This window comes from Escherichia sp. 20412-1, from assembly GCF_003027595.1.
GTDB lineage: Bacteria > Pseudomonadota > Gammaproteobacteria > Enterobacterales > Enterobacteriaceae > Escherichia > Escherichia marmotae.
This window is the reverse complement of record NZ_PYQM01000026.1, coordinates 1-57,671: the sequence shown is the minus strand read 5'-3', so window position 1 is coordinate 57,671 and position 57,671 is coordinate 1. Positions and strand designations below refer to the sequence as shown.

Here is a 57,671-nt window from a genome sequence, read left to right as displayed (position 1 = left end):
TTTCCAGATGGGGATCTCTTCGGCAATATTGCGTTTTTCCCAACGCGTTGTGCCCATTGGCCATGTGCCGTCTGGTGGTAGCGCCGAAACGGGGAGGGCATCGCCAAGTCCGGCGAGCATTGCAGCGGTGACGGTTTTAACGAAATCAGGCGCTGCATCGGAAACCACCGGTGGCCGATTCGCACTGTGCGGATTTACCGGTTGCAACGGGACTTCTTCCACGGATTCACGCGCCAGCGCCAGTGCCTGCCAGTTGCGTTCCACCAGATCCTGACCTTTGCTGCTGTAGCTTTTGGCAATTGCGCCCTGCAATTCAGCCAGGGCACTGTCGCCAGGCAGAATTTGCGTCAGGTGGAAAAAGGCCATCTGCATTACGGTGTTAATGCGCGCTGCCAGTCCACATTCACGGGCAATTTTCGCTGCATTAATCACATAAAAGCGAGCTTTCTTCTGATTCAACACCGCCTGAACTTCTTGCGGCAGCCGCGACCAGACTTCTTCTGCACTGTACGGAGTATTAAGCAGGAAAATACCGCCAGGTTTCAGGCGTTCTGCCATCTGATATTTGTCGATAAACTGCAACTGGTGGCAGCCAACAAAGTCAGCTTGTGAAATCAGATACGCGGATCGAATTGGATGCTCGCTCACACGCAGGTGAGAAACTGTCAGACCACCGGCCTTTTTGGAATCGTATACAAAATACCCCTGTGCATACCACGGGGTGGAATTACCGATAATCTTGATATTGTTTTTGGTCGCGGAAACGCTGCCGTCACTGCCCAGACCGTAAAACAGGGCTTCCAGCTTCGCGGAGTTTGGCAGGGTATTTTCTGGCAATGGCAGTGACAGATTGGTCACATCATCATAAATACCCACGGTAAATCGTGGTTTTGGTTTGGCTGTGTTAAGTTCGGCAAATACTGCCAGCACACAGTCCGGGCCAAACTCTTTGGAAGACAGACCATAGCGCCCACCAATGACGCGAGGCAATGCCTCACGCTCGCCATTATTAAAGGCTTCTGCCAGCGCGGTCATCACATCCAAATAGAGTGGTTCTGCCTGGGCACCCGGCTCTTTGGTGCGATCCAACACCGCTACGCTGCGTACGGACTCCGGTAGTGCTTGTAGTAAGTGTTTGGCGGAAAACGGACGATATAGTCGAACTTTCAGCACCCCAACTTTTTCGCCACGGGTCAGCAATTCGTCTACCACTTCTTCACAGGTGCCAATAGCAGAACCCATCAGGATTATCACCCGTTCTGCCTGTGGATGACCGTAATACTCAAAAGGCTGATACTGACGACCCGTAGCGGCGGCGAAATCATTCATTGCCTGTTCAACATGGTCGTAAACTGCGTTGTACCATGGGTTAGTTGCTTCACGAGACTGGAAGTAAGTGTCAGGATTGGCGGATGTACCGCGGATCACCGGATGTTCCGGATTCAGCGCACGGGCGCGATGAGCATCAATTTCTGCCTGCGGTATCAGTTCAAGAATAGTGTCGTCGGCCAGTGGAACGATTTTGTTGATCTCGTGGGAAGTACGGAAACCATCAAAGAAATGAATAAATGGCACACGGCTTTTTAGTGTCGCGATTTGCGAAATGAGGGCGAAATCTTGCGCTTCCTGAACGTTTGCCGCACACAACATGGCGCAACCGGTCTGGCGCACCGCCATCACATCTGAATGATCACCAAAAATAGAGAGCGCATGAGTAGCGACGGTTCGCGCCGCCACATGCAGTACAAACGGTGTCAGTTCGCCCGCCAGTTTGTACAATGTCGGAATCATCAGCAACAAACCCTGCGATGATGTAAACGATGTAGAGAGTGCGCCCGTTTGCAAAGCGCCATGCACAGTCGCGATAGCGCCAGCTTCGGACTGCATTTCAACTACGCGAGGTGTATCTCCCCACACGTTTTTCAAGCCGTTTCCGGCCCAGGCATCAGCCTGTTCTGCCATCGTGGAACTCGGGGTAATAGGGTAGATGGCGATAACTTCACTGGTGCGAAATGCCACCGAAGCTACCGCGCCATTACCGTCAATTGTGATCATACGACACCCTTACATTGCGCAAATGAGGGGCACACGAAAAAGCTGCGTGCCCAGTAGTTATCTCTCAATTTTAGCAAATGGCTTTCTGTTGCATTTTCGCTTTTGTGTCCCCCATATCCGCATAATGAATGTTTCGATCAAGCACCGGGCAAAAAATAGCGATAAAAAAGTAACAATGCGTTGCAACACACATAGTAGTTCTCGACGTAACCGCCTGGGCTGCCTATTATTTAGGGCGGTGTCGTTTGGCTTAAAGATTAGAGGAAGTAAAGATGCGAGCAGCGTTGTGGGTAGGGTGTGCCGCTTTATTGTTGTCTGCGTGTAGTAGTGAACCTGTTCAGCAGGCAACCGCGGCGCATGTGGCGCCTGGTTTAAAAGCGTCCATGTCCAGTAGCGGTGAAGCAAATTGCGCAATGATTGGTGGTTCGCTATCCGTTGCCCGTCAACTTGACGGAACGGCTATTGGGATGTGTGCATTACCTAACGGCAAACGCTGCAGCGAACAGTCGCTTGCCGCCGGAAGCTGTGGCAGCTACTAATTGACCAAATCTGCCAGTTTATAAGTTAATGTCTGTTTCGCGGTTGCCAGCGTCAACTGGTTGGCGGTCAGATCTACCTGCGCACCTTCTTTCAGCATTTCGCTGATGGTGTGATCGAGTTCGTTAAGCTGTGGGTTGGCACACATCATGCGGGTCATTGCCAGTCCTTTAACTTTCAGTTCTCCGCCCGAAAGTTTACCCTCTCCGCTAAAGCGGTTACACATGTTGCCGGAAATCATCATCTTTTCCCCAAAGCTGATTTCTGGCGGGTTTTTATCGCTGGCAACAGGTTGACCGTTAACACTTTCCAGTACAAACCGGTGATGCTGTAACTGTTCTGGCGTTACAGCAATTTTGTCATTACTTACACATCCCGCCATCAGCAGGCTTAGTGCGACTAGCGCGGCAACTTTCTTCATTTTAGTTCTCAATTTAAGGTATAAATCAGGTGCTGATTGCCGGATGCAACGCTGGGGCATCTTATCCGTTCAACAAAACTTATTGTAAGAATAGTGGATGAAAGATCTTTGGGGATTATCTGAATAAGCTCCCCTGATTTGCAGGGGAGCTGCATGTTTAAACCAGTTCGTTCGGGCAGGATTCGCCTTTTTCCAGATTGCTCAAGTTTTGCAGCGTAGTCTGGGAAATACTGGTCAGAGCTTCTGCCGTCAGGAAAGCCTGGTGCCCGGTAAACAGTACGTTATGGCAGGCAGACAGACGACGGAACACGTCATCCTGAATCACATCGTTGGATTTATCTTCAAAGAACAGATCGCGTTCGTTCTCATACACGTCCATCCCCAGCGAGCCAATTTTCTGGTTTTTCAGCGCTTCAATTGCCGCCTGGGAATCAATCAATGCGCCACGACTGGTGTTGACGATCATTACGCCGTTTTTCATCTGATCAAACGCCGCCTCATTCAGCAGGTGGTAGTTCTCCGGCGTCAGCGGGCAGTGCAGGGAGATAACGTCTGATTCAGAGAACAGGGTCGGCAGATCGACATATTCCACGCCGAGCTCCAGCGCCGCCGCACTTGGGTATGGATCGAACGCCAGCAGACGCATACCGAAACCTTTCAGAATACGCAGCATCGCTACGCCGATTTTACCGGTGCCGATAACACCTGCCGTTTTGCCATACATGGTAAAGCCAGTCAGGCCTTCCAGAGAGAAGTTGGCGTCACGGGTACGCTGATACGCGCGGTGAATACGGCGGTTCAACGTCATCATCATACCGATAGCGTGTTCAGCGACGGCTTCCGGATCGTAGGCTGGAACACGGACTACTTTCAGCCCCAGCTCTTTTGCCGCGTCGAGGTCAACGTTGTTGAAACCGGCACAGCGCAGGGCGATATATTTAACGCCGTGCTTTTTCAGTTCTTCCAGCACCGGGCGGCTGCCGTCATCATTTACGAAAATACATACCGCTTCGCAGCCATTGGCGGTTTTGGCGGTTTTTTCTGTCAGCAGAAAGTCAAAAAATTCCAGCTCAAAGCCAAAGGACTCGTTCACCTGTTGCAGGTACTTCTTGTCGTACTGTTTTGTGCTATATACGGCGAGTTTCATAAGACTTTCTCCAGTGATGTTGAATCACGTTTAAGCTACTAAAAATATTTTACAAAAATTAAAATATAATTGAAAGCTGTGGTGATATTGAAAAATCCATCAACAACTATGCTTAGTGTAGGCGCAACCTTCAACTGAACGGTTAAACATGCCACAATACCGGTATTGAATGCTTAATTTTTCGCTAAATCAGGATATTAACTACCCATGTTGGGTAAATATAAAGCCGTTCTCGCGCTGTTATTACTGATTATTCTTGTGCCCTTAACGCTGCTGATGACGCTCGGGCTGTGGGTTCCTACGCTGGCGGGTATCTGGCTGCCGCTCGGTACACGCATTGCATTAGATGAAAGCCCGCGCATCACGCGTAAAGGTTTAATTATTCCCGATCTCCGTTATCTGGTGGCGGATTGCCAGTTGGCGCATATCACCAATGCCAGCCTTTCACATCCCAGCCGCTGGTTATTGAACGTTGGCACAGTGGAGCTTGACTCTGCTTGCCTGGCAAAATTGCCACAGGAAGAGCCCTCTCCGGCAGCGCCGAAAACCCTTGCGCAGTGGCAATCCATGCTGCCTAACACCTGGATCAATATTGATAAACTGATCCTTTCGCCCTGGCAGGAATGGCAGGGAAAACTCTCTCTCTCGTTGACCTCTGATATCCAGCAACTGCGTTATCAGGGCGAAAAAGTTAAATTTCAAGGCCAGCTTAAAGGGCAACAACTTACAGTCAGCGAACTGGATGTCGCCGCGTTTGAAAATCAGCCGCCGGTAAAACTGGTAGGGGAATTTACCATGCCGCTGGTGCCGGATGGGCTTCCTGTCAGTGGCCATGCTACCGCGACCTTGAACTTGCCACAGGAACCGTCACTGGTGGATGCTGAACTGGAGTGGCAGGAAAATAGCGGGCAATTGCTTGTGATGACACGGGATAACGGCGATCCATTGCTCGATTTGCCGTGGCAAATTACCCGTCAGCAATTGACGGTCAGCGATGGTCGCTGGAGCTGGCCGTATGAAGGTTTTCCCCTGAGTGGGCGATTGGGTGTTAAAGTCGAGAACTGGCAGGCCGGGCTTGAGAACGCGTTGGTCAGTGGACGCCTGAGTGTGCTGACCCAGGGGCAAGCAGGGAAAGGCAATGCGGTGCTTAATTTTGGCCCAGGAAAATTGAGCATGGATAACAGTCAGATGCCACTGCAACTGACCGGTGAAGCAAAACAGGCTGATCTCATTCTGTATGCCCGCTTACCGGCACAGCTAAGCGGAAGTCTGACTGACCCAACGCTGGCCTTTGAACCAGGCGCGTTATTACGTTCAAAGGGAAGAATCATCGATTCACTGGACATCGATGAAATTCGCTGGCCTTTAGCGGGGGTAAAAGTCACTCAGCGTGGTGTTGACGGTCGCTTGCAGGCCATTTTGCAGGCCCATGAAAATGAACTGGGCGACTTTGTGCTGCATATGGATGGTCAGGCGAATGATTTTCTCCCGGATGCAGGGCGTTGGCAGTGGCGTTACTGGGGCAAAGGCAGTTTTACCCCGATGAATGCCACCTGGGATGTCGCAGGAAAAGGTGAGTGGCATGACAGCACGATTACGCTTACCGACCTCTCGACCGGGTTCGATCAGTTGCAATATGGCACGATGACAGTAGAAACGCCGCGCTTAATTCTTGATAAACCCGTTATCTGGGTGCGCGACGCCCAGAATCCGTCTTTTAGTGGTGCGCTTTCGCTGGATGCAGGACAAACGCTTTTCACAGGCGGTAGTGTGTTACCGCCATCAACCTTAAAATTTAGTGTCGATGGACGCGATCCGACGTATTTCCTCTTCAAAGGGGATTTACATGCTGGTGAGATTGGCCCGGTACGGGTGAATGGCCGCTGGGACGGTATTCGCCTGCGCGGCAATGCCTGGTGGCCTAAACAATCGCTGACCGTATTCCAGCCGCTGATCCCGCCAGACTGGAAGATGAATCTACGCGATGGTGAACTGTATGCCCAGGTGGCGTTTTCTGCCGCGCCTGAGCAGGGCTTTCGTGCAGGGGGGCATGGCGTGTTGAAAGGTGGCAGCGCGTGGATGCCAGATAACCAGGTCAACGGTGTCGACTTTGTACTACCGTTCCGTTTTGCCGACGGTGCGTGGCACCTGGGAACGCGGCGACCTGTGTCATTACGTATTGCTGAAGTGGTTAACCTGGTGACGGCAAAAAATATTACTGCCGATCTTCAGGGGCGTTATCCGTGGACCGAAGACGAACCCTTGCTACTGACTGATGTGAGTGTTGATGTTTTAGGTGGTAACGTGCTGATGAAACAATTACGTATGCCGCAGCACGATCCGGCGCTGTTACGGCTGAATAATCTCTCTTCCAGTGAACTGGTTAGCGCCATCAATCCAAAGCAATTCGCTATGTCAGGGGCATTCAGTGGGGCATTGCCGCTATGGCTTAATAATGAAAAATGGATTGTGAAAGATGGCTGGCTGGCAAACGCAGGCCCCATGACCTTGCGCCTGGATAAAGACACGGCGGATGCAGTAGCAAAAGACAATATGACCGCAGGGACTGCAATCAACTGGTTGCGCTATATGGAAATTAGCCGTTCATCGACAAAAATTAATCTGGATAATCTCGGTGTGTTAACCATGCAGGCAACGATCAGCGGTAATAGCCGGGTTGATGGTAAAACGGGCACGGTGAATCTTAATTACAGCCACGAAGAGAATATTTTTACGTTATGGCGCAGCTTACGCTTTGGCGATAATCTCCAGGCGTGGCTGGAACAGAATGCCCGACTCCCGAAAACGGGTTGCCCATCAGGAAATGAGTGTGAGGAAAAATAATGAAAATAATGATAACCGCGTTCGCGTCCTCTTTTATGTTGCTTGGTTGCACGCCGCGCATTGAAGTGGCTGCGCCGAAAGAGCCAATCACCATTAATATGAACGTTAAAATTGAGCATGAGATCATCATAAAAGCAGATAAGGACGTTGAAGACTTGCTCAAAACCCGTAGCGATCTTTTTTGAGGTAATGATGAAAAGAACATTACTGATAATGGTGTGGACTGTTTGCCTGATGAGCAGCAGTGCGATGGCGTTAACCCTGAATGAAGCCAGAAGTCAGGGGCGGGTAGGCGAAACATTTAATGGTTATCTGATGGCACTGAAAACGGATGACGAAACGCAGGCATTGGTAAACGATATTAATAAAGCTCGTGCGCTGAGTTATCAGCAACTGGCCAGACAAAATAATGTCTCAACTGAGGAGATTGCAAAACTGGCAGGGCAGAAACTGGTCGCTCGCGCTAAACCGGGAGAATATGTGCAGGGGATTAATGGGAAATGGCTGCAAAAATAAAAAACGTAAAGCAGCGGTAATTAATTTCGTATTCAGAAAGATCAGTTACCGTTCAAAACGGTACAAATTATACCTACAGACCTCCGCCAGACTGATTGCGGCGCTGTTTTTGCTTGTTGGCGCTCGTTTTTACGCATCCGCATTCAATAGTCATTTATTCACTTTCCGTTCATTTCTATACTGATTTTTCTTAATCCGCTTTATTACAGGGCAGGGTGTTATGAGCAGCAACACATTTACTCTCGGTACAAAATCCGTTAACCGTCTCGGTTACGGCGCGATGCAACTGGCAGGACCTGGTGTATTCGGCCCACCGAAAGATCGCCATGTCGCGATTACCGTGCTGCGTGAGGCACTGGCATTGGGCGTCAATCACATTGATACCAGCGACTTTTATGGTCCACACGTTACCAATCAGATTATCCGCGAAGCGTTACATCCTTATTCCGATGACCTGACTATCGTCACCAAAATTGGCGCTCGCCGCGGTGAGGACGCCTCCTGGTTGCCGGCATTCTCTCCAGCAGAACTGAAAAAAGCGGTGCACGATAACCTGCGAAATCTGGGGGTGGACGTGCTGGATGTGGTGAACCTGCGGGTGATGCCTGACGATGGACATGGCCCGGCGGAAGGGTCGATTGAAGCCAGCCTGACCGTGCTGGCTGAGATGCAACAACAAGGGCTGGTAAAACATATTGGCCTGAGCAACGTAACACCAACGCAGGTTGCAGAGGCGCGCAAGATTACAGAAATTGTTTGCGTGCAAAACGAATACAACATTGCCCATCGTGCGGATGACGAATTAATTGATTCTTTGGCTCGCGATGGCATTGCATATGTGCCGTTCTTCCCGCTCGGGGGCTTTACGCCACTGCAATCCTCCACGCTCTCTGATGTCGCAGCAAGTCTTAATGCGACACCGATGCAGGTGGCGCTGGCGTGGCTGTTGCAACGTTCACCGAATATTTTGCTGATCCCGGGGACGTCTTCCGTTGCGCATTTACGGGAGAATATGGCAGTAGGGGAATTAGCGCTACCTGATGATGTGTTGGCAACGCTGGACAGTATTGCGAAAAAGGCGAGTTAAGTAAAAAAGCCTCCCGCACTCGCGGTAGGCTTCTTAAAACTTATGCTGCAACAATTGCGTCAATTGCCGCTTTAGCGTCTGCCTGCGCTTTTGCTGCCATTTCCGGCCCGTAAGCGATACCTTCAGCAAAGACAAAGTTCACGTCAGTAATGCCGATAAAGCCAAGGAACGTAGAAAGATACGGGGTCACCAGGTCTGTAGGCCCATCCTTATGGATACCGCCACGGCTGGTAATAACAATGGCTTTTTTACCGGTTACCAGACCTTCAGGACCGTTCTCGGTGTAGCGGAAAGTAACGCCTGCACGCGCAACCAGGTCAAAATAGTTTTTCAACTGAGTAGAGATGTTGAAGTTGTACATCGGTGCGGCAATCACGATAACGTCATGCGCTTTCAACTCGGCAATCAGTTCATCAGACAGTGCCAGGGCTTCCTGCTGGCGCGGAGTCAGCGGCGCGTCACTCGGACGCAGAGCACCAACCAGTTCGCCATCCAGCACCGGAACCGGATTTGCAGCCAGGTCGCGGACGGTGATTTCATCAGCAGTGTGCTTTTCACGCCACTGTTCAACAAAATAATCAGACAACTGACCAGACTGAGAGTACCCTGCCAGGATGCTGGATTTAAGAACTAATACCTTGCTCATGGTGTTTCCTTATAGATGTTTGAATGGGCGATGCCCTGTTGCTTGTTGACACTTTATTCACAATCCTGCCACAGAGATAGCGCAATATATCGAAGTCTATGTTCGAATTTATTGAACAACACATAAAAAGCCGCGATGTGGTACTCTATATCTATCATTTAAAAGAAAATTAATCAGGCACAACGCTGCCCTTTAACGTTATGACAGAACAACAAAAATTGACCTTTAACGCCTTACAGCAGCGGTTGGATTCGTTAATGCTGCGTGACAGACTGCGTTTTTCCCGCCGTCTGCATGGGGTGAAGAAGGTTAAAAATCCTGATGCACAACAGGCCATTTTCCAGGAGATGGCAAAAGAAATTGACCAGGCGGCAGGGAAAGTCCTGCTACGTGAAGCGGCGCGTCCGGAGATTACTTATCCGGACAATTTGCCGGTTAGCCAGAAAAAACAGGACATTCTCGAAGCAATCCGTGACCACCAGGTGGTGATTGTCGCCGGAGAAACAGGTTCCGGTAAAACGACGCAGTTGCCGAAAATCTGTATGGAACTGGGGCGCGGGATTAAAGGGCTGATTGGCCATACCCAGCCTCGTCGACTGGCAGCCCGTACCGTGGCGAACCGTATTGCGGAAGAGTTGCAGACCGAACCGGGTGGCTGCATCGGTTATAAAGTCCGTTTCAGCGATCACGTCAGTGATAACACGATGGTCAAGCTGATGACCGACGGTATTCTGCTGGCGGAAATCCAGCAGGATCGCCTGCTGATGCAGTACGACACCATCATCATTGACGAAGCGCACGAACGCAGCCTGAACATTGATTTCCTGCTCGGTTATTTGAAAGAGCTGTTGCCACGTCGCCCGGATCTGAAAGTCATCATCACTTCCGCGACCATCGATCCGGAACGCTTCTCTCGCCACTTTAACAATGCGCCGATTATCGAAGTTTCGGGTCGAACTTATCCGGTAGAAGTGCGTTATCGACCAATAGTTGAAGAAGCGGATGATACCGAGCGCGACCAGTTACAGGCGATTTTCGATGCCGTAGACGAATTGAGCCAGGAAAGCCCCGGCGACATTTTGATCTTTATGAGCGGCGAGCGGGAAATTCGCGATACCGCCGATGCGCTGAACAAGCTGAACTTACGCCATACGGAAATATTGCCGCTTTATGCGCGGCTTTCAAACAGCGAACAAAATCGCGTCTTCCAGTCACACAGCGGGCGGCGCATTGTGCTGGCGACTAACGTCGCGGAAACCTCGCTGACTGTGCCGGGTATTAAATACGTGATCGACCCAGGTACGGCGCGCATCAGCCGCTACAGCTATCGCACCAAAGTGCAGCGTCTACCGATTGAGCCAATTTCGCAGGCTTCAGCCAATCAGCGTAAAGGCCGTTGCGGACGCGTATCAGAAGGGATCTGTATTCGTCTTTATTCGGAAGACGATTTCCTTTCTCGTCCGGAGTTTACCGATCCGGAAATTCTGCGTACCAACCTGGCGTCGGTTATCTTACAGATGACCGCACTGGGGCTGGGCGATATCGCTGCGTTTCCGTTTGTTGAAGCGCCGGATAAACGCAATATTCAGGATGGTGTGCGCCTGCTGGAGGAGTTAGGTGCAATCACCACCGACGAACAGCAAACCGCATATAAACTGACACCACTTGGTCGTCAGTTATCACAGTTACCGGTTGACCCGCGTCTGGCACGCATGGTGCTGGAAGCGCAGAAACATGGCTGTGTAAGGGAAGCGATGATTATCACTTCCGCGCTCTCCATTCAGGACCCTCGTGAACGCCCGATGGACAAACAACAGGCATCGGATGAAAAACATCGTCGTTTCCACGATAAAGAGTCCGACTTCCTGGCGTTTGTGAATTTGTGGAATTATCTCGGTGAGCAGCAAAAGGCGCTCTCTTCAAACGCCTTCCGTCGCTTGTGCCGCACTGAATATCTCAACTATCTGCGCGTGCGCGAATGGCAGGACATCTACACTCAGTTGCGCCAGGTGGTGAAAGAACTCGGCATTCCGGTAAACAGTGAACCGGCGGAGTATCGCGAAATTCATATCGCATTACTGACCGGTTTGCTTTCACATATCGGCATGAAAGATGCGGATAAACAGGAATATACCGGCGCACGTAACGCGCGTTTCTCTATCTTCCCTGGTTCTGGTTTATTCAAAAAGCCGCCAAAGTGGGTGATGGTGGCGGAACTGGTAGAAACCAGCCGCCTGTGGGGGCGCATTGCGGCACGCATCGATCCGGAATGGGTAGAGCCGGTTGCCCAACATTTGATCAAACGCACCTACAGTGAACCGCACTGGGAACGGGCGCAGGGCGCAGTGATGGCGACGGAAAAAGTCACCGTTTATGGGTTGCCGATTGTCGCCGCGCGTAAGGTTAACTACAGCCAGATTGATCCTGCGTTGTGCCGTGAACTCTTTATCCGCCATGCACTTGTAGAAGGTGACTGGCAGACACGTCACGCTTTCTTCCGTGAAAACCTGAAACTGCGGGCAGAAGTGGAAGAGCTGGAACACAAATCACGTCGTCGCGATATTCTGGTAGATGACGAGACGCTGTTTGAATTTTACGACCAGCGCATTAGCCATGATGTGATCTCTTCGCGCCACTTCGACAACTGGTGGAAAAAGGTTAGCCGCGAAACGCCTGATTTGCTCAACTTTGAAAAGAGCATGTTGATCAAAGAAGGTGCGGAAAAAATCAGCAAGCTGGATTACCCGAACTTCTGGCATCAGGGCAATCTCAAGCTGCGTTTAAGTTATCAGTTTGAGCCAGGTGCGGACGCTGATGGCGTGACCGTGCATATTCCGCTGCCGTTGCTCAACCAGGTGGAAGAGCGCGGCTTTGAATGGCAAATTCCTGGATTACGTCGTGAACTGGTGATTGCGCTGATTAAATCGCTGCCAAAACCGGTACGTCGTAATTTTGTGCCTGCGCCAAACTACGCCGAAGCGTTTTTAGGCCGCGTGACGCCACTGGAACTACCGTTGCTCGACAGTCTTGAACGTGAATTGCGCCGCATGACCGGCGTTACCGTTGACCGCGAAGACTGGCACTGGGATCAGGTGCCCGATCACCTGAAAATTACTTTCCGCGTGGTGGACGACAAAAACAAGAAGTTGAAAGAAGGGCGCTCATTACAGGAACTGAAAGAGGCGCTGAAAGGCAAAGTGCAGGAAACACTGTCTGCGGTCGCTGATGACGGTATCGAGCAGAGCGGCCTGCATATCTGGAGCTTTGGTCAATTGCCGGAAAGCTACGAGCAGAAGCGCGGCAATTACAAAGTGAAAGCGTGGCCTGCGCTGGTGGATGAACGTGACAGCGTGGCGATCAAATTGTTTGATAATCCACTGGAGCAGAAGCAAGCAATGTGGAACGGTCTGCGCCGTCTACTGTTGCTGAATATTCCTTCACCGATCAAATATCTGCATGAGAAGTTGCCGAATAAAGCCAAGCTGGGGCTGTACTTTAACCCGTATGGCAAAGTGCTGGAGCTGATCGATGACTGTATCTCCTGCGGTGTGGATAAATTAATCGACGCCAACGGTGGCCCGGTCTGGACGGAAGAGGGTTTTACTGCGCTACATGAAAAAGTGCGTGCCGAACTGAACGATACCGTGGTGGATATTGCGAAGCAGGTCGAGCAAATCCTCACGGCAGTGTTCAACATCAACAAACGTCTGAAAGGGCGTGTTGATATGACGATGGCGCTGGGGCTTTCTGACATCAAAGCACAAATGGGCGGTCTGGTGTATCGCGGTTTTGTCACCGGTAACGGCTTCAAACGGCTGGGCGATACGCTGCGCTATTTGCAGGCGATTGAAAAACGCCTGGAAAAACTGGCGGTTGATCCGCATCGTGACCGTGCCCAAATGCTGAAAGTCGAAAACGTCCAGCAGGCATGGCAACAATGGTTCAACAAACTGCCGCCAGCGCGTCGTGAGGATGAAGACGTGAAAGAGATCCGTTGGATGATTGAAGAACTGCGCGTCAGTTACTTCGCCCAACAACTTGGTACGCCGTATCCGATATCGGATAAGCGTATTTTGCAGGCGATGGAGCAGATTAGCGGTTAACGGCTGTTATTTGGCTGATGAATCTAAAACCCGGTAAGCGTGTGCTGCCGGGTTTTTTCTTTATAAGATCTGAAGGATTCACTCTATCGCAACATTGAACGATTTTGCTGAATTTTTATCAATAGTCTTTCCTCAAATACAGTATGAGTAAAACAAATATCAGGCTTACGAAGGAGGATAGGGAAAATACAACGTCTTCCTTTCAGAGTGCTCCGCTTCTCATTATTATCTCACGCAGTATTCTTAAGGGAACGAGAAGGAGGGACCATGAACATTAACCCGTTTCCGACGCTTTCAGCGACAACTATAGATGCCATAAACGTTATTGGTCGATGGCTGGCGCAGGATGATTTCTCTGGTGAGGTGCCGTATCAGGCTGATTGCGTGATCCTCGCAGGTAACGCGGTTATTCCCACTATCGACGCTGCATGCAAGATTGCCCGCGATCAGCAAATTCCATTACTGATCAGCGGTGGTATCGGTCACTCGACAACCTTTTTATATAGTGCTGTCGCACAGCATCCACATTACAACATCATTCGTACCACGGGCAGGGCAGAAGCCACCATCCTTGCAGATATTGCCCATCAGTTCTGGCATATTCCCCATGAAAAAATCTGGATTGAAGACCAGTCAACGAACTGCGGTGAAAACGCCCGCTTCAGCGTCGCGTTATTGAATCAGGCCACAGAGCGCATTCACACGGCTATCGTTGTGCAGGATCCCACCATGCAGCGGCGCACGATGGCGACGTTCCGCCGTATTACTGCTGATAATCCCGATGCACCTCGCTGGTTAAGTTATCCAGGATTCGTACCACAAGTGGGGAATAACGCAGACAGTGTCGCATTTGTTAATCAACTGGAAGGATTATGGCCAGTTGAACGTTATTTATCGCTACTTACTGGTGAGCTACCACGTTTGCGTGATGATAGCGACGGTTATGGCCCCCGCGGACGTGATTTTATCGTTCACGTTGATTTTCCTGTAGAAGTCGCCCAGGCATGGCAGACGCTGAAACACGACGCTGTACTTATTGAAGCGATGGAAAGTCGTTCGCTACGTTAAAAATTGCCCGTTTGTGAAAAACCGTTGGCAAACGGGCATGATTCTTTACTTTTACTTCTGCCTTTTATTCCTTTCACGCCTGTTTTTATGAAGCCCTTCACAGATTCGTCCTTCCACGATGCCGTTTCCGCAATGATTGATGTTTATTAACAATGCATTTACCAAATAAAAACACAATAATCACAGGAGTCGCCCATGTCAGTACCCGTTCAACATCCTATGTATATCGATGGACAGTTTGTTACCTGGCATGGAGATGCATGGATTGATGTTGTAAACCCTGCAACAGAGACGGTTATTTCCCGTATTCCTGATGGCCAGGCTGAGGATGCCCGTAAGGCAATCGATGCTGCAGAACGCGCCCAACCAGAATGGGAAGCATTGCCTGCCATTGAGCGCGCCAGTTGGTTACGCAAAATCGCTGCCGGGATCCGCGAACGCGCCAGTGAAATCAGTGCACTGATTGTCGAGGAAGGGGGCAAAGTCCAGCAACTGGCTGAAGTCGAAGTGGCTTTCACGGCGGACTATATTGATTATATGGCGGAGTGGGCGCGGCGCTACGAGGGTGAGATTATTCAAAGCGATCGCCCGGGAGAGAATATTCTTCTCTTTAAACGTGCGCTTGGCGTGACCACCGGTATTCTGCCGTGGAATTTCCCGTTCTTCCTGATTGCCCGCAAAATGGCACCCGCTCTGCTCACCGGCAATACCATCGTCATTAAACCGAGCGAATTTACACCAAATAACGCAATTGCTTTCGCCAAAATCGTCGATGAAATTGGCCTTCCACGCGGCGTGTTTAACCTTGTGCTGGGGCGCGGTGAAACAGTGGGTCAGGAACTGGCGGGTAACCTGAAGGTCGCAATGGTCAGTATGACGGGCAGCGTCGCCGCCGGGGAGAAAATCATGGCAACTGCGGCGAAAAATATCACCAAAGTGTGTCTGGAACTGGGCGGCAAAGCGCCCGCTATTGTGATGGATGACGCTGATATTGAACTGGCAGTCAAAGCCATCGTTGATTCACGAGTCATTAATAGTGGGCAAGTGTGCAACTGTGCTGAACGTGTTTATGTACAGAAAGGCATTTATGATCAGTTTGTTAACCGACTTGGTGAAGCGATGCAGGCGGTGCAGTTTGGCAATCCTTCTGAACGCAACGACATTGCAATGGGGCCGTTGATTAACGCCGCGGCGTTGGAAAAGGTTGAGCAGAAAGTGGCTCGTGCTGTAGAAGAGGGCGCGAGAGTGGCGCTTGGTGGCAAAGCGGTAGCGGGGAAAGGGTACTATTATCCGCCGACAATATTGCTGGATGTTCGCCAGGAAATGTCAATTATGCACGAAGAAACCTTTGGCCCGGTGCTGCCTGTTGTCGCTTTCGATACGCTGGAACACGCTATCGCCATGGCTAACGACAGCGATTACGGCCTGACCTCGTCGATTTATACTCAAAATCTGAACGTCGCGATGAAAGCCATCAAAGGGTTGAAGTTCGGTGAAACCTACATCAATCGTGAAAACTTTGAAGCGATGCAAGGTTTCCACGCCGGATGGCGTAAGTCGGGTATTGGCGGTGCGGATGGTAAACATGGTTTGCATGAATACCTGCAAACCCAGGTCGTTTATTTACAGTCGTAATGTGTGAAACAGGCGGAGGCATTTTCCTCCGCCTGTATCTGTCAGAGTTTGGCGAATTTTTCCAGGGTGCGAATAAGCTGGGTGACAAAGCCATATTCGTTGTCGTACCAGGCGACTGTTTTTACCAGTTGCAAATCGCCCACGGCGGTAATTTCCGTTTGGGTGGCATCAAACACCGAACCAAAATGGCTACCAATGATATCGGAAGAGACTATTTCTTCATCGGTATAACCAAATGATTCGTTATTGTTTGTCGCCTTTTTAAGTGCATTGTTCACTTCTTCGGCAGTCACTTTTTTACCGAGAATAGACACCAACTCGGTGACAGAACCCGTTTTTACCGGTACACGCTGTGCATGGCCTTTCAGTTTACCGCTCAGTTCCGGGATCACCAGACCAATAGCTTTTGCTGCGCCCGTTGTATGGGGAATAATATTTTCTGCCGCCGCACGTGAAGCGCGTAGATCTTTACCACGCGGACCATCCACCAGTGACTGGGTGCCGGTATAGGCATGAATCGTCGTCATCGTGCCGACTTCTATTCCAAAATTGTCATGGAGTGCTTTGGCCATCGGCGCAAGACAGTTGGTGGTGCAGGACGCCACGGAAACAATGGTGTCGTTGCCATCCAGCGTGTTGTCATTGACGTTATAAACGATGGTTTTCATTTCACCGGCAGGGGCGGAAATTAACACCTTCTTCGCGCCAGCATCCAGATGTGCCTGCGATTTCTCTGCGGATGTATAAAAGCCGGTACATTCAACAATGATTTCTGCACCTTTCGCTTTCCACGGAATATTTTTCGCCTCTTTTTCGGCGTAAACCGCAATACTTTTGCCATCGACAATAAGTGAATCTTCAGTGAAATCAACGCTCCAGGGGAACGGGCCGTAGTTTGAATCGTGTTTTAGCAAGTAGGCGAGAATTTTCGGGGATGTGAGATCATTAATGGCGACAACGTCTATATTGCTTTTGACCTCCAGTAATCGACGCAATACCAGTCGACCGATACGACCAAAACCGTTAATACCAACTTTACTCATGGTTTTCTCCTGTCAGGAACTCGTGGATGAAAATTAATCCTTTCCAGGCTTAGACCAGGATGGTGGGATGAGCAATCTACATTCTCGCAGTGAAACGTAACCTACTGAAAATGGGTGAACAATATTTAATGAAATTTTGAGAAAAGCTGGTTATGTTAACAATAAATTGTTTTAAATCAGGAAATGTTATGGAAAATAAATACTCAAAGTTACAAATCGGTATTCACTGGCTGGTCTTTTTACTGGTTATCGCAGCTTACTGTGCGATGGAGTTTCGTGGATTTTTCCCGCGAGCCGATCGACCGGTTATCAACATGATCCATGTTTCCTGTGGCATTTCGATTTTCGTACTGATGGCGCTTCGTCTCGTGCTAAGACTGAAATATCCAACGCCACCAATTGTGCCTAAACCAAAGCCAATGATGACGGGGCTTGCGCATCTCGGGCATCTGGTCATTTACTTGCTGTTTATCGCACTGCCGATAATTGGCATGGTGATGATGTATAACCGTGGCAATCCGTGGTTTGCGTTTGGTGTGATGATGCCTCATGCATCAGAGGCCAATTTCGATCTGGTAGATACCTTAAAATCGTGGCATGAAACGCTGGCAAATCTGGGGTATTTCGTTATTGGGTTGCATGCCGCTGCTGCATTGGCGCACCACTATTTCTGGAAGGACAATACGCTTCTGCGCATGATGCCGCGTAAGCGTTCCTGACAACAGTAAAAGAAAACGCCTGTACTAAACCAGACCCGTGGTACAGGCGAAGAATACGGGTCTACATCGGAAGCACCTATTATATTTATTTGTATGACAAATAAAACCAGAATTCGTGTTTATATGTTTGCCTGGCCAATATTTAATCAAATTATCTTTCTATTAAGAGCGTTACTCAATTTCCCCCAATCCAATCTTTGATCTCCCTAAGTGAAATAAAAACTGTCCGGCGTATAACTTTTGTACCGAACATAAGATTCGGCAAACCATGGAGGTTATATGAAGAAGTTGTCATTTATTTTACTGATAGGATTACTGATGTCTTTTTATGCTGATGCAGGGCGAAAACCTTGTTCCGGTTCGAAAGGGGGGATCTCTCACTGCACTGCTGGCGGCAAATTTGTCTGTAACGATGGTTCTATCAGCGCATCGAAAAAAACGTGCACTAACTGAAAAGTAAAAAGGGGTGCCATGAGGAAATGAACCTGCCAGCCAGATACGCGGGGAAAACTCCCTGCGCTGCCCTTACATGGGCGTGCAGGCCATGAGGCTGCCACCTCCTTTTCACCGTCCCGGAACCGCAGTTCATAGAGCGTTTGTCGGGTCAGGAGTGTGAATGCCAGTATTGTGAAACAAATAATGAGCAGACATGCCACCAGGGGGCGCTTCATAGCCTTTCTCTTTGCCGGATGGCGGGTAAGAGGCTAACATCCGAATTGTGTGGTTCATTCGTTGGCCTCGGTTGATAGCATTATCGATCGGGGCCTTCGTCCTTCTGATTCCCGGTTTCTTCATTCCGGCGGTAATAATCTCTCATCGCAATAATTGTTGTAAAAATGTGATATGAACAGGTTTTTGGCAGTAAGCAATTACCGTCAATTGCCGATGACCCTCTATCGGGAGTAAACCTGGAAGAGAGACCACGGTCATGAATACAACATCCTCACACCGCTCTGGCTTTTTACATCACATCAGATTGGTTCCGTTATTTGCCTGCATTCTTGGCGGCATATTATTTCTTTTTGCTTTGAGTTCAGCCCTGGCTGGATATTTTCTCTGGCAGGCTGACCGCGATCAGCGAGATGTCACCGCCGAGATCCAGATTCGCACGGGGTTAGCAAATAGCTCTGATTTTTTGCGTTCAGCCCGAATCAATATGATTCAGGCCGGGGCGGCGAGTCGGATCGCAGAAATGGAAGAGATGAAAAAAAATATTGCACAAGCAGAATTGCAGATTAAATAGTCGCAGCAAGGTTATCGCGCTTACCAGAATCGCCGTGTGAAAACACGTGATGATGAAGCTCTGGATGCTGAATTAAATCAACGTTTTCAGGCTTATATAACAGGTCTGCAACCCATGTTGAAATATGCCAAAAATGGCATGTTCGAAGCGATTATTAATCATGAAAGTGAGCAGATCCGAGTGCTGGATAATGTTTATAGCCAGATTTTAAACAACGCTGTTGAAATACGTAGCGCCAGAGCAAATCATCTGACGGAGCAGGCGCATCAGCGCACTCGACTGGGGGTGATGTTTATGATTGGTGCGTTTGTGCTTGCCCTGGTCATGACGCTGATGACCTTTATGGTTTTGCGTCGGATAGTGATTCGACCTCTGCAGCATGCTGCGCAACGCATTGAACAAATTGCCAGCGGCAATCTGACAATGGCTGACGAACCTTCTGGGCGCAGTGAAATTGGCCGTTTAAGTCGTCATTTGCAGCAAATGCAGCATTCGCTGGTGATGACTGTCGGGACGGTACGTCAGGGGGCGGAGGAGATTTATCGCGGCACCAGCGAAATTTCCGCTGGCAATGCCGACCTTTCTTCGCGCACTGAAGAACAGGCCGCGGCGATTGAACAAACCGCTGCCAGCATGGAGCAACTCACTGTGACAGTCAAACAGAATGCGGATAATGCCCACTACGCAAGCCGTCTGGCGCAAGAGGCTTCCATTAAAGCCAGCGATGGTGGGCAGACGGTCTCCGGCGTGGTGAAAACGATGGGGGATATCTCCAGCAGTTCAAAGAAAATTTCTGAAATTACCGCCGTGATCAACAGTATTGCCTTCCAGACAAATATTCTGGCGCTCAATGCAGCCGTTGAAGCCGCGCGGGCCGGTGAGCAAGGGCGCGGATTTGCTGTCGTTGCCAGTGAAGTGCGTACACTCGCCAGCCGTAGCGCTCAGGCAGCGAAAGAAATTGAAGGCCTGATCAGTGAATCAGTCAGATTAATTGGGCAAGGAGCTAATGAGGTGACGACAGCAGGGAAAACCATGAGTGCCATAATGGACGCTGTGGCGAGCGTCACGCATATCATGCAGGAAATAGCTGCTGCGTCGGATGAGCAAAGCAGGGGCATAACGCAAGTCAGTCAGGCGATTTCTGAAATGGATAAAGTGACGCAACAGAATGCCTCACTGGTGGAAGAGGCTTCTGCGGCGGCGGTATCCCTTGAAGAGCAGGCGGCGCGATTAACTGAAGCGGTAGATGTATTCCGTCTGACGAAACAATCTGCGCCGGCAGCTCAACGAGTGGCGGGGGATTCAGTTAGTCTGGTAACGGCGTGAAAAGATTAAAGAAGGGATCTCAAGATCCCTTTACCTTTCAGAACGGCATTGATTTCCGAATGGCGTTAATCATTAGCTGACAGCCGGAAGAGAGCGTCGCATCTACGCGTGTTAGTATTCCAATAGGTTCGCCAGCACCCTGTCCCGAAACAGGCAGCGCCACCAGCGTGGCATGACGCAGATCGTCTTTTACTGCGCCAGAAGGGACAAACCATACATAGTCATATTCAACCGTAAGCTGACGTGAAAGAGAGGCTGAAAGCGTTTCGATACAACCCGAAGGAATTTTACAACCCTGGCTCTGTACTAGCGCATCTGAATGTTGGCGTGGTGCAGTGCCTTCCGGTGATACGACAACAGGCCATTCCAGTACCCGACTTAGCGTCACGTTTTCCTGCAGGAGTGGGTGATTAGGCCGGACAACCAGTTTCAGTGATTCGAGAAACAGCAATTCATAATTAAGCCCGGTCATCAGTTCAGGATCTGACATCCGGCCAACACCGATATCGATTTCTCCTGTTTTTAATCCGGCCAGAATCATGGTGTTACTCATGGTGGCGACTTGCAGAGTGGTCTCTTTTTGTTGTTGATGAAACTGACCGATAACGGAAGGCAAGATCCCCAGCGCAGCAGTAGGTAATGCACCAACTCTTACAACATCATTGTTAAGTCCTTCTTTACGATTAAGCGCCTGACCAGCGGTGTTGATGGCGTCAAGCACTCTGACTGCATGGGTTAAAAATTGCTCGCCGGGTAAGGTAAGTTGTGCGCCCTGACGTCCACGGTCAAATAAGCGAGCGCCCGTCAATTGCTCCAGTTCATTCAGTGTCTTAGAGAGCGCAGGTTGGCTCAGATTAAGGGTTTCAGCCGCGCGCCCCAAAGTTCCTTGTTGTGCGACAGCTACGAATGTATGAAGGTGGCGCAAACGGATGCGCTGACTAAACAGACTATTTTTTTCCATAAGCGATGTTAAAAACGAAGCGGTGCCGCTGACAAGTGAAGTTGTTTAATTATGATAACCTGATTGCAAAATATTATTAACATTTAAAGCAGTTTTGTTACCTTGGAATGTCCAGCTTTGCTGATTTCGCGGGGAGATCACAGTTTGTAAATTCTTCACACCAGAGTGAATGCGGTTACCTACACTCCAGATTATCGACCACTGGAGGCAGATATTATGGCGAACAGCATCACGGCGGATGAGATTCGGGAACAGTTTTCGCAGGCAATGTCTGCCATGTATCAGCAAGAAGTTCCACAGTACGGTACGTTGCTGGAACTGGTAGCTGATGTAAATCTGGCTGTGCTGGAAAACAATCCCCAACTGCATGAAAAAATGGTTAATGCGGATGAGCTGGCGCGACTTAACGTTGAACGTCATGGCGCGATACGTGTGGGAACTGCGCAGGAGCTTGCTACATTACGGCGGATATTCGCCATTATGGGGATGTATCCGGTGAGCTATTACGATCTCTCGCAGGCGGGCGTGCCGGTACATTCCACGGCATTTCGTCCTATCGATGATGCCTCGCTGGCGCGTAATCCTTTCCGGGTTTTTACCTCATTACTTCGCCTTGAGCTTATCGAAAACGAAACCTTACGCCAGAAGGCGGCGGAGATTTTGCATCAGCGCGATATCTTTACCCCGCGTTGTCGACAACTGTTAGATGAATATGATCAGGAAGGTGGCTTTAGCGAAGCACAGGCGCGGGAGTTTGTGCAGGAAGCTCTGGAGACGTTTCGCTGGCATCAGTCGGCAACGGTGGATGAAGAAACCTATCGCGCATTGCATAACGAACATCGACTAATTGCTGATGTGGTCTGTTTTCACGGCTGCCATATTAACCACCTGACGCCACGTACCCTGGATATCGACAGAGTTCAGTCGATGATGCCCGAATGCGGTATCGAACCCAAAATTCTGATCGAAGGACCGCCGCGCCGCGAGGTGCCGATTTTACTGCGCCAGACCAGCTTTAAGGCGCTGGAAGAGTCGGTCATGTTTGCAGGGCAAAAGCAGGGGACGCATACCGCGCGCTTTGGCGAGATAGAGCAACGCGGTGTGGCGTTAACGCCGAAAGGACGGCAACTGTATGATGTACTTCTGCGTAATGCCGGAACAGGACAGGATAATCTCACTCACCAACTTCATCTGCAGGAAACCTTTAGTGCCTTTCCGGACAGTGAATTTCTGATGCGACAGCATGGATTGGCATGGTTTCGTTATCGCCTGACGCCGTCGGGTGAGGCACATCGTCGGGCGATTCATCCCGGTGATGATCCTCAACCTTTGATCGAACGTGGTTGGGTCGTAGCGCAACCTATTACTTATGAGGATTTTCTGCCGGTTAGTGCTGCGGGGATCTTCCAGTCGAATCTGGGCAATGAAACGCAAATGCGCAGTCGCGGCAATGCCAGCCGGGAAGCTTTTGAACAGGCGCTGGGGTGTCCGGTGTTTGATGAGTTTCAGCTCTATCAGGAAGCGGAAGAACGCAGTAAACGCCGCTGTGGTTTGCTTTAAAATTCGGTGCATCCGACTTTGCAAAAATTTGCCTGATTTTACAAACGAATCAGGCTCTTCCCATCGACAGAAAAAAAATGCCAATTTGTGCAGATTCTCTGTGTCTAACAATTGGATTATTAATAAATATTGTCTAGAGTGAGCGGTTATAAACAAGCATTTTCTTGCCGCTGAATACGACCAGCGCGGGACCATTCACTACACCAGAAGGACTCACTTTCAGGTATGGATCGTAGACGATTTATTAAAGGTTCAATGGCTATGGCCGCCGTGTGCGGGACTAGCGGCATTGCTTCTCTTTTTTCTCAGGCTGCGTTCGCAGCAGAATCGGACATTGCCGACGGGCAAACCCAGCGTTTTGACTTCTCTATTTTACAGTCAATGGCGCATGATTTAGCGCAAAAAACGTGGCGAGGCGCGCCGCGTCCGTTACCCGATACGCTGGCGACAATGACGCCTCAGGCCTATAACAGCATTCAATACGACGCCGAAAAATCGTTATGGCATAACGTTGAAAATCGCCAGCTTGACGCTCAGTTCTTCCATATGGGAATGGGATTCCGTCGCCGCGTGCGCATGTTCTCTGTCGATCCGGCAACTCATCTGGCGCGCGAAATTCACTTCCGCCCGGAGTTATTCAAATACAACGATGCGGGTGTCGATACCAAACAACTGGAAGGGCAAAGCGATCTCGGCTTTGCGGGGTTCCGAGTGTTTAAAGCTCCAGAACTGGCGCGCCGCGACGTAGTTTCTTTCCTCGGTGCCAGTTATTTCCGTGCTGTTGATGACACTTATCAATATGGTTTGTCGGCGCGTGGTCTTGCGATCGACACTTATACCGACAGCAAAGAAGAGTTCCCCGACTTTACCGCTTTCTGGTTCGATACGGTAAAACCGGGTGCAACCACCTTTACCGTTTATGCGTTGCTCGATAGTGCCAGCATTACCGGTGCCTATAAGTTCACCATCCATTGTGAGAAGAGCCAGGTGATTATGGATGTTGAGAATCACCTGTATGCGCGCAAAGACATTAAACAACTGGGCATTGCGCCGATGACCAGCATGTTCAGTTGTGGTACTAACGAACGTCGGATGTGTGACACCATCCATCCGCAAATCCATGACTCCGACCGTCTTTCCATGTGGCGGGGTAATGGTGAGTGGATCTGCCGTCCGCTGAATAACCCGCAAAAATTGCAGTTCAATGCCTATACCGACAACAACCCCAAAGGGTTTGGTTTATTGCAACTGGATCGCGACTTCTCCCATTATCAGGACATCATGGGCTGGTACAACAAACGCCCAAGTCTGTGGGTGGAGCCACGTAACCAGTGGGGGAAAGGCACTATCGGTTTGATGGAGATCCCGACAACTGGGGAAACGCTGGATAACATTGTCTGTTTCTGGCAACCGGAGAAAGCAATTAAAGCGGGCGACGAACTGGCGTTCCAGTATCGTCTGTACTGGAGTGCGCAACCTCCTGTTCATTGTCCATTAGCGCGAGTTATGGCGACGCGTACCGGCATGGGTGGTTTTCCGGAAGGCTGGGCACCAGGTGAACACTATCCGGAAAAATGGGCGCGTCGTTTCGCCGTCGATTTTGTCGGTGGTGATCTGAAAGCAGCAGCGCCGAAAGGGATTGAACCGGTCATCACGCTTTCCAGTGGTGAAGCGAAGCAAATCGAAATTCTCTACATTGAACCAATAGATGGTTACCGTATTCAGTTTGACTGGTATCCGACCTCGGACTCTACCGAACCGGTTGATATGCGGATGTATCTACGTTGTCAGGGCGATGCCATCAGTGAAACATGGCTGTATCAATATTTCCCACCAGCACCGGATAAACGTCAGTATGTTGACGATCGCGTGATGAATTAATCGTCTTTTCTTCGGCACCTTCTTCCGGAGGGTGCCGTCTGGTTAAACACGATCCTGCTCGCATTTTTCCTTACGTTAAATGAGTAATCTGATGGTGTGTATTTCAGATACACCTTGTCAGCCACTAACAGGGAGTGCGTATGTTTCCAGAATACCGAGATTTAATATCCCGTCTGAAAAACGAAAATCCTCGCTTTATGTCCTTGTTCGATAAACACAATAAACTTGATCATGAAATTGCCAGAAAGGAAGGTTCTGACGGTCGAGGGTACAATGCGGAAGTGGTTCGCATGAAAAAACAAAAGTTACAGTTAAAGGATGAGATGCTTAAAATCCTGCAGCAGGAAAGCGTCAAAGAGATGTAAACTTTCTAAGCCGCCAGCAGGGCGGCTTTTTAAACTGATGTAAGGATTATGACCGAGACGATTAAAGTGAGTGAATCACTTGAATTACGTGCCGTTGAAGAAAGACACGTCACACCGCTGTATCAATTAACCTGTAAAAACAAAACCTGGTTACAACAATCGTTAAACTGGCCGCAGTTTGTGCACAGCGAAGAGGACACGCGAAAAACGGTGCAGGGCAATATGATGTTGCATCAACGCGGCTATGCCAAAATGTTCATGATTTTCAAAGAAGATGAACTCGTCGGCGTTATCTCATTTAATCGTATAGAACCGCTGAATAAAACGGCGGAAATCGGCTACTGGCTGGACGAGTCCCATCAGGGACAGGGGATTATTTCTCAGGCGCTGCAGGCGTTTATTCATCATTATGCCCGGATCGGTGAGCTACGACGCTTCGTGATCAAATGTCGGGTGGACAATCCGCAAAGCAACAAGGTAGCCGTGCGTAATGGTTTTACACTGGAAGGTTGTCTGAAACAGGCTGAATTCCTTAACGATGCTTACGATGATGTGAATATATATGCGCGCATTATCGATTCACAATAATCCCGCCAAAGGCGTTCGTGTAATACGTTCCTCGCCGTTAATAACTTTTGGACCACGTACATGAATAGTGTCGCCATCAAAGGCTTCGACGACGGCGTGGTCGGTTATCTCCACATGGTTTTCAATCATTACCGCGCCTGTAATGCAACTGTCACCTTGTATGATAACGTGCTCGTCGAGCAGAATCGGACCACCACGCACAATGGCGTTACCACCAACCAGAACATGATGCTTTAACACACAATTACCTTCTACCGTGGCATGTTCCGCTACCTGGGAACTGTAGTGAAGGGTGGGAATGGCATCTTCTCCTGTCCCGGCAATCACACGTGCATGACCGTAGACTTTCGCACAGTCGCACAGCCAGACGTTGTTTTCTTCATTGCCTTCAATACGGGCAAAATCAAAAACTTCGGCGCGATGCTCAATAAATGCATACCGGACGACGGCATCGCCATAAATTTGCGCCTGATGGACAACTCGCGAGGTGCTAACCCTGGCGCGATCATAAATTTGCAGCAGAAGATGGTGGTCGGGCGTTAGCCCTTGCGTGGCGACGATCATTGAATGTTGATCGATACAGGCATGACCAAAAATTCTACACTGACCACATATTAATGAGTCTCTAATCGTGACGTTGTCACTTATATGTGCACCCTGGCTGATTTCACTATTATCGATCCAGGTGTTATCCGTTGCGTAGACCTCCCCCCGCAGCACGCAACTACCGGTGATACGCGTATTACCGGAAACAACCGTTCCGCCGAAAGCAATGGTATTCTGGTCGTAAATCCAGCAATTTCCCTCCTGTGCCAGCGCCGTTTCGCTATCGATCCAGCCGCCAGCGGTTCCCGTTATCACATCGTTAAAATCGGCTACGGCAATAATCTGCCGTAATAACACACTCTTTTTATCGCCATCTTCCTGATAACTAAAGGCTCGCTGTTCTTCACTGAGACGATATTTGCGCATAGCGTTTTCCCGCAGGTGACTTACTATAACCGTAGCAAATTCTGCGACTCTGGCTATGTTTGAGAAATTTCCATAAAATGCATTTTAAATATACTTTATAAATTAAACAAAATGAGTAAGAAGATACAGAGCGATAAAGTGCTCAATTTACCGGCTGGCTACTTTGGCATTGTGTTGGGAACGATAGGGATGGGGTTTGCCTGGCGCTATGCCAGCCAGGTTTGGCAGGTCAGTCACTGGTTAGGTGATGGTCTGGTGATCCTGGCGATGATCATTTGGGGATTACTGACCACGGCATTTATCACCCGGCTGGTGCGCTTTCCGCACAGTGTGCTGGCAGAAGTGCGCCATCCGGTGATGAGCAGTTTTGTTAGTTTGTTTCCGGCAACGACGATGCTGGTAGCAATTGGTTTCGTGCCGTGGTATCGCCCGTTGGCAGTGTGTCTGTTCAGCGTTGGCGTAGTGATTCAACTGGTTTACGCCGCCTGGCAAACTGCCGGATTATGGCGCGGTTCTCACCCTGAAGAAGCGACGACACCGGGGCTTTATTTGCCGACTGTTGCCAATAACTTTATCAGCGCAATGGCCTGTGGTGCGTTAGGTTACACTGATGCCGGTCTGGTTTTTTTAGGCGCTGGCGTCTTCTCCTGGTTGAGTCTTGAACCGGTGATCCTTCAACGGCTGCGTAGTTCGGGTGAGTTACCCACGGCGCTGCGGACATCGCTCGGTATTCAGCTTGCCCCTGCGCTGGTCGCTTGTAGCGCCTGGTTAAGCGTTAACGGTGGCGAGGGTGACACACTGGCGAAAATGCTTTTCGGTTATGGGCTGCTGCAACTACTGTTCATGTTGCGCCTGATGCCGTGGTATCTCTCGCAACCGTTTAATGCCTCATTCTGGAGTTTCTCGTTCGGCGTATCCGCGTTGGCAACCACCGGTTTGCATCTGGGTAGCGGCAGCGATAATGGTTTTTTCCATACGCTGGCGGTGCCGCTATTTATCTTTACCAATTTTATTATCGCATTACTGCTCATCCGTACTTTCGCGCTTCTGATGCAGGGGAAATTATTAATCAGAACTGAGCGCGCCGTTTTAATGAAATCCGAGGACAAAGAATGATCATTCGTGATGAAAACTACTTTACTGATAAATATGAATTAACCCGCACACATTCCGAAGTTCTGGAAGCCGTGAAAGTGGTTAAACCGGGTAAAACGCTGGATCTGGGCTGTGGCAATGGTCGTAATAGCCTTTACCTTGCAGCTAATGGTTTTGATGTTGACGCATGGGATAAAAATGCTATGAGCATTGCCAACGTTGAGCGCATTAAAACCATTGAAAATCTGGAAAATTTACGTACTCAGGTTGTCGATCTGAATAGCCTCACGTTTGATGGACAATACGATTTTATTCTTTCTACTGTGGTGCTGATGTTCCTGGAGGCGAAAACCATCCCAGGGCTGATTGCGAATATGCAGCGCTGCACAAAAACCGGCGGTTACAACCTGATTGTGGCGGCAATGGATACCGCTGATTTCCCATGTACTGTCGGCTTCCCATTTGCCTTCAAAGAGGGGGAGTTGCGTCGATATTACGAAGGCTGGGAGATGCTGAAATACAATGAAGACGTTGGTGAACTACACCGAACCGACGCCAACGGTAATCGTATTAAACTACGTTTTGCTACTATGTTGGCGCGCAAAAAATAATCAGAAAAGGACAATGCGTATGGAAATGCTTCGCGTAGAGATGATTAACGGCTGTTCTTTTCGGTAGGCATGTTTTTTATCAATATGGTGTGAAATAAATCACAAGAAGCGAAGTTTTTTATTAGCTTAACATCCTGAAGATTAACAACTGATGATTGACTCAGCCCCCTTTTCGTCATTGACTATATTGTCAGAAAAGGGGCTGGAAAATTTATTTTCAACAACACTTTTTTTGCCACAACACGAAGCGGCGCTTTTTGCTATAACTTAAAAAGTAATATAATTATCTCAGGAAATTATTCATGCGTACCACATCGATTGCGAAAGTTGCGGCTTTATGCGGTTTGTTGGCTCTGTCTGGTTGTGCCTCTAAAATCACCCAGCCGGATAAATATTCTGGTTTTTTAAACAATTACTCCAACCTTCAAGAAACAACGTCAGCAACGGGCAAACCGGTATTGCGCTGGGTTGATCCAAATTTTGATCAAAGCAAATATGACAGCATTGTCTGGAATCCGATCACCTATTACCCAGTGCCAAAAGCCTCTACCCAGGTAGGGCAGAAAGTTCTGGATAAAATTTTGAGCTATACCAACACCGAAATGAAAGAAGCGATTGCGCAGCGTAAACCACTGGTGACTACCGCTGGCCCACGTAGTCTGATTTTCCGTGGTGCTATTACCGGTGTTGATACCAGCAAAGAAGGGTTACAGTTCTATGAAGTTGTTCCTGTCGCATTAGTTGTTGCGGGGACGCAAATGGCGACGGGTCACCGTACCATGGATACCCGCTTGTACTTTGAAGGTGAGCTGATTGACGCGGCTACCAACAAACCGGTGATTAAAGTGGTTCGCCAGGGCGAAGGTAAAGACCTGAATAACGAAAGTACACCAATGGCTTTCGAAAACATTAAGCAAGTTATTGATGACATGGCGACTGATGCCACCATGTTTGACGTTAACAAAAAGTAATACCAGTCGCGCCATCGTAAGATGGCGCTTCTTATTATCGGTTTCTACCAGCCATTAAATTCAACATCACGTAACAGACGCCACCGGCAATTAATCCCCAAAACGCTGAACCAATCCCAACCAATGTCAGTCCGCTCGCCGTTACCAGAAATGCTACCACAGCAGCGTCGCGCTCACGTTCATTATGCAACGCCTGACACAAACTGCCGCCAATGGTACTTAACAGCGCCAGACCCGCCAGCATCTGGATCCAACTTACGGGCAGGGTAGCCATCATGCCCGTAATGGCACTGCCAAATAAACCCGCCAGTAAATAAAAGACGCCAGCCGCGGCGGCGGCCAGCCAACGGTGATCTTTGTCCGGGTGCGCTTCCGGGCTTTGGCAAATAGCAGCAGTAATTGCCGCAATCCCTACGGAATAAACGCCAAACGGAGAAAATAGAAGTGCCAGTAGTCCAGTAAAGACAATCAGCGGCGAAACGGGAACCGAATATCCAGCCGCTTTCATCGCTGCAATCCCCGGCGCGTTTTGCGACGCCATCGTCACCAGAAAAAGTGGTAGCGCAACACTTAAACTGTGAGAAAACGAAAATTCTGGATCGATATAAGCAGGAAGAACGGGTTTAAAAACAACATTTTTTGTGACAACGTCACCTTGCAGTATTACCACCAAAATTCCGACAACCATAGCCGCGATTACGGCATAACGTGGCGCAAAAGCCTTCGTCGCCAGCCAGACCAGCAACATACTTCCGCACAACGTAAACTGACCATCCAGGCTGGCAAACGCCTGTAAACCAAAGCGTAATAAAATCCCGGCCAGCATCGCTGCTGCAAGAGAATGCGGAATAATGCGCATCAGGCGGGCAAATAATCCCGTCACACCACAGAGGACAATCAACGCGTTCGTGACCATAAAAACGCCGATGGCTTCGTTAAGCGTGAGTCCCTGCAATCCTGTTACTAACAAAGCCGCGCCAGGCGTTGACCATGCGGTCAGAACCGGCACGCGATACCACAATGTCAGGGCAAGAGTACTGAACCCCATTGCCAGTCCCAGTGCCGTCATCCAACCGGAGATTTGCGCAGTGGTGGCACCCGCGACAATCGCTGCCTGCCATATTATTGCCGCCGAACTGGCGTAGCCGATCAATACCGCCAGAAATCCCGCCAGTAATGTAGGTGGAGGAACAGAAAACAGACGCATAATCACCTCGTGCGTTATAGCGGACAGGCACCGTAGCATTTGTCCGTTATAACGCACAAGTGATAAACTCCTGTTTTGCAGGAGGAGTCGCATGGAAAATCTCGCTCACTATTTATCCGCCACGCTTAAATATCTTCGTCAGCAACGAGGCTGGAGTCTTTCTCGACTGGCAGAAGTTACGGGCGTTTCTAAAGCGATGTTAGGGCAGATTGAACGTAATGAATCCAGCCCGACGGTCGCGACATTATGGAAAATCGCCACCGGAATGAACGTGCCGTTTTCGACGTTTATTTCGCCGCCGCAGAACGCTATACCATCAGTTTATGATCCACAACAGCAGGCGATGGTGATCACCTCGTTGTTTCCTTATGATCCACAACTCTGCTTTGAACACTTTTCGATCCTGATGGCTCCTGGCGCAATAAGTGAATCGACGCCACACGAAAAGGGGGTGATTGAACATGTCGTCGTCATCGAAGGGCAGCTTGAACTGTGCGTTGATGGCGCGTGGCATAGTCTTAATCGTGGAGAAGGCATCCGTTTTGCCGCCGATGTCGCTCATGCCTATTGCAACCGTGACGAGCAAAGCGTGCATTTTCATTCCCTCATTCATTACCCACGTAGTTAAACAGGAAAACTATTTCGCAACGTCACGCTTGTGGCTAAAATAGCCGCCATTTTTCAGCTACTGGATAAGAAAGTGACCGTATCTTCTCATCGCCTTGAACTGTTAAGCCCGGCACGCGATGCCGCCATTGCCCGCGAAGCTATTTTGCACGGTGCCGATGCTGTTTACATCGGTGGCCCTGGTTTTGGTGCCCGTCATAACGCCAGTAATAGCCTGAAAGATATTGCCGAACTGGTGCCATTTGCTCATCGTTATGGCGCAAAAATTTTCGTCACCCTTAATACCATTTTGCATGACGAAGAACTGGAACCGGCGCAGCGGTTGATTACCGATCTTTATCAGACCGGCGTTGATGCACTGATTGTGCAGGATATGGGGATTCTGGAACTTGATATTCCACCGATTGAACTGCACGCCAGCACGCAGTGTGATATTCGCACGGTGGAAAAAGCGAAGTTCCTCTCTGACGTTGGCTTTACGCAGATCGTATTGGCGCGTGAGCTTAACCTGGAACAGATCCGCGCGATTCATCAGGCCACAGACGCGACCATTGAGTTCTTTATTCATGGTGCACTGTGCGTGGCATATTCCGGTCAGTGCTACATTTCTCATGCACAAACGGGGCGTAGCGCCAACCGTGGCGATTGCTCACAGGCGTGCCGTTTACCATACACGTTGAAAGACGATCAGGGGCGGGTGGTTTCCTATGAAAAACATCTGCTGTCGATGAAAGATAATGATCAGACTGCCAATCTTGGCGCTCTGATTGATGCTGGTGTGCGCTCCTTCAAGATTGAAGGGCGTTACAAAGATATGAGCTACGTGAAGAATATCACCGCGCATTATCGCCAGAGGCTGGATGCCATTATTGAAGAACGTGGCGATCTGGCACGTGCTTCATCTGGTCGTACCGAGCACTTTTTTGTACCTTCGACGGAAAAAACCTTCCATCGTGGCAGTACAGACTACTTTGTTAACGCGCGTAAAGGCGACATTGGCGCGTTCGATTCCCCGAAATTTATTGGCCTGCCAGTGGGTGAAGTATTGAACGTTGCTAAAGATCATCTCGATGTTGAGGTCACCGAACCGCTGGCTAACGGCGATGGTCTGAACGTAATGATTAAACGTGAAGTCGTCGGCTTTCGTGCCAACACGGTAGAGAAAACGGGGAAAAACCAGTACCGCGTCTGGCCAAATGAGATGCCAGCAGAGCTGCATAAAATTCGTCCACACCATCCGCTTAACCGTAACCTTGACCATAACTGGCAACAGGCGCTGACCAAAACCTCCAGTGAGCGCCGGGTCGCTGTAGATATTGAACTTGGCGGCTGGCAGGAACAACTCATTCTGACGTTAACCAGCGAAGAGGGCGTCAGCATCACTCATACCCTGGATGGGCAATTCGACGAAGCGAATAACGCCGAAAAAGCACTCACCAATCTGAAAGAGGGATTGTCGAAGCTGGGGCAGACTATCTATTACGCTCGTGATGTACAAATTAACTTGCCGGGGGCGCTGTTTGTGCCAAACAGCCTGTTAAATCAGTTCCGTCGTGAAGCCGCCGAAATGCTGGATGCCGCGCGTCTTGCCAGTTACCAGCGCGGCAGTCGTAAACCGGTTGCTGATCCTGCGCCGGTTTATCCGCAAACGCATCTGAGTTTCCTCGCGAATGTTTACAACCAGAAAGCGCGTGAATTTTATCATCGCTATGGTGTGCAACTGATTGATGCGGCGTATGAGGCACATGAAGAGAAGGGCGAGGTTCCGGTGATGATCACCAAGCATTGTCTGCGCTTTGCTTTCAATCTGTGTCCGAAGCAGGCGAAAGGCAATATCAAAAGCTGGAAGGCAACACCAATGCAACTGGTTAACGGCGATGAAGTGTTAACGCTGAAGTTTGATTGCCGTCCATGTGAGATGCACGTCATCGGCAAAATCAAAAATCACATTCTGAAAATGCCGTTACCGGGAAGCGTTGTTGCATCCGTAAGCCCGGATGATCTGCTGAAAACATTGCCGAAGCGGAAAGGATAAACCGCAAGTTTTCAGGGTTATTCACAGCTCATTGAATCTGCATGATATTGTTGGCCGGATAAGGCGTTCACGCCGCATCCGGCAACAAACGACTCAACTCTGACCCGCTTCTGGTTTACGTGATTTTTGCCAGTAAAAATGCTCGCGTAAGCCTTCTGCCGATTCTTCCGCAACGGCGCGCAATTCATCGCTGTCCGCTTCATGGCGCAGTTGATGATCCACATTTTTCACCCATAAAAACTCATGTCCTTTGTGTCCTGCCATTAGTTGCCCGGAGAACAGCGCGCAGGTTAATAAGACTACCGATAACGCCTTCGTAAACATCCCGCCACCTTTTTCTTATCTTTTGCCGCTATGATGCCGACAGTTTCTTGAGGTTATTATTCTGTTTTGCAAATTAGCGCAAAGAAATTCTGGAATCTGCCTTCCTGATTTTGCATTGCATTCTGCCGTTGCGGCGATTAAGTGCTATTTTCGAGCAAATTACACACGGAGGTAAACACTAATGTTTACTTTGTTGATATACTCAGCGGCAGGGAGGCGATGTGAAACAAAGCGAGTTCAGACGTTGGCTCGAATCTCAGGGCGTCGATGTAGCGAATGGCAGCAACCATTTAAAACTCAGGTTTCACGGGAGGCGCAGTGTCATGCCGCGTCACCCCAGCGAAGAGATTAAAGAACCATTGCGTAAAGCAATTCTGAAACAACTCGGTTTGAGTTAATCGCCAATTAAAAAGGTTAATGACATGCGAGAGACAGTCGAAATTATGCGTTATCCCGTCACTCTTACACCCGCGCCGGAAGGCGGTTATATGGTTTCTTTTGTGGATATCCCCGAAGCGTTGACGCAGGGAGAAACGGTCGCTGAAGCGATGGAAGCAGCAAAAGATGCCTTACTGACCGCATTTGATTTTTATTTTGAAGATAACGAACTTATCCCGTTACCTTCGCCATTGAATAACAACGATCACTTTATTGAAGTACCTTTAAGTGTTGCTTCTAAGGTATTGCTGCTAAATGCTTTTTTACAGTCAGAAATCACTCAGCAAGAGTTAGCCAGACGAATTGGCAAACCTAAACAGGAGATTACTCGCCTATTTAATTTGCACCATGCGACAAAAATCGACGCCGTCCAGCTCGCGGCTAAGGCGCTTGGCAAAGAGTTATCGCTGGTGATGGTTTAATTACAGTTAACACAAAGTTGTCATTTTTAACAACTGATATAGACTGCCGGATCACCTGCACACTATAACGATTCAAAAATGAAAAAATACCAGCAACTGGCGGAACAATTACGCGAGCAAATTGCGTCAGGCATCTGGCAGCCCGGCGATCGTCTGCCTTCGTTACGTGAACAGGTGGCGCTTTCTGGCGTGAGCTTTATGACCGTCAGCCATGCCTACCAGTTGCTCGAAAGTCAGGGACATATTATTGCGCGGCCGCAGTCGGGTTATTACGTTGCGCCACAGACAATAAAAATGCAGAAAGCGCCAGTCATTCCGGTCACACGTGATGAAGCTGTCGATATTAATACCTATATTTTTGACATGTTGCAGGCCAGTCGCGATCCGTCGGTAGTGCCGTTTGCCTCAGCCTTTCCCGATCCGCGGCTTTTCCCACTGCAACAATTGAACCGCTCGCTGGCGCAAGTAAGCAAAACCGCCACGGCAATGAGCGTGATCGAAAACCTACCGCCAGGGAATGCCGAGCTTCGCCAGGCTATTGCTCGCCGCTATGCCTTACAGGGTATCACCATTTCGCCTGATGAAATCGTCATTACCGCCGGTGCATTAGAGGCATTAAATCTCGGTTTGCAAGCAGTCACAGAACCGGGCGATTGGGTGATAGTAGAGAATCCTTGTTTCTACGGCGCGTTGCAGGCGCTGGAACGATTACGGCTGAAAGCGTTATCGGTGGCGACGGATGTTAACGAAGGGATCGACCTTCAGACGCTGGAACTGGCGTTACAGGAGTATCCGGTGAAAGCGTGTTGGTTAATGACTAACAGCCAGAATCCGCTCGGTTTTACCTTAACGCCGCAGAAAAAAGCGCGGTTGGTAGAGTTGCTCAACCAGTACAACGTGATGCTGATTGAAGATGATGTCTACAGCGAGTTGTACTTTGGGCGGGAAAAACCGCTGCCTGCAAAAGCCTGGGATCAACATGATCGTGTGCTGCATTGCTCATCATTCTCTAAATGCCTGGTGCCAGGTTTTCGTATCGGCTGGGTCGCCGCAGGAAAACATGCGCGTAAAATCCAACGCTTGCAATTGATGAGTACGCTTTCCACCAGCTCACCGATGCAACTTGCGCTGGTGGATTACCTTTCGACACGCCGCTACGATGCCCATCTGCGTCGTCTACGTCGACAGCTTGCGGAACGCAAACAACGCGCCTGGCAGGCGCTGCTGCGTTATCTGCCTGTGGAAGTCAAAATACACCATAACGACAGTGGTTATTTTCTCTGGCTGGAACTTCCCGAACCGTTAGATGCGGGAGAATTAAGTGTTCAGGCACTGGCACATCACATCAGTATTGCGCCTGGTAAAATGTTTTCTACTGGCGAAAACTGGTCACGTTTTTTTCGTTTTAATACTGCATGGCAGTGGGGAGAACGCGAAGAACAAGCGGTAAAACAATTAGGCAAACTTATTCAAGAGCAGTTGAAATAGATTCCAATTTAATTTCCCTCCGGTTGAGCAATAGGAAATTCGAATAGCTCCAGTATTCCTTAACCCCTTGTCTATACTCCAGAAGATAGCCTCTAAAATTGCGTAATGCGCGTTAGCTCACAACCTGACTAAATATTTTCAGGGGCGAAGGTACGCCTGCAATGCGCCGTCTATGGTTAAACAGGGAGATATTTTTACGGCACGGCTGCTGACAATAATGACAACAGGAGTAAGACCTATGAGCAAGACATTTGCCCGCAGCAGCCTGTGTGCGCTAACCATGACTTTAATGACCGCCCACGCCGCCGAACCCCTCACTAATTTAGATAAACCGGAAGGACGACTGGATATTATCGCCTGGCCGGGATACATCGAACGTGGACAAACCGATAAACAATACGACTGGGTTACGCAATTCGAAAAAGAAACAGGTTGCGCGGTAAATGTGAAAACCGCCGCCACTTCCGATGAAATGGTCAGCCTGATGACCAAAGGCGGTTACGATCTGGTCACGGCGTCCGGTGATGCTTCACTGCGTTTGATTATGGGTAAACGTGTGCAGCCGATTAATACCGCACTGATCCCCAACTGGAAAACACTCGACCCACGCGTAGTAAAGGGCGACTGGTTTAACGTTGGCGGCAAAGTTTATGGCACGCCGTATCAGTGGGGGCCGAACCTGCTGATGTACAACACCAAAACCTTTCCGACGCCACCGGATAGCTGGCAGGTTGTCTTTGTGGAACAGGAACTGCCGGACGGTAAGAGCAATAAAGGCCGCGTACAGGCTTATGACGGCCCTATCTATATTGCCGATGCCGCGCTGTTCGTCAAAGCGACTCAGCCGCAGTTGGGCATCAGCGATCCGTACCAACTGACCGAAGATCAATATCAGGCGGTGCTGAAAGTACTTCGCGATCAACATGGTTTGATCCATCGCTACTGGCATGACACCTCTGTACAAATGAGCGATTTCAAAAATGAAGGCGTGGTAGCTTCCAGCGCATGGCCATATCAGGCCAACGCATTGAAAGGCGAAGGACAACCGATCGCCACCGTCTTCCCTAAAGAGGGCGTCACCGGCTGGGCTGATACCACTATGCTGCATAGCGAAGCAAAACATCCGGTTTGTGCCTACAAATGGATGAACTGGTCATTAACACCAAAAGTGCAGGGTGATGTGGCAGCCTGGTTTGGCTCACTGCCTGTGGTGCCGGAAGGCTGTAAAGCCAGTCCGTTGCTGGGCGATAAAGGCTGTGAAACTAATGGATTTAACTATTTCGACAAAATCGCCTTCTGGAAAACGCCCATCGCAGAAGGGGGAAAATTTGTCCCATATAGCCGCTGGACGCAGGATTACATTGCCATTATGGGCGGCCGCTAACTTCGCTGGGGTGTTTTATGACGTACGCAGTGGAGTTTGACAACGTTTCTCGGTTGTACGGTGACGTGCGCGCGGTAGATGGCGTCAGTATTGCGATAAAAGATGGTGAGTTCTTTTCAATGCTGGGGCCGTCCGGCTCCGGCAAAACCACCTGTCTGCGGCTAATCGCTGGATTCGAACAGCTTTCTGGCGGGGCAATTACTATTTTTGGTAAACCCGCCAGCAATCTGCCACCGTGGGAGCGGGATGTTAATACCGTTTTCCAGGACTACGCGCTGTTTCCCCATATGTCGATTCTCGATAACGTGGCCTACGGGCTGATGGTCAAAGGCGTTGAGAAAAAACAGCGTTACATCATGGCGCAAGAGGCGCTGGAAAAAGTGGCGCTTGGTTTCGTGCTGCAACGTAAGCCGTCACAGCTTTCCGGTGGTCAACGCCAGAGGGTCGCCATCGCCAGAGCGTTAGTGAACGAACCGCGCGTGTTGCTACTGGATGAGCCGCTCGGCGCACTGGATCTTAAGCTGCGCGAGCAGATGCAACTGGAGCTGAAAAAGCTGCAACAATCCCTCGGAATCACTTTTATCTTTGTCACCCACGATCAGGGCGAAGCATTATCGATGTCCGATCGCGTGGCGGTTTTCAATAATGGACGTATTGAGCAGGTTGATTCACCGCGCGATCTCTATATGCGTCCGCGTACGCCATTTGTCGCGGGATTTGTCGGGACATCCAACGTTTTTGAGCCGCTGATTGCGGAGAAACTTTGCGGCATGATGGGGAGCTTCGCATTGCGCCCGGAACATATCCGCCTCAATACACCTGGCGAAGTGCAGGCCAATGGCACGATCCAGGCGGTGCAATATCAGGGGGCGACGACTCGTTTTGAACTGAAACTTAGCGGCGGTGAAAAACTGCTGGTCAGTCTGGGCAACATGACGGGCGAAGAACTACCCGCCACGCTCACGCCTGGTCAACAGGTGATGGTTTCCTGGTCCCGCGATGTGATGGTGCCTCTGGTTGAGGAGAGGTGAATGGCGATGAACGTATTGCAGTCACCTGCGCGCCCCGGCATGGGGAAGATGTCGGGTTTTTTCTGGCGTAAACCGGGGCTTGGGTTGTTTTTACTGCTGCTTGGCCCGTTGATGTGGTTTGGCATCGTCTATTTCGGCTCGCTGCTGACACTGTTATGGCAGGGGTTTTATACCTTTGATGATTTCACTATGTCGGTAACGCCGGAACTGACGCTGGCGAATATACGCGCACTGTTTAACCCGGCTAATTACGACATCATCATCCGCACACTGACGATGGCAGTGGCGGTGACCATCGCCAGCGCTATTCTGGCCTTTCCGATGGCGTGGTACATGGCGCGCTACACCAGCGGCAAAATGAAAGCGTTTTTTTATATTGCGGTGATGTTACCGATGTGGGCGAGCTACATTGTTAAAGCCTATGCCTGGACGTTATTGCTGGCGAAAGATGGCGTAGCGCAGTGGTTTTTGCAACATCTGGGGCTGGAGCCACTGCTGACGGCGTTCCTGACACTTCCGGCTGTGGGCGGCAATACACTGTCTACTTCCGGGCTGGGGCGTTTTCTGGTGTTTCTTTATATCTGGCTGCCGTTCATGATCCTGCCTGTGCAGGCAGCGCTGGAGCGTTTACCCCCGTCACTGCTGCAGGCATCGGCAGATCTCGGCGCGCGCCCACGGCAAACTTTCCGCTATGTGGTGTTACCGCTGGCGATCCCGGGTATTGCCGCAGGTTCTATCTTTACCTTCTCGCTAACGCTGGGCGACTTTATCGTTCCGCAATTGGTGGGGCCGCCGGGGTATTTTATCGGCAACATGGTCTACTCCCAGCAAGGGGCGATTGGCAATATGCCGATGGCTGCAGCTTTCACTCTGGTGCCGATTGTTCTTATCGCACTGTATCTGGCGTTCGTGAAACGCATGGGGGCGTTCGATGCACTCTGAACGCGCACCGTTGTTCCTCAAACTGGCGGCCTGGGGCGGCGTGCTTTTTCTCCATTTTCCCATCTTGATTATCGCCGCCTATGCGTTTAACACCGAGGAAGCCGCATTTAGTTTTCCACCACAAGGCTTGACGCTGCGCTGGTTCAGCATAGCAGCACAGCGTAGCGATATTCTTGATGCCGTGACACTGTCACTTAAAGTGGCGACGCTGGCGACATTCATCGCGCTGGTGTTAGGAACACTGGCGGCCGCGGCGCTCTGGCGGCGTGACTTTTTCGGCAAAAGCGCCATTTCACTGTTACTGCTGTTACCCATTGCATTGCCTGGCATTGTCACTGGTCTCGCACTATTAACGGCCTTTAAAACGATCAATCTGGAGCCAGGCTTTTTCACTATCGTGGTTGGTCATGCGACTTTTTGCGTGGTGGTCGTCTTCAACAATGTCATCGCCCGTTTTCGCCGTACCTCGTGGAGTCTGGTGGAAGCGTCAATGGATCTTGGAGCCAATGGCTGGCAAACCTTCCGCTACGTGGTGTTGCCGAATCTCAGTTCGGCGTTACTGGCGGGGGGAATGCTGGCGTTTGCCTTGTCGTTCGATGAAATCATCGTGACGACTTTTACCGCGGGTCACGAACGGACGTTACCACTGTGGTTGCTCAATCAGCTTGGGCGACCGCGTGATGTACCGGTAACCAACGTTGTGGCACTGCTGGTTATGTTGGTAACAACCTTGCCGATCCTGGGGGCCTGGTGGCTAACCCGTGAAGGCGACAAGGGTCAATAACCACTGAAATGGGAATATGCTATGCAACATAAGTTACTGATTAACGGAGAACTGGTCAGCGGCGAAGGGGAAAAACAGCCTGTCTATAATCCGGCAACGGGAGAAGTATTACTGGAGATTGCCGAGGCAACCGCAGAGCAGGTTGATGCCGCTGTTCGCGCGGCAGATGCCGCATTTGTCGGGTGGGGGCAAACCACGCCGAAAATGCGTGCGGAATGCCTGCTGAAACTGGCGGATGTTATCGAAGAGAACGGTCAGGTTTTTGCCGAACTGGAGTCCCGTAACTGTGGCAAACCGCTGCATAGTGCTTTTAATGATGAGATTCCGGCGATTGTCGATGTCTTTCGCTTTTTCGCCGGCGCTGCGCGCTGCCTGAATGGTCTGGCGGCGGGTGAATATCTTGAAGGTCATACATCAATGATTCGCCGCGATCCATTAGGTGTTGTGGCCTCTATCGCCCCCTGGAACTACCCGTTGATGATGGCAGCGTGGAAACTGGCTCCGGCGCTGGCGGCGGGGAACTGCGTAGTGCTTAAACCATCAGAAATTACACCGCTGACTGCGTTGAAACTGGCAGAACTGGCGAAAGATATCCTCCCGCCAGGCGTGATCAACGTACTGTTTGGCAGAGGTAAAACGGTGGGTGATCCGCTGACCGGACATCCAAAAGTGCGCATGGTGTCGCTGACGGGGTCTATCGCTACCGGTGAGCACATCATCAGCCATACAGCACCATCCATAAAGCGCACCCACATGGAACTGGGCGGTAAAGCACCAGTGATTGTCTTTGATGATGCAGATATTGAAGCAGTGGTCGAAGGTGTGCGCACCTTTGGCTATTACAATGCCGGACAAGATTGCACTGCTGCCTGTCGTATCTACGCGCAAAAAGGTATTTACGACGCGCTGGTGGAAAAACTCGGTGCCGCAGTGGCAACGTTAAAATCTGGTGCACCGGATGATGGTGCCACAGAGCTGGGGCCGTTAAGCTCACTGGCACATCTCGAACGCGTCAGCAGGGCGGTGGAAGAGGCGAAGGCGACGGGACACATTAAGGTGATCACCGGCGGTGAAAAACGGCCGGGTAACGGCTATTATTATGCGCCTACACTGCTGGCCGGTGCGTTACAAGAAGATGCCATCGTTCAAAGAGAGGTATTTGGCCCGGTAGTGAGCGTGACGGCCTTCGACAACGAAGAGCAAGTGGTTAACTGGGCGAATGACAGTCAGTACGGGTTGGCCTCTTCGGTGTGGACGAAAGATGTCGGTCGGGCGCATCGCGTGAGCGCTCGTCTGCAATATGGCTGCACCTGGGTCAATACCCACTTCATGCTGGTCAGTGAAATGCCGCACGGCGGGCAGAAACTTTCAGGTTATGGCAAAGATATGTCACTTTATGGGCTGGAAGATTACACCGTAGTACGCCACGTAATGGTTAAGCATTAAGGATAGTGTTGTAAATCTGGAGAGTGTGAGAGGATCTAACCTACTGTCAGAGAGTTGATTTCTCTCTGACAGTACGTGCTGCGTGCAATATCGCTACATCAAATAAACCAACCAAATCTCATAGAGATAAGAGTAAACAACCCAACAGCAGCAAAGAGATTTATCAGCACTACAGTTTTACTGGAAACGTTCATTTTTGCCACCTTTTGTCATAGCCCCTATGTGTATAGTACGGGTTGGGAAAATCCGCAATCATACTCATTCTGAAGATGGACAAGAGCATGCCGTAGGTTATTGAATTTATCTTAAATGGATTGAAAACTTGATGCGCATCAAGAAATGACGCATATTTGCGCGCGTTTTATTCACCTGGCTGGATGCCTGTACATGTCTCTTTTTCAATGTTTGCTTGTTTTTTATGCTGTTATGGCAGTAATCGCCTTTCTTATTACCTGGTTTCTTTCCCACGATAAGAAGAGCATTCGCTTTCTGAGCGCCTTTCTGGTGGGGATCACATGGCCGATGAGTTTTCCAGTGGCGCTACTGTTTTCACTGTTTTAAATCTTACTCGCTGGCTTGACGGCACAACGCAGACTTATATCATTTGAGTGAATCGATAAATTTCACAAGTGGCTAAGGAGAAAGTATGTCGCATCTGGATGAGGTCATCGCGCGCGTGGATGCCGCGATTGAGGAGAGCGTCATTGCCCATATGAACGAATTGTTAATCGCCCTGAGCGATGACGCAGAGTTAAGCCGGGAAGATCGCTACACCCAGCAACAGCGTTTGCGCACAGCAATCGCCCATCACGGACGCAAGCATAAAGAAGATATGGAAGCGCGCCACGAACAGTTAACGAAAGGTGGTACCATCCTCTGATTAAAACGTGCGTCTGGCCACCAACCAGGCGCCAACTACCAATAAAACCGCTCCGCAAATTGGACCAATCAACGCCCGAAGTGGCACGCCATGACTGCGGAAAATATCCAGTACCAGACCTCCAATAAGTTGGCTGGCGACCAGTACTGCAATAGTCGTTGCCGCCCCCACATTTTGATACCCGCTGATACTGGCGAAGACAAAAAATGATCCCAGCAAACCAGGGATTAGAGTCCACCAACGCACGCTGGACACCAGTTCGCCAAACCCTGCCATCCCTTGTTTAAACCACAAAATAGACACGAACAGCACAATTCCCACCAGTGAGTTCAGTAGCATGGCGATGAGAATGGTGGAGGAGGTCTGAGTGATGCGCACCATCAATGTGTTTTGCACCACCAGGCCAATCCCGGCGGCGATCAAAAAGGCAAGGGTAAGCGACTGATTCATCCGATAGCGTCCGGTTCACTGCGTTCGTCGAGTTGCAACTGCATAAAGGTGAGATCCAGCCAGCGACCAAATTTAGTGCCTACCTGCGGCATTTGTGCGGTGACGACAAATCCCAGCGACTGGTGTAGATGCAGCGAGGCCTGATTTTGCGACTCGATCCCGGCAACCATGACATGCTTCCCGCAATCCCGCGCTTCATCAATCAACCGGCTTAACAATTTGCGCCCAAGACCTTTGCCCTGATGATCCGGATGAACATATACCGAATGTTCCACTGTATGGCGAAAACCGTCGAAACTACGCCAGTCACCAAATGAGGCATACCCCGTGACAACGCCATTTTCTTCGCTCACCAGCACCGGATAACCGGATAATGTTCGCGCTTCAAACCAGGCGATTCGGTTATCTGCATCCACCGTTTGGTCGTTCCAGATAGCCGCCGTATACAACACGGCGTGGTTATAAATTTCTGCAATTGCAGCACAATCGGCTTTGCGGGCAAAACGGATGGACATGTCGAGCCTCTATAAAACATCGAATAGTAATGATGCTATCAATACTATCGAAAACAGCCGGAAGCAACGCAATCTATAATGAAATTATTGTGTGTTGCTGGACGAATGTGATGCATACAAACACATCTCACCACGTGAGCCTGCTACCATTGATGGATTCATGCCAAAAGCACAGGAGATCATTATGGGGCAACAAAAGCAGCGTAACCGCCGTTGGGTTCTGGCCTCGCGTCCGCATGGAGCGCCGGTTCCGGAGAATTTCCGTCTGGAAGAAGATGACGTTGCCACGCCAGGTGAAGGTCAGGTGTTACTGCGCACAGTTTATCTGTCGCTGGACCCGTATATGCGCGGGCGCATGAGCGATGAGCCATCCTATTCACCACCGGTTGATATTGGTGGCGTGATGGTTGGCGGCACGGTGAGCCGGGTGGTGGAATCAAATCATCCGGACTACCAGCCTGGCGACTGGGTGCTGGGCTACAGCGGCTGGCAGGACTACGACATATCCAGCGGTGATGAACTGGTGAAACTTGGCGATCAGCCACAAAACCCTTCGTGGTCGCTGGGTGTGCTGGGGATGCCTGGTTTTACCGCTTATATGGGCTTGCTGGATATCGGTCAACCTAAAAAGGGGGAAACGCTGGTGGTTGCTGCTGCAACCGGCCCTGTTGGCGCAACGGTGGGGCAAATCGGCAAACTGAAAGGCTGTCGGGTGGTGGGTGTTGCCGGTGGCGCTGAAAAATGCCGCCATGCTACTGATGTACTGGGTTTCGATGTTTGCCTTGATCACCATGCGGATGATTTTGCTGAACAACTGACGAAGGCGTGTCCGAAAGGTGTTGATATCTATTATGAAAATGTGGGCGGTAAAGTGTTTGATGCCGTGTTGCCGTTGCTCAATACATCCGCGCGTATTCCTGTCTGCGGCTTAGTGAGCGGCTATAATGCGACGGAATTGCCATCTGGTCCGGATCGTTTACCGTTGCTGATGGCCACGGTGCTGAAAAAACGTATTCGTCTGCAAGGCTTTATTATCAGCCAGGATTATGGGCACCGGATCCATGAGTTCCAGCAGGAGATGGGGCAATGGGTGAAAGAGGGGAAAATCCATTATCGCGAGCAAATGACCGACGGTTTAGAAAATGCCCCACAGACTTTTATTGGCCTGTTAGAAGGTAAAAACTTCGGCAAAGTCGTTATTCGTGTGGCGGATGACAATTAACAAAACAGGTGGCGGTGTTATACCGCCACCACGTAATATTATTCAAACCGCCATGCGAGATTTACGCCAATACCATAATTCCGTCCAGGTGCTGGCTCGTAATATCGGCCATTGGATTCATTAACAATCACCGATCCGACATATTCTTTGTCGAATAAATTATCGACCCGGCCAAATAAATCCACCGTCATATTGCGGTAATTATATTTATAGCCGGTAAACAAACCAACGAGAGTATAAGAGGGCGCTTTTGCCGTGTTTTCGTCATCAGCCATAATATCGCCCATATATCGCGCTTCTGTACCGGCATACCAGCCTTCTTCTGGTACGTAACCTAAAGACGCAAAACCCATATTGCGGGCGATCCCTGGCATCCGGTTACCATTACAGTTCTGATCGTTACAAACGTTGCTGCGATATGTTGCATCAAGCCAGGTCCACGACGCTTTTACGCGGAAATCTCCGGCGAAACGTTGATCCCACGCCAGCTCGGCTCCCTGACGACGCGTCTTCCCGGCATTTTTATAAGTGGTACGCCCACCGCTACTGCTATCGACAACGATTTCATCATGAGTATCGGTCTGGAACACTGCGAGGCTAAACAGACCATCGCCAATACGCGTTTTACTGCCGATTTCGATTGTATCGTTGGTGGACGGTTTTAAACCAAAGTTCATCCCGCTTTGCCCATCGGCACGGTATGAAAGTTCATTAATGGTCGGCGTTTCAAAGCCGCGTCCCGCTGCCAGATAGATATTCCAGGCATCGGTGATGGCGTATTTTAACGATCCGGCTGGCAGCCATTTGTGATAACTGGCATCTCCGCTGTCATCGCCGTTACCGGGAGTAATGTAATAATCGTTGGAATCAAACCATACTGAGCTATAGCGCACGCCAGCATCCAGTGACAGTTTGTCAGTCAGTTGCCACTGGGTCTGTAAATAGGGATCGACGTTCCACATCAGATTACGCTCGTCGCGGCGCAAATCACCTTTTTGCCCGTATTCTGGTATGCCGTAATTCAAGCGGAAGTTATTGTAGCCCTTGCGGTTTTCACTCATGTTTTCATAGTTTAAACCGGTGGTTAAAGTGAACGGAACACCCAGTTCGCCGCGGTGTGTCCAGCGACTGTCTATTCCCTGATAATGGCGTTGCAGCGTAATCACGCCGCCTGCGTGTGACGGGGTAAGTTGTGGTGCCATCGGGATTGACTGGTACTGGGTCGTTTCACGCTCACCCGCGTACATCATCACGCTCATCTCATCGCTGGCGCTAAGACTACGCTCATAACGCACTCCAGCCTGAGTTTGCTTGATGGTTTTCCGTGTATCGTACTGTTCAGCGCGAGGAGCTTGTTGCGGATCCGCTTTCCATTCTGCTTCGGTCAACCCACCAGGGTCGTTTGCTTTGATATCCACACTATTAAAAATCAGGCTTAATTTGCTGGCATCATCAATACGTACGCCCAATTTGGCATTGGCTAAATTTTTCTGTGCACCACTATGGTCACGGTAGCCGTGGGTCGTAAAACGTGTGGTCGAAACGGTGTAATCGACATCGCCAGCCTGTGTGCCGTCACCCATTGCTCCCGTTGCCTTCAACCCGTAACGCCAGCTACCAAAACTGCCATAGTAACTGCTGGCTTCAATGCCTGACGGTTGTTGCCCCGTTTGTGTGGTGACATTCATCACCCCACCGGAAGCGTTGCCATAGAGGGCGGAAAAGGGGCCACGCAGTACTTCCACGTTTTGCACGCTACTTAAATCGATATTAGACGTTTGTCCTTGCCCGTCGGGCATGGTGGCGGGAATGCCGTCCACATACAGGCGAATCCCGCGGATCCCGTAAGTAGAGCGGGAACCAAATCCACGAATCGACAACTGTAAATCCTGCGCATAGTTCTGCCGGTTTTGTACCTGTAAACCAGGCACGCTGGTCAGTGATTCAGACAAGTTAATGCGCGGTGTTGCCAGGCGCATCTCTTCGCCATCAACCACACTGACCGCCGCTGGGGTATCCAGCTCTGAAACCACCTGTGGTGTGGCACTCACAATCATGGTTTGTTCATTAGCGGCAAAAACGGATGGGGAAAGGACAATCAGCGCAGATAAGACAGTCTGTCGGACGGAAAAAATCTTCATGAAAAAAGCCAGGTTAAGAATGGAAAAACATCGCTATGGTAATGAATTTGTAAATTTATAGAAAACAAAACGGCACGATACGTTAACCAATTGAGAAAATTGTAGTCGTAACAGCAAGAAATACTCCACATTTGAGAAAATAATGATTACCATTCCCATTTATAACAAGGGTGTAACGAAGATTACGCTCAGCGAAGTACTGTGAAGCAGCAAAAATATCGGTTCATCAAAGGGAGTCGTCATGCATTTACGTCATCTGTTTTCATCGCGTCTGCGTGGTTCATTACTGTTAGGTTCATTGCTCGTTGCTTCATCATTCAGCACGCAGGCAGCGGAAGAAATGCTGCGTAAAGCGGTAGGTAAAGGCGCTTACGAAATGGCTTATAGCCAGCAGGAAAATGCGCTGTGGCTCGCTACATCGCAAAGCCGCAAACTGGATAAAGGCGGGGTGGTTTATCGTCTCGATCCGGTCACTCTGGAAGTGACTCAGGTGATTCATAATGATCTCAAACCGTTTGGCGCCACCATTAACAATGCCACCCAGACGTTGTGGTTTGGTAACACCGTAAACAGCGCGGTCACGGCGATCGATGCCAAAACGGGCGAAGTGAAAGGGCGTCTGGTGCTGGATGATCGTAAGCGCACGGAAGAGGTGCGCCCGCTGCAGCCGCGTGAACTGGTAGCAGATGATGCCACGAATACCGTTTACATCAGCGGTATTGGGAAGGAGAGCGTGATCTGGGTGATTGACGGTGAGAATATCAAACTGAAAACTGCCATCCAGAACACCGGTAAAATGAGCACTGGCCTGGCGTTGGATAGCAAAGGCAAACGTCTCTATACCACCAACGCTGACGGTGAATTGATTACTATCGACACCACCGACAACAAAATTTTGAGCCGTAAAAAGTTGCTGGATGATGGCAAAGAGCACTTCTTTATCAACATTAGTCTCGATACCGCCAACCAGCGTGCGTTTATCACCGACTCCAAAGCTGCGGAAGTGCTGGTGGTTGATACTCGTGAAGGCAATATTCTGGCGAAGGTAGCGGCACCGGAATCACTGGCTGTGCTGTTTAACCCGGCGCGTAATGAAGCCTATGTGACACATCGTCAGGCAGGTAAAGTCAGTGTGATTGACGCGAAAACCTACAAGGTAGTGAAAACGTTCGATACGCCGACCCATCCGAACAGCCTGGCGCTGTCTGCCGATGGCAAAACGCTGTATGTCAGTGTTAAACAAAAATCCACTAAACAGCAGGAAGCTACCCAGCCGGACGATGTGATTCGTATTGCGCTGTAATCGACACAGGGGAGTTTGTCTTTCGTAGGCCGGATAAGGCGCTAGCGCCGCATCCGGCAAGCGGAGCACAATGCCTGATGCAACGCTGTCGCGTCTTATCAGGCCTACAACATGCATAATTATTTGATTTATTTATAGTTTGTTAGCCGGATAAGGCATTTACGCCGCATCCGGCTTTAAACCGGGCAATTTTGCAATTAACTCGCCGTTTCAGGCTTAAACACAATTTCCTGTTTTTCTTCATCTTCCTCGATGACTGGCGCAGTGCTGTGAACTTCGGCAACGCGTTTACGCACACCAAACCAACCCACAACCAGCAGAATACCGATAACCGGCAGTGCCGCGATGGTATAAGTCCCGTTCGGATAATCGAACGCCATCAGCACCAGGACGCACAGCAAAAACAGTAAAGTCAGCCAGGAAGTGAAGGGCGCGCCGGGGAGTTTAAAACTGACTTCCTGCGCTTTACCTTCTTTAATCGCTTTACGCAGGCGCATCTGGCAAACAATGATAAACGCCCACGAAGCGATAATTCCCAGCGACGCAAAGTTCAACACAATCTCAAAAACGCGCGACGGCACCAGATAATTGAGGAATACGCCGACAACATACACGACCAGCGTCGCCAGAATCCCGGCATACGGAACATGCTGGCGACTCATTTTCGCCATAAAACTTGGTGCAGAACCGCCCATTGCCATTGAGCGTAAAATACGTCCGGTGCAGTACAGGCCAGAGTTCAGGCTGGAGAGTGCGGCGGTCAGCACCACGATATTCATAATGCTGCCGATGTACGGCACGCCAAGTTTAGAGAAGAACGTCACAAACGGACTTTGCCCCGCCTGATACGCACTCCACGGCAATAACATCACCAGCAACAACACGGAACCGACATAAAACAGACCAATACGCCAAATCACGCTGTTAATGGCTTTAGGCACCATGGTCTGCGGATCTTTACATTCTCCGGCGGCAGTTCCCACCATCTCAATGGAAGCGAAAGCAAATACTACGCCCTGAATCAACACCAGTGCAGGCAATAAACCGTGGGGGAAGATACCGCCATTATCGGTAATTAAATGAAATCCTGTGGTGTTGCCATCCAGTGGCTGACCGCTACCGAGGAACACTGTACCCACGACCAGAAAGGTAACAATGGCGAGAACTTTAATCAGCGCAAACCAGAACTCCATCTCTGCAAACCATTTTACACCTATCATATTCATGGTGCCGACGATGGTTAATGCCCCGAGCGCAAATACCCATTGTGGAATATCGCCAAACGCGCCCCAGTAATGCATATACAGTGCAACTGCAGTAATATCGACAATCCCGGTCATTGCCCAGTTGATGAAGTACATCCAGCCAGCAACATAAGCGGCTTTCTCACCCAAAAACTCACGGGCATATGAGACAAAACTGCCACTGGAAGGGCGATGTAATACCAACTCACCCAACGCACGCAAAATAAAAAACGAAAACAAGCCGCAGATTAAATAAACCAGTGCCAGTGCTGGTCCCGCCATTTGCAGTCGGGCACCTGCGCCTAAAAACAAACCAGTACCAATCGCGCCACCAATGGCGATCATCTGCACCTGGCGATTACCCATCGCTTTGTGATAGCCCTCTTCGTGGGCATTAAGCCAGCGGCGTTTCGCGGCGTGTTGATCTGAAGTATCTGTGTCGTGTTTACTCATTGCGCTCCCTGAGTTTCTCGCTAAAAGGTTATATATGACACCACATGGTTTGTTTATTCACCGTGGCAATGACAGCCTTCACCATTATTCTTTATGGGTATAACTGTCGGCGCAGAATCCTACCTGTTATCGTGTAACGATGCAAAATGATCCCGCTCTAAATGTATGGGTATAAAAGCGACTGACGACAAAATAGCAATCTGGTGAAATTATGACTGATACAACTATTGTTGCGTTGAGGGTACTCGATTGCAGACCAGATCTTTTGTTCCTCGTTCGTCGCTCTGAACGCCCGTGGTTTCAGTGGTCACTAGTGTGGTTGGTCGCCAACATATCCCTTCGCTGATTATCACTGAACAGTGAGGGACTGGCGTATGACTGGTTTCAGGGGAATACAACTCTTAAAACATTACTTCAATATAATTTTAATATGTATATCATTCTCGATATTAATTTATGAAGTGAATTTGATATATTCCGAATTCATGATTTACATTACTAATGTATGGAGCATCACGTTAAGATAGCCACGTGCAGATCATGATATCAGGGTGGGGCGGTAGCGTTTACAGATATTAATTAATTGATGAGGATTATGTTATCCGTGCAATCATTTGCATCAACTATTGATATTGAAGATAGATAAACAAAGATACTGAGAGTTAATGTTAAGTAATCGTAATGGGAAACTTTGATAACTTGCTTTGATTTCATTGTCTATGAAGATGATGTCATCAACACTGCATAAAGTGGAAATGTTGAACATCAAAGAGAACCCTATTTAATAAATAATAAAGGAACGTTTGTTTTTTATCTGAAAAATATTCTTTCCAGAAGGAATGAGATGTCATTAAGGAGAATGACATCTGGTGAATTAACATTAGCCAGATCGATTTTTGAGAATACAATTGATTATAACAAGGTATGGATCCACAATGAAAAACCCTTGCCAGGTCAAGGGGAAAGAACAGCGATGACCCCAAACGGGGAAATGTATTATCCTGATGCTGTTTATAGTTCAGATTTTTCATCGCAAGCAATGCCTGGCGATCGTGAAACAGTAGCTGGTGCTTCTCACTTGTTTATTCATGAAATGATGCATGTTTGGCAATATCAGAAAGGGTATTCAGTTAAGTTGCGTGGTTTGTTTTCCTGGGCGGCAAATTATCATTACGATCTTAATTTACAGTCAATTGCTTCTTATTCAATGGAACAACAAGCATCTATAGTTGCTGATTATTGGCTATTGATTAACTATGGATTGGTAGCTGATTTGGCAAATGTTAACTATGTAGGAGATACAACTGAATCAGCGAATACTCTATCGGAAAAATACAAAAAGGTGCTTAATTTATTTCCTGCGGGCGTCATATGAAGAGATTCTTTTTGTTGCTCTTTTTATCGGGATGTACTGTTGGTGATTATGTTCGTCCATTGTTGCCCGGTAATATATATTTACAAGACGCACGGGTTTGTTCAAAACCAGACGATGGGAATATGATTTCAAATTATATTTTATATGAAGGTAAATATGGTAATGCAATAAAACTGAAAAGAGTGACTGGTCAGTTCGATCCCGTATGTATTGACATAAGTGAGCTATCTTCAGATGTTATTTATATCGGAAAATATATGCTCTCTTCCGGAAGTAAAAAAGAATACTATGGTTTTAGCATAATTAGATCAGGGGGGCGTATTTTAAGACTTGATGATAATCATATCAAATGACAAGTTAAATAATTTCATTGCTTCTATTAATGTGCTTCAGGTGAATATTTTCACCAGGGTAACATGACTGTGCATTCTTCATGGTATATATGGTTGATAGTACCTTCAGTAGCACTCATAAGTATTGAGGTGTTTTATGCCAACGACGAATATTTTGTATATTTTCTTCTCTGTAAGATTTCTTATTAGCACTTAGCCATTCCTAGTTAAAAGGATTAATTATGAGTTTTACAGCTACAGATTACCCATCCGGCACACTAATTGGATCGGGTAAGCATAACGTGACTTTGAGCGGCAGCGCTGTTCCTGATGGAATGTTACTGTTCGCAAGCTTAGGTGGTACAGAAACAGTAGGGGAACTATTTACTTATTCTATTAAATTAAAAACTCCTGACACCCTGAACATAGGCTATGTTTCCCCCGCAGCCAACCTGCAGCTCAAATCGATGGTGGGCAAAGATCTGTGCGTCCATATCGAATTGGATGGCGGCGGAAAACGGTATATCAGCGGGCTGGTGACGGCGGCGCGCGTGGCTGGTCATCAAGGACGCTCGGTGGTGTATGAACTGCGGATCGAACCGTGGTTAAAAATATTGACCCACACGAGTGACTACAAAGCGTTTCAGAATAAAAACGTGGTGGACATCCTGGATGAGGTACTGGATGAGTACCCCTGGCCAGTGGAAAAACGACTGGTGGAAAATTATCCGATTCGCACCTGGCAGGTGCAGTACGGTGAAACAGATTTTGATTTTATTCAGCGCCTGATGCAGGAGTGGGGTATCTACTGGTGGTTTGAGCACAGCGAGAACAGTCACACGTTAGTGCTGGCTGATGCCATTAATGTCCACAAGACATGCGCAGATTCGCCGCTGGTGTGTTATTACCAGAAAGGGCTGAAACTGGACAAGGAGTTTATCCATACCATCACAGCAAATGAAAGCCTGCGCAGCGGACAGTGGGTGCTGAATGATTTCGACTTTATGAAGCCGCGTTCACTGCTGAAGAGCACCGTGGCTAATCCACGTGAAACCGGCCTTGCTGAATATGAGCACTACGAATGGCCGGGAGACTACTTCACAAAGAGTGAAGGTGAAATGCTGACACGCATCCGCATGGAAGAACAGCGTAGCCCCGGTAGTCGGGTACAGGGCAGTGGCAATATTCGTACCCTGATGACAGGTTTTACCTTCATCCTGGAAAACTATCCAACAGCCGAAGTGAACCGGGAATATCTGCTGGCACAGACCACACTATTTATACAGGACAATGCGCAACACAGCGGCCAGGAGCAGCACTTCTCTTACTCAACCAGCTTTGAGTTGCATCCCACCAATGAAGTTTACCGTCCGCAGCGAACTCTGAGCAAACCCCATACCAAAGGTCCGCAGAGCGCCATCGTGACTGGCCCGGCGGGGCAGGAAATCTGGACGGATAAATATGGCCGGGTGAAAGTTCAGTTTGGCTGGGATCGTTACGGTAAGAATGACGAAAACAGCTCCTGCTGGATCCGTGTCAGTTATCCGTGGGCGGGTAAAGGATTCGGTGGCATTCAGATCCCGCGCATTGGTCAGGAAGTACTAGTGGATTTCAAAAACGGTGACCCGGATTTACCCATTATCGTGGGGCGGACATACAACCAGGACACCATGCCTCCGTGGGGACTACCGGGCGCAGCGACGCAAAGCGGGTTTTACAGCCACACCATCGGCGGCGGCCCAACCAATGCTAACGCCCTGCGTTTTGAGGATAAAACTGGCGGAGAAGAAGTCTGGTTGCATGCCGAGAAAGATCAACGCATTGAAGTAAATAATAATGAAAGCCATTGGGTGGGCAATAATCGCCTTAAAGTTATTGATAAAACAGAAACTGCGATTATTGGTGAGAAACGTTCTCTAACAGTCCAGACAGATGATATCTCTCTCGCCGGCGGGGATAAAACAATTCAGACAGTGCAGAATTTACGCCTTGCTGCGGGAGATTCCATTATTCTTAGCTGCGGAGAAACTATCCTGCAAATGACCAGTGACGGAATATTTAATATAACCTGTAAGAATTTTAATATTACAGCAACAGAGAACGGAAAAATAAATACACAATCAGGGCAGCTTGATTTAAACATGAATGACAGAGCGGCAAATATACCTCCGCCTGGAGCATTAGAGAAAACAGCCCTTCAGACGGCAATAGACGTCACCTTCATGACTAAAAAATAAATAAAAACCCATCAAAAAATAATTCGTTTATTAAAAAGGACTCATGCCATTATGACGGAATATTACCTCAATGAGACAGTTATAACTTTCACCGGGAATATTATTCAGGACAGTACCATTAATATGTTGCGGCTCAGCAATCCCGACGCCGCACTCATTATCAGCCGGGGTCAGATGCAGGAAGGAGACGAATTAGCCTCTCAGGTTGAACAGCAAATGAAAAAGCTGGAAAAGCAGGTCAGGGAACTGCACCACACGCCCGTGCAGGTGACCCGCGTGGGGATTAATGACGCTGAGGAAGGGCTGGAGATACAGAGCCAGTTTCTCCGGGGGAACGAGCAGGTGTATCAGTGTCAGGTGGCATTTGTATTGCCGGGTGAGCGGGTCATGATGGCCTTCACTTACGCCAGAACCACACCGCTGACCCCGGCAGACATGACGCGCTGGGCTGAAATTAAAAAGAATCTGCGCTTCAGGATACGGCAGGAAACCAGGACGCATTAATCACACAGGGAACGGGACATGGAAGATGCATTCTGGGCGGCAAGGCAGGGTGATGCCCTGCTGCATACGTCGTTTATGGCAGATGTGCTGGGGGCGGTGCTGGAAGTGGCCGCAAATGTCGTTATTGATGCCCTCATTGTCGGTGCAACCTCGTTACTGGCGGCGTCAGTAGGGATCACGATGGGGTGCACGGCTGTCGTGCTGACCGGTTTTGTGGCGGGTGTGGCGATGGTGTACACCGGCGTGACAGAAACGGTCAGCGAAGCCTGTTCAGACCTCGCAGATATGCTTTTCCCGCCTCAGATTGAAGGTTACATCCTCACCGGCTCTGGTGACACATTGATCAACAGCAAACCTGCCGCGCGGGCAGCGGCCACAGCGGCATCGCGGCAGGAGATTGAGGCGCAGGAAGCGCAGGCGAAGGCGGAACAGGAAGAAGCGCAGCGTCAGGAGGACGCCAGAACGTTCCGGGATGTGGCCGGGGAATATCTGGAAATGGCGGGGGCAATAGCCCTGGCGGTTCATCCGGTGACTGGACCTGTTCTGATGTCCCGGGCGCTGCACGACCAGCTCAGTACGGAAGAAGGGCGTTCTGAGATGGTGGATGGCGTGACACATTTTGTGTCGGAACTATGGCAGCCCACCGTGGCCAGTGCGGCACCTGGCTCCACCCCGACCCCTGACGATAAAATCGACTGCCATAAACATCCTTCCTCACTGACTCAGTTACTCGCACAAAAAAAAGCCGCCTTTCTGGATGACCCTCTGGGAACGGCTCTTAACCTGTTGAGTCCGGACGGTCTGCTGGAAACCGCCTTTCAGGGAGTGAATGCGGTTATTGGTAGTATCAGTAATCTGTTCAAAGGTGATGACGAACCGCCCGCGGCGGAATATATCGCGGAAGGTGCGCGGGATGTGCGTGTCAACAGTCAGCCAGCGGCACGCAGCGGGGCACGCTGTACCTGCGAGGCCAGGGTGGTGAATGCGCCGGGGGACGGGGCGTTTGTGTCACCGGATGTCCGCATTGGCGGTCCGTTACTGGTGGTCAGGGATATCAGAAGCGGCAGGTCGCAGATAACCCTGGTGGCAACCGTGGCGCTGATGTTTCTTCGCCCGGGCAAAATGCTTTCTAAAATCGCCTGTTTTGCTGCCGGTATCGGGATGAGCATGATGACGCAGAAGGCCATCAGCGCCCTCCCGCATCCGGTCAACGCCGCCACCGGGGCCAAATACCTGGCTGATGATGATGACTTCGATTTCAGCCTGCCGGGCCACTTTCCGCTGGACTGGCAGCGTGTGTACAGCAGTCGTGACGAACGCACGGATGGGATGTTCGGTCAGGGCTGGAGCGTGATGTATGAAGTCAGCCTCGAGCGCACACCGGGTAACGCGGACGAAAACTGCATGACCTTTGTGGCGGGTATGGGGCGACGGCTGGATATGGAAGCCGTGCTGCCGGGGAGCGGGTTTTACAGCCCCGGTGAAGGACTGGCAGTACGGCGTGGTGAGCAGGGGCACTGGCTTATCAGCAGCGATGATGGACATTTTTTTCTGTTTGAAGCCGACCCGCATCACCCGCAGCGCCAGCGGCTGAAAATGCTGGGCGACCGTAACAGCAACTGTCTGAATCTGTACTACGACGACCGGGGGCGCATCACTGAAATCCGCGGCGAACAGCAGCGTCCGTGCATCCGTCTGTATTACGAACTGGCGGCGCATCCCCGGCGGGTGACACAGATTTATCAGCATTTCCCTGATACTGCACCTTTACTGCTGCGTCGTTACAACTATGACGAGGCTGGCCACCTGAACGGCGTGCACGACAGCACGGGGCACCTGTTGCGTGAGTTTGCTTACGACGAAAACAACTGCATGACGCTGCACCGGCAGCCCGGCGGCGAAGGATATTATTACCAGTGGGGCTGGTATGAAGGGCCGGATGATGCAGCCTGGCGCGTGACGGGCCACCATACCGACAGTGGCGCACGATACCGTCTGGACTGGCGGATGGCTGAACGTGTGGTATGTGTGACAGACGGGGCGGGCCGGACACGCTTTCATCAGTGGGATGCGCAGAATCAGGTGACGGCGTACCAGGACGAAGCCGGGCAGGTGATGACGTTCCGCTGGAGCGACGAAGAACGACTGCTGCTGGGGATGACCGACGCTCAGGGCGGCAAATGGCGCTATGTGTATGACCGCCTGGGGCATATCACGGAGACGCACGACCCGCTGGGGCGGGTGGCACAGACACAGTGGCACCCGGTATGGCACGAACCGGAAACGGAAGTGGATGCGACGGGGAACAGTTGGCGCTGTGAGTACGATGAACGCGGCAATCTTCTTACCGTGACCGACCCGTTGCAACAAAACACCCGGTATCAGTATGACCGCCACGGCCAGGTGGTACAGATAACCGATGCCCGTGGGGGGAATAAATACCTTCAGTGGAACGAAGACGGGCAGCTCACGCGGCATACGGATTGTTCCGGCTCGCAGACGACCTGGTTCTACGACGAACGCACGCGGCTGATACGGGTGACAGACGCGCAGAGCCACAGCACGCGCTACGGGTATGACGACAGCGGTCACCTGGTGGAGGTGATACTGGCGGACGGCCGCACGGCGCATTACCAGCCGGATGCGGCGGGCAGGCTGGTGAAGTATACCAGCCCGATGGGGAGGATAACGCGCTGGCAACGCGACGGGCAGGGGCGGGTGCGCAGCCGGACGGACGCGATGGGGCGCAGGACGGTATTCGGGTACGACGCCTACGGACGGCTGACCACCCTCACAAACGAGAACGGGGAGTGCTACCGGTTCCGCCATGATGTGCTGGACCGTCTGGCAGAGCAGATAAACCCGGATGGCTGTCGCCAGGCGTACCGTTACAACGCGCTGAACGCGGTCACGGAAGTGGTGTTCACCGGGGAGCGGGGCGGTGAAATCCGTCACCGGCTGGCGCGCGATACGGCGGGCCGGCTCACGGCAAAAGAGACAGCAGAAAGCCGTACAGAATACATCTATGATGCGGCAGACCAGCTACTGGAAATCCGCCGCCAGCGGTCGGATGCCGGGGAAACGGATGCACCGGAGATTATCCGCTTCAGTTACGACAGACTGGGACGGATGCTGACCGAGGAGACGGCGCAGGGCATCTTAACCCATCAGTATGACGAACCGGGCAACCGGACAGCGACCACCTTTCCGGACGGCAGAACGCAGCGCCATCTGTACTACGGCAGCGGTCATCTCCAGCAGATAAATCTGGACCGGGAGGTTATCAGTGAGTTCACGCGTGACGCCCTGCACCGTGAGGTGCTCAGAAGTCAGGGGCGGCTGAGCACGCGGCAGCTTTACGACCCTGCCGGGCGACTGAAGCGCAGGGAGACATACAGCGGGATGCGCGGGGTGGTACCGGACACGTTCACGGACCGGCAGTACAGCTACAACGGTCAGGACGAACTGCTGAAGACGCGGCACAGCCGGCGGG

General features: G+C 50.1%; 51 protein-coding genes and 2 pseudogenes (1 of these 53 running past the window's edge). 37 read left to right on the top strand and 16 right to left on the bottom strand.

All coding sequences use genetic code 11. From position 1 onward, the window contains the following. Positions 1–2,055: the 5' portion of a pyruvate:ferredoxin (flavodoxin) oxidoreductase gene (nifJ, locus tag C7B16_RS16760; RefSeq protein WP_000628247.1), read on the bottom strand. The gene continues 1,470 nt to the left of window position 1, outside the view; 2,055 of the gene's 3,525 nt are visible here — the first part of the coding sequence; its start codon is at positions 2,053–2,055; its stop codon lies beyond the left edge, outside the window. A 272-nt stretch (positions 2,056–2,327) separates the two neighbouring features. On the opposite strand from nifJ, the gene C7B16_RS16755 reads away from it, so the two are divergent. Beyond that, positions 2,328–2,594 carry a DUF333 domain-containing protein gene (locus C7B16_RS16755; RefSeq protein WP_001200698.1) on the top strand — a complete coding sequence of 89 codons (267 nt, stop codon included), beginning with the start codon at positions 2,328–2,330 and terminating at the stop codon, positions 2,592–2,594. Here the strand turns inward: C7B16_RS16755 and hslJ are convergent. Further along, on the bottom strand, positions 2,591–3,013 hold the full coding sequence (gene hslJ / locus C7B16_RS16750) for a heat shock protein HslJ (RefSeq protein ID WP_001516437.1): 423 nt from the start codon (positions 3,011–3,013) through the stop codon (positions 2,591–2,593). The two genes, C7B16_RS16755 and hslJ, sit on opposite strands and share 4 nt — an antisense overlap. Positions 3,014–3,170: 157 nt before the next feature. After that, a complete protein-coding gene (gene ldhA, locus C7B16_RS16745) occupies positions 3,171–4,160 on the bottom strand; it encodes a D-lactate dehydrogenase (protein ID WP_000762228.1) in 990 nt (329 codons plus the stop codon). 207 nt (positions 4,161–4,367) lie between these two features. Between ldhA and C7B16_RS16740 the strand changes: the two genes are divergently transcribed. From C7B16_RS16740 to C7B16_RS16720, 4 genes are all read left to right on the top strand, one after another. Beyond that, complete coding sequence (locus C7B16_RS16740) at positions 4,368–7,004, top strand: YdbH family protein (RefSeq protein WP_105224575.1); 2,637 nt, start codon at positions 4,368–4,370, stop codon at positions 7,002–7,004. Beyond that, positions 7,004–7,189 (top strand): YnbE family lipoprotein, encoded by a 186-nt coding sequence (locus C7B16_RS16735; RefSeq protein ID WP_000699961.1) that lies wholly within the window; start codon positions 7,004–7,006, stop codon positions 7,187–7,189. Before C7B16_RS16740 ends, C7B16_RS16735 begins: the two co-directional genes overlap by 1 nt. A 7-nt stretch (positions 7,190–7,196) precedes the next feature. Then, positions 7,197–7,520: a YdbL family protein gene (locus C7B16_RS16730; RefSeq protein ID WP_000831645.1), complete on the top strand. Its 324-nt coding sequence runs from the start codon at positions 7,197–7,199 to the stop codon at positions 7,518–7,520. Positions 7,521–7,740: 220 nt separating this feature from the next. After that, positions 7,741–8,607 (top strand): aldo/keto reductase family oxidoreductase, encoded by an 867-nt coding sequence (locus C7B16_RS16720; RefSeq protein ID WP_001516434.1) that lies wholly within the window; start codon positions 7,741–7,743, stop codon positions 8,605–8,607. 40 nt (positions 8,608–8,647) lie between these two features. Here C7B16_RS16720 and azoR read toward each other — a convergent pair whose 3' ends face one another. Then, complete coding sequence (gene azoR, locus C7B16_RS16715) at positions 8,648–9,253, bottom strand: FMN-dependent NADH-azoreductase (protein WP_000048921.1); 606 nt, start codon at positions 9,251–9,253, stop codon at positions 8,648–8,650. Between the two features lie 200 nt (positions 9,254–9,453). Between azoR and hrpA the strand changes: the two genes are divergently transcribed. From hrpA to aldA, 3 genes are all read left to right on the top strand, one after another. After that, positions 9,454–13,356, top strand: a complete 3,903-nt coding sequence (hrpA, locus tag C7B16_RS16710; RefSeq protein ID WP_024214572.1) for an ATP-dependent RNA helicase HrpA — start codon at positions 9,454–9,456, stop codon at positions 13,354–13,356. 267 nt (positions 13,357–13,623) lie between these two features. After that, entirely contained in the window at positions 13,624–14,424 is an 801-nt protein-coding gene (gene ydcF, locus C7B16_RS16705; RefSeq protein ID WP_107179923.1) for a DUF218 domain-containing protein YdcF, read from the top strand. A gap of 195 nt (positions 14,425–14,619) precedes the next feature. After that, complete coding sequence (aldA, locus tag C7B16_RS16700) at positions 14,620–16,059, top strand: aldehyde dehydrogenase (protein ID WP_107179922.1); 1,440 nt, start codon at positions 14,620–14,622, stop codon at positions 16,057–16,059. Between the two features lie 41 nt (positions 16,060–16,100). On the opposite strand, the gene gap is transcribed toward aldA, so the two are convergent. Next, positions 16,101–17,102, bottom strand: a complete 1,002-nt coding sequence (gap, locus tag C7B16_RS16695; protein ID WP_000048676.1) for a type I glyceraldehyde-3-phosphate dehydrogenase — start codon at positions 17,100–17,102, stop codon at positions 16,101–16,103. A gap of 188 nt (positions 17,103–17,290) precedes the next feature. Between gap and cybB the strand changes: the two genes are divergently transcribed. Both cybB and C7B16_RS16685 read left to right on the top strand, forming a co-directional pair. After that, complete coding sequence (cybB, locus tag C7B16_RS16690; protein ID WP_107179921.1) at positions 17,291–17,821, top strand: cytochrome b561; 531 nt, start codon at positions 17,291–17,293, stop codon at positions 17,819–17,821. Positions 17,822–18,100: 279 nt separating this feature from the next. Further along, on the top strand, positions 18,101–18,274 hold the full coding sequence (locus tag C7B16_RS16685; protein ID WP_000736410.1) for a hypothetical protein: 174 nt from the start codon (positions 18,101–18,103) through the stop codon (positions 18,272–18,274). A gap of 72 nt (positions 18,275–18,346) precedes the next feature. Here the strand turns inward: C7B16_RS16685 and C7B16_RS24825 are convergent. Next, positions 18,347–18,459, bottom strand: a pseudogene (locus C7B16_RS24825) (Hok/Gef family protein). Next, the gene (locus C7B16_RS25815; protein WP_375122091.1) at positions 18,407–18,550 is read right to left on the bottom strand and encodes a hypothetical protein; all 144 of its coding nucleotides are present in this window, start codon (positions 18,548–18,550) and stop codon (positions 18,407–18,409) included. The pseudogene C7B16_RS24825 and the gene C7B16_RS25815 overlap by 53 nt, the downstream one beginning before the upstream one ends. 199 nt (positions 18,551–18,749) lie before the next feature. Between C7B16_RS25815 and C7B16_RS16675 the strand changes: the two are divergent. Continuing rightward, positions 18,750–20,390, top strand: a pseudogene (locus tag C7B16_RS16675) (methyl-accepting chemotaxis protein). A gap of 37 nt (positions 20,391–20,427) precedes the next feature. On the opposite strand, the gene C7B16_RS16670 reads toward C7B16_RS16675, so the two are convergent. Further along, positions 20,428–21,351, bottom strand: coding sequence for a LysR substrate-binding domain-containing protein (locus C7B16_RS16670; protein ID WP_000414559.1), 924 nt, complete (start codon positions 21,349–21,351; stop codon positions 20,428–20,430). A 216-nt stretch (positions 21,352–21,567) separates the two neighbouring features. On the opposite strand from C7B16_RS16670, the gene C7B16_RS16665 reads away from it, so the two are divergent. The 4 genes from C7B16_RS16665 (at position 21,568) to rimL (ending at position 25,745) form a co-directional block, all read left to right on the top strand. Continuing rightward, positions 21,568–22,911: a VOC family protein gene (locus C7B16_RS16665; RefSeq protein ID WP_000013743.1), complete on the top strand. Its 1,344-nt coding sequence runs from the start codon at positions 21,568–21,570 to the stop codon at positions 22,909–22,911. 225 nt (positions 22,912–23,136) lie between these two features. Continuing rightward, entirely contained in the window at positions 23,137–24,792 is a 1,656-nt protein-coding gene (gene opgD / locus C7B16_RS16655; protein ID WP_061090526.1) for a glucan biosynthesis protein OpgD, read from the top strand. A gap of 140 nt (positions 24,793–24,932) precedes the next feature. Further along, complete coding sequence (locus C7B16_RS16645; protein ID WP_001516426.1) at positions 24,933–25,157, top strand: YdcH family protein; 225 nt, start codon at positions 24,933–24,935, stop codon at positions 25,155–25,157. 48 nt (positions 25,158–25,205) lie between these two features. After that, positions 25,206–25,745: a 50S ribosomal protein L7/L12-serine acetyltransferase gene (gene rimL / locus C7B16_RS16640; RefSeq protein WP_001516425.1), complete on the top strand. Its 540-nt coding sequence runs from the start codon at positions 25,206–25,208 to the stop codon at positions 25,743–25,745. On the opposite strand, the gene ydcK is transcribed toward rimL, so the two are convergent. Further along, positions 25,737–26,717: a YdcK family protein gene (ydcK, locus tag C7B16_RS16635; RefSeq protein ID WP_107179920.1), complete on the bottom strand. Its 981-nt coding sequence runs from the start codon at positions 26,715–26,717 to the stop codon at positions 25,737–25,739. The two genes, rimL and ydcK, sit on opposite strands and share 9 nt — an antisense overlap. Positions 26,718–26,840: 123 nt before the next feature. Here ydcK and tehA point away from each other — a divergent pair, with 123 nt between their 5' ends. The 3 genes from tehA to C7B16_RS16620 all read left to right on the top strand — a co-directional run bounded on the left by tehA (position 26,841) and on the right by C7B16_RS16620 (position 29,394). Next, positions 26,841–27,833 carry a dicarboxylate transporter/tellurite-resistance protein TehA gene (gene tehA / locus C7B16_RS16630; RefSeq protein WP_024191883.1) on the top strand — a complete coding sequence of 331 codons (993 nt, stop codon included), beginning with the start codon at positions 26,841–26,843 and terminating at the stop codon, positions 27,831–27,833. After that, positions 27,830–28,423 carry a tellurite resistance methyltransferase TehB gene (tehB, locus tag C7B16_RS16625; protein WP_107179919.1) on the top strand — a complete coding sequence of 198 codons (594 nt, stop codon included), beginning with the start codon at positions 27,830–27,832 and terminating at the stop codon, positions 28,421–28,423. Before tehA ends, tehB begins: the two co-directional genes overlap by 4 nt. Positions 28,424–28,725: 302 nt before the next feature. Further along, on the top strand, positions 28,726–29,394 hold the full coding sequence (locus tag C7B16_RS16620; RefSeq protein WP_001261035.1) for a DUF3313 domain-containing protein: 669 nt from the start codon (positions 28,726–28,728) through the stop codon (positions 29,392–29,394). Between the two features lie 34 nt (positions 29,395–29,428). Here the strand turns inward: C7B16_RS16620 and C7B16_RS16615 are convergent, their stop codons facing one another. Then, on the bottom strand, positions 29,429–30,640 hold the full coding sequence (locus tag C7B16_RS16615) for a benzoate/H(+) symporter BenE family transporter (RefSeq protein ID WP_107179925.1): 1,212 nt from the start codon (positions 30,638–30,640) through the stop codon (positions 29,429–29,431). A gap of 52 nt (positions 30,641–30,692) precedes the next feature. On the opposite strand from C7B16_RS16615, the gene C7B16_RS16610 reads away from it, so the two are divergent. Next, complete coding sequence (locus C7B16_RS16610) at positions 30,693–31,229, top strand: helix-turn-helix domain-containing protein (RefSeq protein WP_000429073.1); 537 nt, start codon at positions 30,693–30,695, stop codon at positions 31,227–31,229. A gap of 72 nt (positions 31,230–31,301) precedes the next feature. Next, positions 31,302–33,263, top strand: coding sequence for a 23S rRNA 5-hydroxycytidine C2501 synthase (gene rlhA / locus C7B16_RS16605; RefSeq protein ID WP_024193578.1), 1,962 nt, complete (start codon positions 31,302–31,304; stop codon positions 33,261–33,263). Positions 33,264–33,356: 93 nt separating this feature from the next. Here rlhA and C7B16_RS16600 read toward each other — a convergent pair whose 3' ends face one another. After that, a complete protein-coding gene (locus C7B16_RS16600; protein WP_000494240.1) occupies positions 33,357–33,587 on the bottom strand; it encodes a DUF2554 family protein in 231 nt (76 codons plus the stop codon). A 221-nt stretch (positions 33,588–33,808) separates the two neighbouring features. Between C7B16_RS16600 and hicA the strand changes: the two genes are divergently transcribed. From hicA to patD, 8 genes are all read left to right on the top strand, one after another. Then, positions 33,809–33,985 carry a type II toxin-antitoxin system mRNA interferase toxin HicA gene (hicA, locus tag C7B16_RS16595; protein WP_000813795.1) on the top strand — a complete coding sequence of 59 codons (177 nt, stop codon included), beginning with the start codon at positions 33,809–33,811 and terminating at the stop codon, positions 33,983–33,985. 45 nt (positions 33,986–34,030) lie between these two features. Next, positions 34,031–34,447 (top strand): type II toxin-antitoxin system antitoxin HicB, encoded by a 417-nt coding sequence (gene hicB / locus C7B16_RS16590; protein WP_077627724.1) that lies wholly within the window; start codon positions 34,031–34,033, stop codon positions 34,445–34,447. Positions 34,448–34,525: 78 nt separating this feature from the next. Continuing rightward, positions 34,526–35,935 carry a PLP-dependent aminotransferase family protein gene (locus C7B16_RS16585; protein ID WP_107179918.1) on the top strand — a complete coding sequence of 470 codons (1,410 nt, stop codon included), beginning with the start codon at positions 34,526–34,528 and terminating at the stop codon, positions 35,933–35,935. 238 nt (positions 35,936–36,173) lie between these two features. Next, entirely contained in the window at positions 36,174–37,319 is a 1,146-nt protein-coding gene (gene ydcS / locus C7B16_RS16580; protein WP_000047463.1) for a putative ABC transporter substrate-binding protein YdcS, read from the top strand. 17 nt (positions 37,320–37,336) lie between these two features. Continuing rightward, entirely contained in the window at positions 37,337–38,350 is a 1,014-nt protein-coding gene (locus tag C7B16_RS16575) for an ABC transporter ATP-binding protein (RefSeq protein ID WP_000220424.1), read from the top strand. Next, positions 38,351–39,292, top strand: coding sequence for an ABC transporter permease (locus C7B16_RS16570; RefSeq protein WP_001516417.1), 942 nt, complete (start codon positions 38,351–38,353; stop codon positions 39,290–39,292). Continuing rightward, positions 39,282–40,076, top strand: a complete 795-nt coding sequence (locus tag C7B16_RS16565) for an ABC transporter permease (protein WP_000555487.1) — start codon at positions 39,282–39,284, stop codon at positions 40,074–40,076. The genes C7B16_RS16570 and C7B16_RS16565 overlap by 11 nt, the downstream gene beginning before the upstream one ends. 21 nt (positions 40,077–40,097) lie before the next feature. Then, positions 40,098–41,522, top strand: coding sequence for an aminobutyraldehyde dehydrogenase (gene patD, locus C7B16_RS16560; RefSeq protein ID WP_107179917.1), 1,425 nt, complete (start codon positions 40,098–40,100; stop codon positions 41,520–41,522). 98 nt (positions 41,523–41,620) lie between these two features. Here the strand turns inward: patD and yncL are convergent, their stop codons facing one another. Beyond that, positions 41,621–41,716 (bottom strand): stress response membrane protein YncL, encoded by a 96-nt coding sequence (yncL, locus tag C7B16_RS16555; RefSeq protein WP_071985532.1) that lies wholly within the window; start codon positions 41,714–41,716, stop codon positions 41,621–41,623. A 193-nt stretch (positions 41,717–41,909) separates the two neighbouring features. Between yncL and C7B16_RS16550 the strand changes: the two genes are divergently transcribed. Continuing rightward, positions 41,910–42,083, top strand: a complete 174-nt coding sequence (locus C7B16_RS16550) for a GhoT/OrtT family toxin (protein ID WP_001516416.1) — start codon at positions 41,910–41,912, stop codon at positions 42,081–42,083. Positions 42,084–42,168: 85 nt separating this feature from the next. Further along, positions 42,169–42,402: a DUF2526 family protein YdcY gene (gene ydcY, locus C7B16_RS16545; RefSeq protein ID WP_000018633.1), complete on the top strand. Its 234-nt coding sequence runs from the start codon at positions 42,169–42,171 to the stop codon at positions 42,400–42,402. Here ydcY and C7B16_RS16540 read toward each other — a convergent pair whose 3' ends face one another. Together C7B16_RS16540 and C7B16_RS16535 are read right to left on the bottom strand one after the other, a co-directional pair. Then, complete coding sequence (locus C7B16_RS16540) at positions 42,403–42,852, bottom strand: DMT family transporter (RefSeq protein ID WP_001076542.1); 450 nt, start codon at positions 42,850–42,852, stop codon at positions 42,403–42,405. Continuing rightward, positions 42,849–43,367: a GNAT family N-acetyltransferase gene (locus tag C7B16_RS16535; protein ID WP_001516415.1), complete on the bottom strand. Its 519-nt coding sequence runs from the start codon at positions 43,365–43,367 to the stop codon at positions 42,849–42,851. The genes C7B16_RS16540 and C7B16_RS16535 overlap by 4 nt, the downstream gene beginning before the upstream one ends. A 184-nt stretch (positions 43,368–43,551) precedes the next feature. On the opposite strand from C7B16_RS16535, the gene curA reads away from it, so the two are divergent. After that, a complete protein-coding gene (curA, locus tag C7B16_RS16530; RefSeq protein WP_016248713.1) occupies positions 43,552–44,589 on the top strand; it encodes an NADPH-dependent curcumin/dihydrocurcumin reductase in 1,038 nt (345 codons plus the stop codon). A gap of 38 nt (positions 44,590–44,627) precedes the next feature. Here curA and pqqU read toward each other — a convergent pair whose 3' ends face one another. Next, positions 44,628–46,730 carry a TonB-dependent receptor PqqU gene (gene pqqU / locus C7B16_RS16525; RefSeq protein WP_000689392.1) on the bottom strand — a complete coding sequence of 701 codons (2,103 nt, stop codon included), beginning with the start codon at positions 46,728–46,730 and terminating at the stop codon, positions 44,628–44,630. Positions 46,731–46,971: 241 nt separating this feature from the next. Between pqqU and C7B16_RS16515 the strand changes: the two genes are divergently transcribed. After that, positions 46,972–48,033 (top strand): YncE family protein, encoded by a 1,062-nt coding sequence (locus tag C7B16_RS16515; RefSeq protein WP_000550691.1) that lies wholly within the window; start codon positions 46,972–46,974, stop codon positions 48,031–48,033. A gap of 197 nt (positions 48,034–48,230) precedes the next feature. On the opposite strand, the gene ansP is transcribed toward C7B16_RS16515, so the two are convergent. Further along, positions 48,231–49,730 (bottom strand): L-asparagine permease, encoded by a 1,500-nt coding sequence (ansP, locus tag C7B16_RS16510; protein ID WP_001516412.1) that lies wholly within the window; start codon positions 49,728–49,730, stop codon positions 48,231–48,233. Positions 49,731–50,574: 844 nt separating this feature from the next. Here ansP and C7B16_RS16500 point away from each other — a divergent pair. From C7B16_RS16500 to C7B16_RS16480, 5 genes are all read left to right on the top strand, one after another. Beyond that, positions 50,575–51,105: a hypothetical protein gene (locus C7B16_RS16500; RefSeq protein ID WP_016248712.1), complete on the top strand. Its 531-nt coding sequence runs from the start codon at positions 50,575–50,577 to the stop codon at positions 51,103–51,105. Beyond that, positions 51,102–51,458, top strand: a complete 357-nt coding sequence (locus C7B16_RS16495) for a hypothetical protein (protein WP_072024143.1) — start codon at positions 51,102–51,104, stop codon at positions 51,456–51,458. Before C7B16_RS16500 ends, C7B16_RS16495 begins: the two co-directional genes overlap by 4 nt. A gap of 221 nt (positions 51,459–51,679) precedes the next feature. Beyond that, the gene (locus tag C7B16_RS16490; RefSeq protein WP_105269169.1) at positions 51,680–53,674 is read left to right on the top strand and encodes a type VI secretion system Vgr family protein; all 1,995 of its coding nucleotides are present in this window, start codon (positions 51,680–51,682) and stop codon (positions 53,672–53,674) included. A 51-nt stretch (positions 53,675–53,725) separates the two neighbouring features. Next, positions 53,726–54,178: a DcrB-related protein gene (locus C7B16_RS16485; RefSeq protein WP_000141610.1), complete on the top strand. Its 453-nt coding sequence runs from the start codon at positions 53,726–53,728 to the stop codon at positions 54,176–54,178. 18 nt (positions 54,179–54,196) lie between these two features. Further along, on the top strand, positions 54,197–57,671 hold a 3,475-nt coding region (locus tag C7B16_RS16480), incomplete at its 3' end, for a DUF6531 domain-containing protein (protein ID WP_107179916.1).

Excerpts from the sequence above, each read along its gene's own strand:
- C7B16_RS16755 (WP_001200698.1), top strand. The coding sequence starts at position 2,328 with ATGCGAGCAGCGTTGTGGGTAGGGTGTGCCGCTTTATTGTTGTCTGCG.
- hslJ (WP_001516437.1), bottom strand. The coding sequence starts at position 3,013 with ATGAAGAAAGTTGCCGCGCTAGTCGCACTAAGCCTGCTGATGGCGGGA.
- ldhA (WP_000762228.1), bottom strand. The coding sequence starts at position 4,160 with ATGAAACTCGCCGTATATAGCACAAAACAGTACGACAAGAAGTACCTG.
- C7B16_RS16740 (WP_105224575.1), top strand. The coding sequence starts at position 4,368 with ATGTTGGGTAAATATAAAGCCGTTCTCGCGCTGTTATTACTGATTATT.
- C7B16_RS16735 (WP_000699961.1), top strand. The coding sequence starts at position 7,004 with ATGAAAATAATGATAACCGCGTTCGCGTCCTCTTTTATGTTGCTTGGT.
- C7B16_RS16730 (WP_000831645.1), top strand. The coding sequence starts at position 7,197 with ATGAAAAGAACATTACTGATAATGGTGTGGACTGTTTGCCTGATGAGC.
- C7B16_RS16720 (WP_001516434.1), top strand. The coding sequence starts at position 7,741 with ATGAGCAGCAACACATTTACTCTCGGTACAAAATCCGTTAACCGTCTC.
- azoR (WP_000048921.1), bottom strand. The coding sequence starts at position 9,253 with ATGAGCAAGGTATTAGTTCTTAAATCCAGCATCCTGGCAGGGTACTCT.
- hrpA (WP_024214572.1), top strand. The coding sequence starts at position 9,454 with ATGACAGAACAACAAAAATTGACCTTTAACGCCTTACAGCAGCGGTTG.
- ydcF (WP_107179923.1), top strand. The coding sequence starts at position 13,624 with ATGAACATTAACCCGTTTCCGACGCTTTCAGCGACAACTATAGATGCC.
- aldA (WP_107179922.1), top strand. The coding sequence starts at position 14,620 with ATGTCAGTACCCGTTCAACATCCTATGTATATCGATGGACAGTTTGTT.
- gap (WP_000048676.1), bottom strand. The coding sequence starts at position 17,102 with ATGAGTAAAGTTGGTATTAACGGTTTTGGTCGTATCGGTCGACTGGTA.
- cybB (WP_107179921.1), top strand. The coding sequence starts at position 17,291 with ATGGAAAATAAATACTCAAAGTTACAAATCGGTATTCACTGGCTGGTC.
- C7B16_RS16685 (WP_000736410.1), top strand. The coding sequence starts at position 18,101 with ATGAAGAAGTTGTCATTTATTTTACTGATAGGATTACTGATGTCTTTT.
- C7B16_RS25815 (WP_375122091.1), bottom strand. The coding sequence starts at position 18,550 with ATGAACCACACAATTCGGATGTTAGCCTCTTACCCGCCATCCGGCAAA.
- C7B16_RS16670 (WP_000414559.1), bottom strand. The coding sequence starts at position 21,351 with ATGGAAAAAAATAGTCTGTTTAGTCAGCGCATCCGTTTGCGCCACCTT.
- C7B16_RS16665 (WP_000013743.1), top strand. The coding sequence starts at position 21,568 with ATGGCGAACAGCATCACGGCGGATGAGATTCGGGAACAGTTTTCGCAG.
- opgD (WP_061090526.1), top strand. The coding sequence starts at position 23,137 with ATGGATCGTAGACGATTTATTAAAGGTTCAATGGCTATGGCCGCCGTG.
- C7B16_RS16645 (WP_001516426.1), top strand. The coding sequence starts at position 24,933 with ATGTTTCCAGAATACCGAGATTTAATATCCCGTCTGAAAAACGAAAAT.
- rimL (WP_001516425.1), top strand. The coding sequence starts at position 25,206 with ATGACCGAGACGATTAAAGTGAGTGAATCACTTGAATTACGTGCCGTT.
- ydcK (WP_107179920.1), bottom strand. The coding sequence starts at position 26,717 with ATGCGCAAATATCGTCTCAGTGAAGAACAGCGAGCCTTTAGTTATCAG.
- tehB (WP_107179919.1), top strand. The coding sequence starts at position 27,830 with ATGATCATTCGTGATGAAAACTACTTTACTGATAAATATGAATTAACC.
- C7B16_RS16620 (WP_001261035.1), top strand. The coding sequence starts at position 28,726 with ATGCGTACCACATCGATTGCGAAAGTTGCGGCTTTATGCGGTTTGTTG.
- C7B16_RS16615 (WP_107179925.1), bottom strand. The coding sequence starts at position 30,640 with ATGCTACGGTGCCTGTCCGCTATAACGCACGAGGTGATTATGCGTCTG.
- C7B16_RS16610 (WP_000429073.1), top strand. The coding sequence starts at position 30,693 with ATGGAAAATCTCGCTCACTATTTATCCGCCACGCTTAAATATCTTCGT.
- C7B16_RS16600 (WP_000494240.1), bottom strand. The coding sequence starts at position 33,587 with ATGTTTACGAAGGCGTTATCGGTAGTCTTATTAACCTGCGCGCTGTTC.
- hicB (WP_077627724.1), top strand. The coding sequence starts at position 34,031 with ATGCGTTATCCCGTCACTCTTACACCCGCGCCGGAAGGCGGTTATATG.
- C7B16_RS16585 (WP_107179918.1), top strand. The coding sequence starts at position 34,526 with ATGAAAAAATACCAGCAACTGGCGGAACAATTACGCGAGCAAATTGCG.
- ydcS (WP_000047463.1), top strand. The coding sequence starts at position 36,174 with ATGAGCAAGACATTTGCCCGCAGCAGCCTGTGTGCGCTAACCATGACT.
- C7B16_RS16575 (WP_000220424.1), top strand. The coding sequence starts at position 37,337 with ATGACGTACGCAGTGGAGTTTGACAACGTTTCTCGGTTGTACGGTGAC.
- C7B16_RS16570 (WP_001516417.1), top strand. The coding sequence starts at position 38,351 with ATGGCGATGAACGTATTGCAGTCACCTGCGCGCCCCGGCATGGGGAAG.
- C7B16_RS16565 (WP_000555487.1), top strand. The coding sequence starts at position 39,282 with ATGCACTCTGAACGCGCACCGTTGTTCCTCAAACTGGCGGCCTGGGGC.
- patD (WP_107179917.1), top strand. The coding sequence starts at position 40,098 with ATGCAACATAAGTTACTGATTAACGGAGAACTGGTCAGCGGCGAAGGG.
- yncL (WP_071985532.1), bottom strand. The coding sequence starts at position 41,716 with ATGAACGTTTCCAGTAAAACTGTAGTGCTGATAAATCTCTTTGCTGCT.
- C7B16_RS16550 (WP_001516416.1), top strand. The coding sequence starts at position 41,910 with ATGTCTCTTTTTCAATGTTTGCTTGTTTTTTATGCTGTTATGGCAGTA.
- ydcY (WP_000018633.1), top strand. The coding sequence starts at position 42,169 with ATGTCGCATCTGGATGAGGTCATCGCGCGCGTGGATGCCGCGATTGAG.
- C7B16_RS16540 (WP_001076542.1), bottom strand. The coding sequence starts at position 42,852 with ATGAATCAGTCGCTTACCCTTGCCTTTTTGATCGCCGCCGGGATTGGC.
- C7B16_RS16535 (WP_001516415.1), bottom strand. The coding sequence starts at position 43,367 with ATGTCCATCCGTTTTGCCCGCAAAGCCGATTGTGCTGCAATTGCAGAA.
- curA (WP_016248713.1), top strand. The coding sequence starts at position 43,552 with ATGGGGCAACAAAAGCAGCGTAACCGCCGTTGGGTTCTGGCCTCGCGT.
- pqqU (WP_000689392.1), bottom strand. The coding sequence starts at position 46,730 with ATGAAGATTTTTTCCGTCCGACAGACTGTCTTATCTGCGCTGATTGTC.
- C7B16_RS16515 (WP_000550691.1), top strand. The coding sequence starts at position 46,972 with ATGCATTTACGTCATCTGTTTTCATCGCGTCTGCGTGGTTCATTACTG.
- ansP (WP_001516412.1), bottom strand. The coding sequence starts at position 49,730 with ATGAGTAAACACGACACAGATACTTCAGATCAACACGCCGCGAAACGC.
- C7B16_RS16500 (WP_016248712.1), top strand. The coding sequence starts at position 50,575 with ATGTCATTAAGGAGAATGACATCTGGTGAATTAACATTAGCCAGATCG.
- C7B16_RS16495 (WP_072024143.1), top strand. The coding sequence starts at position 51,102 with ATGAAGAGATTCTTTTTGTTGCTCTTTTTATCGGGATGTACTGTTGGT.
- C7B16_RS16490 (WP_105269169.1), top strand. The coding sequence starts at position 51,680 with ATGAGTTTTACAGCTACAGATTACCCATCCGGCACACTAATTGGATCG.
- C7B16_RS16485 (WP_000141610.1), top strand. The coding sequence starts at position 53,726 with ATGACGGAATATTACCTCAATGAGACAGTTATAACTTTCACCGGGAAT.